54 protein-coding genes, 1 tRNA gene and 1 pseudogene are annotated in these 55,452 nt (G+C 56.5%); 18 read left to right on the forward strand and 38 right to left on the reverse strand.

Annotated elements, in window-relative coordinates:
- The first annotated feature begins 125 nt into the window (after nt 1-125).
- The 8 genes from tolQ (at nt 126) to BM029_RS11775 (ending at nt 6,090) form a co-directional block, all read left to right on the forward strand.
- The gene (gene tolQ / locus BM029_RS11740) at nt 126-827 is read left to right on the forward strand and encodes a protein TolQ (protein ID WP_092436194.1); all 702 of its coding nucleotides are present in this window, start codon (nt 126-128) and stop codon (nt 825-827) included.
- Nucleotides 827-1,261 carry an ExbD/TolR family protein gene (locus BM029_RS11745; protein WP_092436196.1) on the forward strand — a complete coding sequence of 145 codons (435 nt, stop codon included), beginning with the start codon at nt 827-829 and terminating at the stop codon, nt 1,259-1,261. Before tolQ ends, BM029_RS11745 begins: the two co-directional genes overlap by 1 nt.
- Nucleotides 1,262-1,271: 10 nt before the next feature.
- The gene (gene tolA / locus BM029_RS11750; RefSeq protein WP_092436198.1) at nt 1,272-2,207 is read left to right on the forward strand and encodes a cell envelope integrity protein TolA; all 936 of its coding nucleotides are present in this window, start codon (nt 1,272-1,274) and stop codon (nt 2,205-2,207) included.
- A 3-nt stretch (nt 2,208-2,210) separates the two neighbouring features.
- Complete coding sequence (gene tolB, locus BM029_RS11755) at nt 2,211-3,494, forward strand: Tol-Pal system beta propeller repeat protein TolB (RefSeq protein ID WP_092436199.1); 1,284 nt, start codon at nt 2,211-2,213, stop codon at nt 3,492-3,494.
- A gap of 50 nt (nt 3,495-3,544) precedes the next feature.
- Nucleotides 3,545-4,060 (forward strand): peptidoglycan-associated lipoprotein Pal, encoded by a 516-nt coding sequence (pal, locus tag BM029_RS11760; protein WP_092436201.1) that lies wholly within the window; start codon nt 3,545-3,547, stop codon nt 4,058-4,060.
- A gap of 2 nt (nt 4,061-4,062) precedes the next feature.
- Nucleotides 4,063-4,809, forward strand: coding sequence for a tol-pal system protein YbgF (ybgF, locus tag BM029_RS11765; protein ID WP_371329113.1), 747 nt, complete (start codon nt 4,063-4,065; stop codon nt 4,807-4,809).
- Between the two features lie 90 nt (nt 4,810-4,899).
- Nucleotides 4,900-4,975, forward strand: a tRNA-Lys gene (locus BM029_RS11770).
- 413 nt (nt 4,976-5,388) lie between these two features.
- A complete protein-coding gene (locus BM029_RS11775) occupies nt 5,389-6,090 on the forward strand; it encodes a pirin family protein (protein WP_092436205.1) in 702 nt (233 codons plus the stop codon).
- A 65-nt stretch (nt 6,091-6,155) separates the two neighbouring features.
- Here BM029_RS11775 and BM029_RS11780 read toward each other — a convergent pair whose 3' ends face one another.
- From BM029_RS11780 to BM029_RS11815, 8 genes are all read right to left on the reverse strand, one after another.
- Nucleotides 6,156-7,079, reverse strand: a complete 924-nt coding sequence (locus BM029_RS11780) for a LysR substrate-binding domain-containing protein (protein WP_092436207.1) — start codon at nt 7,077-7,079, stop codon at nt 6,156-6,158.
- 35 nt (nt 7,080-7,114) lie between these two features.
- On the reverse strand, nt 7,115-8,038 hold the full coding sequence (locus tag BM029_RS11785; RefSeq protein WP_092436209.1) for a DedA family protein/thiosulfate sulfurtransferase GlpE: 924 nt from the start codon (nt 8,036-8,038) through the stop codon (nt 7,115-7,117).
- A 77-nt stretch (nt 8,039-8,115) separates the two neighbouring features.
- On the reverse strand, nt 8,116-8,823 hold the full coding sequence (locus BM029_RS11790) for a YoaK family protein (RefSeq protein ID WP_092436288.1): 708 nt from the start codon (nt 8,821-8,823) through the stop codon (nt 8,116-8,118).
- 26 nt (nt 8,824-8,849) lie between these two features.
- Nucleotides 8,850-9,002, reverse strand: coding sequence for a XapX domain-containing protein (locus BM029_RS11795; RefSeq protein WP_092436210.1), 153 nt, complete (start codon nt 9,000-9,002; stop codon nt 8,850-8,852).
- Nucleotides 8,999-9,190: a DUF1427 family protein gene (locus tag BM029_RS11800; RefSeq protein WP_092436212.1), complete on the reverse strand. Its 192-nt coding sequence runs from the start codon at nt 9,188-9,190 to the stop codon at nt 8,999-9,001. Before BM029_RS11800 ends, BM029_RS11795 begins: the two co-directional genes overlap by 4 nt.
- 61 nt (nt 9,191-9,251) lie before the next feature.
- Entirely contained in the window at nt 9,252-11,105 is a 1,854-nt protein-coding gene (locus tag BM029_RS11805) for an amidohydrolase (protein ID WP_092436214.1), read from the reverse strand.
- A 100-nt stretch (nt 11,106-11,205) separates the two neighbouring features.
- Complete coding sequence (locus BM029_RS11810) at nt 11,206-11,859, reverse strand: hydrolase (RefSeq protein ID WP_092436215.1); 654 nt, start codon at nt 11,857-11,859, stop codon at nt 11,206-11,208.
- A 269-nt stretch (nt 11,860-12,128) separates the two neighbouring features.
- Complete coding sequence (locus BM029_RS11815; protein ID WP_092436217.1) at nt 12,129-13,583, reverse strand: GGDEF domain-containing protein; 1,455 nt, start codon at nt 13,581-13,583, stop codon at nt 12,129-12,131.
- Nucleotides 13,584-13,764: 181 nt separating this feature from the next.
- Between BM029_RS11815 and BM029_RS11820 the strand changes: the two genes are divergently transcribed.
- On the forward strand, nt 13,765-14,748 hold the full coding sequence (locus BM029_RS11820; RefSeq protein WP_092436218.1) for an NAD(P)H-quinone oxidoreductase: 984 nt from the start codon (nt 13,765-13,767) through the stop codon (nt 14,746-14,748).
- 53 nt (nt 14,749-14,801) lie between these two features.
- Here the strand turns inward: BM029_RS11820 and BM029_RS11825 are convergent, their stop codons facing one another.
- From BM029_RS11825 to BM029_RS11845, 5 genes are all read right to left on the reverse strand, one after another.
- The gene (locus BM029_RS11825) at nt 14,802-16,100 is read right to left on the reverse strand and encodes a c-type cytochrome (RefSeq protein ID WP_092436220.1); all 1,299 of its coding nucleotides are present in this window, start codon (nt 16,098-16,100) and stop codon (nt 14,802-14,804) included.
- A gap of 16 nt (nt 16,101-16,116) precedes the next feature.
- Nucleotides 16,117-16,866 (reverse strand): c-type cytochrome, encoded by a 750-nt coding sequence (locus tag BM029_RS11830; protein ID WP_139217237.1) that lies wholly within the window; start codon nt 16,864-16,866, stop codon nt 16,117-16,119.
- 164 nt (nt 16,867-17,030) lie between these two features.
- Nucleotides 17,031-17,234 (reverse strand): hypothetical protein, encoded by a 204-nt coding sequence (locus tag BM029_RS11835; protein WP_092436222.1) that lies wholly within the window; start codon nt 17,232-17,234, stop codon nt 17,031-17,033.
- A 150-nt stretch (nt 17,235-17,384) separates the two neighbouring features.
- On the reverse strand, nt 17,385-17,798 hold the full coding sequence (locus BM029_RS11840) for a glycine zipper domain-containing protein (RefSeq protein ID WP_092436224.1): 414 nt from the start codon (nt 17,796-17,798) through the stop codon (nt 17,385-17,387).
- Between the two features lie 160 nt (nt 17,799-17,958).
- The gene (locus BM029_RS11845) at nt 17,959-19,257 is read right to left on the reverse strand and encodes an NAD(P)/FAD-dependent oxidoreductase (RefSeq protein WP_092436225.1); all 1,299 of its coding nucleotides are present in this window, start codon (nt 19,255-19,257) and stop codon (nt 17,959-17,961) included.
- Nucleotides 19,258-19,613: 356 nt separating this feature from the next.
- On the opposite strand from BM029_RS11845, the gene BM029_RS11850 reads away from it, so the two are divergent.
- Nucleotides 19,614-20,063 (forward strand): universal stress protein, encoded by a 450-nt coding sequence (locus tag BM029_RS11850; protein ID WP_092416952.1) that lies wholly within the window; start codon nt 19,614-19,616, stop codon nt 20,061-20,063.
- A 28-nt stretch (nt 20,064-20,091) separates the two neighbouring features.
- Here the strand turns inward: BM029_RS11850 and BM029_RS11855 are convergent, their stop codons facing one another.
- The 4 genes from BM029_RS11855 to BM029_RS11870 all read right to left on the reverse strand — a co-directional run bounded on the left by BM029_RS11855 (nt 20,092) and on the right by BM029_RS11870 (nt 24,075).
- Nucleotides 20,092-22,173: a PAS domain-containing sensor histidine kinase gene (locus BM029_RS11855; protein ID WP_244545014.1), complete on the reverse strand. Its 2,082-nt coding sequence runs from the start codon at nt 22,171-22,173 to the stop codon at nt 20,092-20,094.
- A 25-nt stretch (nt 22,174-22,198) separates the two neighbouring features.
- Nucleotides 22,199-22,627: a response regulator gene (locus tag BM029_RS11860; protein ID WP_092436227.1), complete on the reverse strand. Its 429-nt coding sequence runs from the start codon at nt 22,625-22,627 to the stop codon at nt 22,199-22,201.
- A gap of 142 nt (nt 22,628-22,769) precedes the next feature.
- Nucleotides 22,770-23,402: a response regulator gene (locus BM029_RS11865; RefSeq protein ID WP_092436230.1), complete on the reverse strand. Its 633-nt coding sequence runs from the start codon at nt 23,400-23,402 to the stop codon at nt 22,770-22,772.
- A 121-nt stretch (nt 23,403-23,523) separates the two neighbouring features.
- The gene (locus BM029_RS11870; RefSeq protein WP_092436232.1) at nt 23,524-24,075 is read right to left on the reverse strand and encodes a hypothetical protein; all 552 of its coding nucleotides are present in this window, start codon (nt 24,073-24,075) and stop codon (nt 23,524-23,526) included.
- Nucleotides 24,076-24,347: 272 nt separating this feature from the next.
- Here BM029_RS11870 and BM029_RS11875 point away from each other — a divergent pair, with 272 nt between their 5' ends.
- Nucleotides 24,348-25,961: an FMN-binding glutamate synthase family protein gene (locus tag BM029_RS11875; RefSeq protein WP_092436234.1), complete on the forward strand. Its 1,614-nt coding sequence runs from the start codon at nt 24,348-24,350 to the stop codon at nt 25,959-25,961.
- 55 nt (nt 25,962-26,016) lie between these two features.
- On the opposite strand, the gene maiA is transcribed toward BM029_RS11875, so the two are convergent.
- From maiA to BM029_RS11930, 11 genes are all read right to left on the reverse strand, one after another.
- Entirely contained in the window at nt 26,017-26,679 is a 663-nt protein-coding gene (gene maiA / locus BM029_RS11880) for a maleylacetoacetate isomerase (RefSeq protein ID WP_092436236.1), read from the reverse strand.
- A 40-nt stretch (nt 26,680-26,719) separates the two neighbouring features.
- Nucleotides 26,720-27,415, reverse strand: a complete 696-nt coding sequence (locus BM029_RS11885) for a fumarylacetoacetate hydrolase family protein (RefSeq protein WP_092436238.1) — start codon at nt 27,413-27,415, stop codon at nt 26,720-26,722.
- A gap of 71 nt (nt 27,416-27,486) precedes the next feature.
- A complete protein-coding gene (locus tag BM029_RS11890; RefSeq protein ID WP_092436240.1) occupies nt 27,487-28,671 on the reverse strand; it encodes a pyridoxal phosphate-dependent aminotransferase in 1,185 nt (394 codons plus the stop codon).
- A 124-nt stretch (nt 28,672-28,795) separates the two neighbouring features.
- A complete protein-coding gene (gene nusB, locus BM029_RS11895; protein WP_092416960.1) occupies nt 28,796-29,266 on the reverse strand; it encodes a transcription antitermination factor NusB in 471 nt (156 codons plus the stop codon).
- Nucleotides 29,267-29,345: 79 nt separating this feature from the next.
- Entirely contained in the window at nt 29,346-29,831 is a 486-nt protein-coding gene (ribH, locus tag BM029_RS11900; RefSeq protein ID WP_092359534.1) for a 6,7-dimethyl-8-ribityllumazine synthase, read from the reverse strand.
- A 111-nt stretch (nt 29,832-29,942) separates the two neighbouring features.
- Nucleotides 29,943-31,055 (reverse strand): bifunctional 3,4-dihydroxy-2-butanone-4-phosphate synthase/GTP cyclohydrolase II, encoded by a 1,113-nt coding sequence (gene ribBA, locus BM029_RS11905; RefSeq protein WP_092436242.1) that lies wholly within the window; start codon nt 31,053-31,055, stop codon nt 29,943-29,945.
- A 250-nt stretch (nt 31,056-31,305) separates the two neighbouring features.
- Nucleotides 31,306-32,316: a tRNA dihydrouridine(20/20a) synthase DusA gene (gene dusA, locus BM029_RS11910; protein WP_092436243.1), complete on the reverse strand. Its 1,011-nt coding sequence runs from the start codon at nt 32,314-32,316 to the stop codon at nt 31,306-31,308.
- An 88-nt stretch (nt 32,317-32,404) separates the two neighbouring features.
- Nucleotides 32,405-32,794 carry a type II toxin-antitoxin system death-on-curing family toxin gene (locus BM029_RS11915; protein WP_092436245.1) on the reverse strand — a complete coding sequence of 130 codons (390 nt, stop codon included), beginning with the start codon at nt 32,792-32,794 and terminating at the stop codon, nt 32,405-32,407.
- Nucleotides 32,791-33,018, reverse strand: coding sequence for an AbrB/MazE/SpoVT family DNA-binding domain-containing protein (locus tag BM029_RS11920; protein WP_092436247.1), 228 nt, complete (start codon nt 33,016-33,018; stop codon nt 32,791-32,793). The genes BM029_RS11915 and BM029_RS11920 overlap by 4 nt, the downstream gene beginning before the upstream one ends.
- Nucleotides 33,019-33,044: 26 nt before the next feature.
- Nucleotides 33,045-34,397 carry an ATP-binding protein gene (locus tag BM029_RS11925; protein ID WP_092436249.1) on the reverse strand — a complete coding sequence of 451 codons (1,353 nt, stop codon included), beginning with the start codon at nt 34,395-34,397 and terminating at the stop codon, nt 33,045-33,047.
- Nucleotides 34,394-35,059, reverse strand: coding sequence for a response regulator (locus BM029_RS11930; protein WP_092436251.1), 666 nt, complete (start codon nt 35,057-35,059; stop codon nt 34,394-34,396). Before BM029_RS11930 ends, BM029_RS11925 begins: the two co-directional genes overlap by 4 nt.
- Before the next feature lie 109 nt (nt 35,060-35,168).
- On the opposite strand from BM029_RS11930, the gene dsbD reads away from it, so the two are divergent.
- Genes dsbD through dsbG form a run of 3 tightly spaced genes read left to right on the forward strand, consistent with a single transcriptional unit; the run spans nt 35,169 to nt 38,571 of the window.
- Nucleotides 35,169-36,962, forward strand: coding sequence for a protein-disulfide reductase DsbD (gene dsbD, locus BM029_RS11935; protein ID WP_170851053.1), 1,794 nt, complete (start codon nt 35,169-35,171; stop codon nt 36,960-36,962).
- A 2-nt stretch (nt 36,963-36,964) separates the two neighbouring features.
- Nucleotides 36,965-37,774, forward strand: coding sequence for a TlpA family protein disulfide reductase (locus BM029_RS11940; protein WP_092436254.1), 810 nt, complete (start codon nt 36,965-36,967; stop codon nt 37,772-37,774).
- Nucleotides 37,775-37,803: 29 nt separating this feature from the next.
- Complete coding sequence (dsbG, locus tag BM029_RS11945; protein ID WP_092436256.1) at nt 37,804-38,571, forward strand: thiol:disulfide interchange protein DsbG; 768 nt, start codon at nt 37,804-37,806, stop codon at nt 38,569-38,571.
- Between the two features lie 127 nt (nt 38,572-38,698).
- Here the strand turns inward: dsbG and typA are convergent, their stop codons facing one another.
- From typA to uraH, 9 genes and pseudogenes are all read right to left on the reverse strand, one after another.
- A complete protein-coding gene (typA, locus tag BM029_RS11950) occupies nt 38,699-40,534 on the reverse strand; it encodes a translational GTPase TypA (protein ID WP_092436258.1) in 1,836 nt (611 codons plus the stop codon).
- Nucleotides 40,535-40,776: 242 nt separating this feature from the next.
- Nucleotides 40,777-41,730, reverse strand: a complete 954-nt coding sequence (gene truB / locus BM029_RS11955) for a tRNA pseudouridine(55) synthase TruB (RefSeq protein ID WP_092436296.1) — start codon at nt 41,728-41,730, stop codon at nt 40,777-40,779.
- A 107-nt stretch (nt 41,731-41,837) separates the two neighbouring features.
- Nucleotides 41,838-42,227, reverse strand: coding sequence for a 30S ribosome-binding factor RbfA (rbfA, locus tag BM029_RS11960; protein ID WP_092436259.1), 390 nt, complete (start codon nt 42,225-42,227; stop codon nt 41,838-41,840).
- Between the two features lie 156 nt (nt 42,228-42,383).
- Complete coding sequence (infB, locus tag BM029_RS11965) at nt 42,384-45,239, reverse strand: translation initiation factor IF-2 (RefSeq protein WP_092436261.1); 2,856 nt, start codon at nt 45,237-45,239, stop codon at nt 42,384-42,386.
- Between the two features lie 58 nt (nt 45,240-45,297).
- Nucleotides 45,298-46,857 carry a transcription termination factor NusA gene (nusA, locus tag BM029_RS11970; protein WP_092436262.1) on the reverse strand — a complete coding sequence of 520 codons (1,560 nt, stop codon included), beginning with the start codon at nt 46,855-46,857 and terminating at the stop codon, nt 45,298-45,300.
- A complete protein-coding gene (rimP, locus tag BM029_RS11975) occupies nt 46,854-47,339 on the reverse strand; it encodes a ribosome maturation factor RimP (protein WP_092416966.1) in 486 nt (161 codons plus the stop codon). The genes nusA and rimP overlap by 4 nt, the downstream gene beginning before the upstream one ends.
- Before the next feature lie 431 nt (nt 47,340-47,770).
- Nucleotides 47,771-49,843 (reverse strand): 23S rRNA pseudouridine(2605) synthase RluB, encoded by a 2,073-nt coding sequence (gene rluB / locus BM029_RS11980; protein ID WP_092436264.1) that lies wholly within the window; start codon nt 49,841-49,843, stop codon nt 47,771-47,773.
- 382 nt (nt 49,844-50,225) lie between these two features.
- A pseudogene (scpB, locus tag BM029_RS26600) lies at nt 50,226-50,744 on the reverse strand (SMC-Scp complex subunit ScpB); the annotation flags it as partial.
- 404 nt (nt 50,745-51,148) lie between these two features.
- Nucleotides 51,149-51,502, reverse strand: a complete 354-nt coding sequence (gene uraH, locus BM029_RS11990; RefSeq protein ID WP_092436267.1) for a hydroxyisourate hydrolase — start codon at nt 51,500-51,502, stop codon at nt 51,149-51,151.
- Between the two features lie 145 nt (nt 51,503-51,647).
- Between uraH and puuE the strand changes: the two genes are divergently transcribed.
- The 4 genes from puuE (at nt 51,648) to BM029_RS12010 (ending at nt 54,901) form a co-directional block, all read left to right on the forward strand.
- Nucleotides 51,648-52,607, forward strand: a complete 960-nt coding sequence (gene puuE, locus BM029_RS11995; protein ID WP_092436269.1) for an allantoinase PuuE — start codon at nt 51,648-51,650, stop codon at nt 52,605-52,607.
- Between the two features lie 141 nt (nt 52,608-52,748).
- A complete protein-coding gene (locus BM029_RS12000; protein WP_244545015.1) occupies nt 52,749-53,849 on the forward strand; it encodes a porin in 1,101 nt (366 codons plus the stop codon).
- Between the two features lie 91 nt (nt 53,850-53,940).
- Nucleotides 53,941-54,690 carry a class II aldolase/adducin family protein gene (locus BM029_RS12005; protein ID WP_092436273.1) on the forward strand — a complete coding sequence of 250 codons (750 nt, stop codon included), beginning with the start codon at nt 53,941-53,943 and terminating at the stop codon, nt 54,688-54,690.
- A 28-nt stretch (nt 54,691-54,718) separates the two neighbouring features.
- Nucleotides 54,719-54,901 carry a 4-oxalocrotonate tautomerase gene (locus BM029_RS12010; protein WP_092436275.1) on the forward strand — a complete coding sequence of 61 codons (183 nt, stop codon included), beginning with the start codon at nt 54,719-54,721 and terminating at the stop codon, nt 54,899-54,901.
- A gap of 81 nt (nt 54,902-54,982) precedes the next feature.
- Here BM029_RS12010 and BM029_RS12015 read toward each other — a convergent pair.
- A partial coding sequence (locus tag BM029_RS12015; RefSeq protein ID WP_170851055.1) for an aromatic amino acid lyase occupies nt 54,983-55,452 on the reverse strand: 470 nt, incomplete at its 5' end.

Here is a 55,452-nt window from a genome sequence, read left to right on the forward strand (position 1 = left end):
AACATTACCGTCTTCAATTGTTAATTTGGCGGGAAGCACTTTACGATTACAATTCACTGTTTGAGTATTTTACTTAAACCTAAGTCTTTACTTAAACCTAAGACCATTCCTCAAGACCGCTATCCATGACTGTCACCCAAGATCTTTCGTTTATTACCCTCATTACCAATGCCTCCGTATTAGTACAGCTGGTCATGGCGCTGCTGCTGGCAGTTTCCGTGATGAGCTGGACCTACATTTTCCGCAAGATGTTCGCTATCCGCAGCGCTCGCTCGCAAACGGAAGACTTCGAGCGCGCATTCTGGTCCGGCGGCAACCTGAGCACGCTGTACCAGGACGCCACCTCGAATCGCCGCAAAGGCGCAGGCAAAACCGGCGCGCTGGAGCGTATTTTCGAAGCCGGCATGGATGAGTTCAACAAGGTCAAGGCTTCCATCGGCCACAAGGGCGGCAGCGACAATGCACCCTTGCTGGAAGGTGCACGACGCGCCATGCGCGCGGCTTACCAGCGTGAGATGGATGCACTGGAATCGCATCTGGCCTTCCTCGCCTCGGTCGGTTCGGTATCGCCGTATGTCGGTTTGTTCGGTACCGTGTGGGGCATCATGAATGCTTTCCGCGGCCTGGCAAACGTACAGCAAGCAACGCTGGCTGCAGTTGCGCCCGGTATCGCCGAAGCCTTGATCGCCACGGCGATCGGCTTGTTTGCAGCGATTCCGGCGGTGGTTGCCTATAACCGTTTTTCCCATGACGTCGATCGCCTGGCCATCCGCTTCGAGAGCTTTATCGAAGAATTCTCCAACATCTTGCAACGTCAGGCGCGCTAATGTCGGGGCAATCATCCATGCGCGGCGGCCGCACCCGCAAATTCAAGGCAGAAATCAACGTCGTCCCGTACATCGACGTGATGATGGTATTGCTGGTGATTTTCATGGTCTCGGCGCCGCTGACCAACCCTAGCGTCATCAATTTGCCGAATGCGGCGAAATCGGCGACGCCGCCGACCGAATATATCGAAATCACCTTGAAACCCGACGAACTGGCCAGTATCCGCATCAACGGCCAGAAAAGCGGCATGACCAAGGCGGAAAGCGTTCCCCGCAACGGTTTGAAACAGAAACTGCAAACCCTGCACGCTGACAAACCCGACATGCCGGTGATGATTTCTGCCGACAAGGACATCAAATACGACGATGTGATCAAGGTCATTTCGGAAGCCAAGATGCTTGGCATTAACCGCGTCGGACTGGCGACAAAGTGACGATCTGGTTATGACAGGCAACTCCCCGTATTCCGTACCAAAAGAACCCGGCAGCATCCGCGCCATCTTGCTCGCAGCGGCAGTGCATGCCGCCCTGTTTGCATTCCTGTGGTTTGGCATTCACTGGCAAAGCCAGCAGCCGATAGCAGTCGAGGCAGAAATCTGGAGCCCGGAGATCAAGGACGCAGCGCCAACGCCGCCGGAACCCGTTCCACAGCCGACGCCAGTACCTAAACCGGAGCCGGTAATTCAGGAAACCGCGCCGCCACCGCCAGTGGTAGCGCCGCCGCCCGTGCCGGATCCGGAAATTGCCTTGGAAAAAGAAAAGAAGCGCAAAGAACAGGAACGCAAGGACTTGCAACGCCAGGAAGAGCTGGAAAAGCAAAAACAATTGCAAAAACAACAAGCGGAGGAAGACCGCAAGGACAAGTTGAAGGCCGAGGCTGAACAAAAAGCCGCCAAGGACAAAGCAGCAGCCCAGGAAAAGCAAAAACAAGATGCCGCCAAGAAGGCGGAAGCCGACGCCAAGAAGAAGCAGGCAGCAGCCGATGCCGCAGCCGACAACAAGCGCCACGCCGACGAACTGAAACGCATGTTGGGCCAGGCGGTTGGCAATGGCCCGGCTAACAGCACCGGCACCGCAGCCCAGTCACAAGGGCCGCGTGGCGATCCTGGCTATGCGCAAAAGGTCGGCGCCAAGATCAAGTCGAACATTAACTTTAATGTGCCCGAAGGCCTGGCAGGAAACCCGGCCGTGGAATTTGATGTCCAACTGCTTCCGGACGGTTCGGTCGCAAGTATACGCCTCAGGAAATCCTCTGGAGTTTCTGGCTTTGACGAGGCGGTAAAACGAGCGATTGAAAGATCGGCGCCTTATCCGAAAGACAGTAAAACGGGTTCTGTACCTTCCAGTTTTACCGGAATCCACAAACCGAAAGATCAGTAAGCCATGAAAAACAAACTGCACCAACTATTCGCAATCATAGGATTGGCGGTTACCGCTCTAGTATTCAGCGCTCCGGCAAATGCACAACTGCGTATCGAAACCTCCGGCGTCGGCGCCACCCAGATTCCGATCGCGATTGCCGGTTTCAGCGACGAAAACCTGGCGCCGCAGCAGGTTACCGCCATCATCAAAGCTGATCTGGCGCGCAGCGGATTTTTCAAGATTATTGATACCGGTGATGTCATCTCGGAATCGGCTCAGGTCAACATGGGCGATTGGAAGGCACGCGGCGCCGACGCTTTGGTGATCGGCAGCGTGCAGCGCCTGGCCGATGGCCGTTTCGATGTGCGTTATCGTCTACTGGACACTGTCAAATCAGCCCAGTTGTCAGCCTTGGCGATGGCCGCTGCGCCACAGTACACGCGAGTTACCGCGCACAAGATCGCCGACGATATTTATGAAAAGCTGATCGGTGGACGCGGTGCGTTCGCTACCCGCATCGCCTACATCATCAAGGCTGGCAAGGAATACCGCCTGGAAGTCGCCGATTCCGACGGTGAAGGCACCCAGGTCGCCCTGCGTTCCAACGAGCCGATCATTTCGCCGGCCTGGTCGCCAGACGGCACCAAGGTTGCCTACGTCTCGTTTGAAGCCAAAAAACCGGTGGTCTACGTGCAAAACCTGGTCACCAAGCAGCGCATCGTGGTGGCCAACTACAAGGGTAGTAATTCGGCGCCATCATGGTCGCCCGACGGCACCAAACTGGCGATTGCGCTGGCCCGCGACGGCCTGACCCAGGTGTATGTGGTGAATTCCGACGGCGGCGGCTTGCGCCGTTTGACCAATACCAATGGTATCGACACCGAACCGCAATTTTCGGCTGACGGCCAAAACATCTACTTCACCAGCGACCGCAGCGGCGGCCCGCAAATCTATAAAATGAGCGCCAACGGCGGCGACGCGCAACGCGTGACATTCGGCGGCAGCTACAACATCAGCCCGCGGATTTCCCCCGACGGCAAGGCATTGGCCTATATTTCGCAGCGCGGCGGCCGCTTCCAGCTGTATGTACTGGACCTGACCAACGGCCAGGAACAGCGTTTGTCGGATACCGTCAAGGATGAATCCCCAAGTTTTTCGCCGAACGGTAAATACATCATGTACGCCACTGAATCAGGCCGCCGCGGCTCGCTGGCAGTTGTCTCGGTTGACGGTCGCGTGAAACAGCGCTTAACTATGCAGGCAGGCGATATACGGGAGCCTACTTGGGGTCCTTTCATGAAATAATCACGCAGTAATTTGAATCGACGTTCGTTTCCCACCCTGGAGAATTAAAAATGCTAAATATCAGAAACTTTGCCCTTATCGTTGCCAGCGCCATTTTGCTGGCCGCTTGCTCCTCCCCAGTCAAACTCAACGACAAAGCTGTTCCAGTCGTCGATAGCGGCGCCACCGGCGCTGATACACGTTCGGTCAATACTGTCGATACCGGCAGCGATCCGCTCAACAACCCAACCGGCATCCTCTCGAAGCGCAGCATTTACTTCGATTTCGACAGCTACACCATCAAGGATGAATTCAAGTCCGTGGTTGAAGCGCACGCGCAATACCTGAACAGCCACAAGAATCGCAAGATCATCATCCAAGGCAATACCGATGATCGCGGCGGCCGTGAATACAATCTGGCGCTGGGACAAAAACGTGCTGAAGCAGTTCGCAAGGCATTGGTATTGTTAGGCGTTTCGGATACTCAGGTCGAAGCAGTCTCGCTGGGTAAAGAAAAGCCTAAGGCCCTCGGCAGCGACGAAGCGTCCTACGCTGAAAACCGCCGTTCCGACATCGTTTATCAATAATGATGCGGACGTTCTTCAAAGCCACGATGACTGCGGCCATGCTGGCCGCAGTTTTTTCCGCTCCGACCGCCCACGCCGGGCTGTTTGACGACGATGAAGCACGTCGGGCGATATTGGATATACGCGCCAAGATTGACGCGGTCAATGCACGAGTCGACGGCAAGGCGGACAAGTCCAGTTCGCTTAGCTTGTCGGATCAGAATGACCACCTGAATCAGGAGCTGGCCAAGCTGCGCGGACAAATCGAAGTGCTGACCAATGAGCTGGCCAACACGCAACAGCGCCAGAAAGATTTCTATGTCGATCTGGATACCCGCTTGCGCAAGCTGGAGCCGCAAAAAGTCAGTGTCGACGGCCAGGAAGTCAGCGTTGGCGCCACCGACCAGAAGGCCTACGACGCAGCATTGGCGACCTTCAAATCCGGCGACTATAAAACTGCAGTAACCGCATTTTCCGATTTCGTACGCTCCAACCCTGGTTCGGGTTTAGCGCCATCAGCCCAATACTGGCTGGGAAATTCGTATTACGCTCTGCGTGATTACAAGAATGCGATTGCGGCGCAGCAGGTGGTTGTCAGCAAGTACGCCGACAATCCCAAGGCTGCCGATGCCCTGTTGAATATCTCCAGCAGCTATACCGAGCTGAAGAACAAACCTCAGTCCAAGCGTGCGTTGGAACAACTGCTGTCGCAGTACCCAAACACGCCGGCAGCACAGACGGCAAAAGAACGCCTGACAACACTCAAGTAAGCCGCAAAATTTTATTTTGCAAATTATGTAAATAAAAGTGCATATGGGTTTGACAGCTCATATGCACATTACATATAATAGCCGTCTTTCGGGTCGTTAGCTCAGCTGGTAGAGCAGCGGACTTTTAATCCGTTGGTCGCAGGTTCGAATCCCGCACGGCCTACCACGAATTAGTCGTAGTACAGAAATAGCCACTTACAGAAATGTAAGTGGCTTTTTTGTTTTGGCGTCCGTATTTTCTGGCCATTGCAAAAAACTGCCTTTCCCACAGGCTTGGCGCCAGCCGGGCCACATGCTGCAAATAATTTCCTCGGGCCATCTATTTTCGAATTTTATGCTCCCTACTCGCTTTCCAAATCGAAAAACACCCTCCGAAAATCAATCTACACTCAGGAAAAGCTTGTAAACACAGACGCTTCGGCAATCATCGATAAATTCGAAGATATATCCATATTTTTTCCGTTTTTCTTTTGATTTGGCAACGCGCATACTTCTCCCTGTCGATCCAACCCTGCATCCATCGCAATCATTCTTCACTGTGAAGAATGGCGTTGCCTGCAGTAACTGACGGAGAAAATCATGCTTCAAATTCGTAAAAGCGAAGAACGCGGTATTGCCGATCACGGCTGGTTGAATTCGCACCATACATTTTCGTTCGGCCAGTATTTCGATCCGCAGCACACCGGCTTCGGGCCGCTGCTGGTGATCAATGAAGACCGGGTACAAGCCGGCCAGGGTTTCGGCACGCATGGCCACAGTGACATGGAAATCATTTCCTATGTGCTGGATGGTGCACTGGAACACAAGGACAGTATGGGCACCGGTTCGGTCTTGCATTACGGCGATGTGCAAAGGATGAGCGCCGGCACCGGCGTGCGCCACAGCGAGTTCAATCACTCGGCGACAGCGCCTGTGCATTTCCTGCAGATCTGGATTCAGCCGAATGTCAAAGGCATTCCACCCAGTTATGAAGAAAAGCATTTCACCGTCGCGCAGAAACAAGGACAGCTGCGCTTGATCGCATCCGCCGATGGGCGCGACAACTCGGTGCTGATACATCAGGACGCATCGATCTATGCAGCCATCCTGAACGGTGACGAGCCGCTGCAACACACGCTGGCTAGCGGACGCAACGCGTATGTGCATGTGATACACGGCCGTATCAGCGTCAACGGTACCGAACTTAAGGGCGGTGATGCGGTGAAGGTGACGGCGGAGAATCTGATCACGCTGGCCAATGCCGACGCCGCAGAAGTGCTGCTGTTCGATCTGCCTTATTGATTTTGTATTCTGTTTTACAGAAATGATTCAGGCCGGAACAACGTCACGTTGTCCGACCTGTTTATTTAGAGCGCGCCGGGTACATGCCGGATCAAACGCGCCATTGCATCGTTGTCGCGCATTCTTTCGATCCACCAACTCAAGGCGGCGCCATCGTCACCGGTGCGCCACGCCAGCGAAAACGTTTCATCCGGTTTCGGCTCTTCCACTTCTTTCACGATCAAGGCGCCTGAGGCAATCGCTGCGCGTGCGCATGGCTCCGGCAAGAAACCGAAGCCTATGCCGGCCAGTTGCAAATCGTACTTGCTGCGCATATCCGGCACGGTCAGCGTGTCCTGTCCAAACAAAAGACCCACCGTGCGCGAGGCCATCTTGCGCGCCGAGTCCGCCACGCTGATGGCGCGATGCGGATGCAACTCCGCCTTGCCCAATACGCGCTTGACCTTGGCCAGCGGATGCGTGGGCGCCACCACAAACACGAAAGAGATCGTCCCCATCTGTTCGGCGATATAACCGCCGCCTGCAGGCCCCTGCCCCGGCGCGGCAATCAGTAAATCTACGCGGCGTTCCAGCAAGGCTTCCCAGGTACCAGCCAGAGATTCCCTGGCGATGCGCAAACGGGTTTTATCAGCAATCCCGCAGAAATTGGCGATATCGGTTTCCAGCGCAGCTACCGAAAACAAAGAGTCTATGCATATCGTCAGTTCGGTTTCCCAGCCTGAAGCCACGCGGCGCACGCGATGTTCCAGGTCTTCCGCCGCTTTCAGCAGATAGCGCCCTTCCTTCAGCAATTCTGCGCCGGCGCGCGTCAGCGTGACTTTCGGCCCCTGGCGCTCGAATACCTGCACGCCCAGGTCTTGCTCCAGTTTCGACACCGTATAGGAAATGGTCGAAGGCACGCGATGCAATTCGCTGCCGGCGGCGGAGAACGATCCGCGGCGGTCGATGGCGTCGAGAATCAACAGCGCATCGAGACTGATTCTGAACATGGAACTCCCGGTAGAGAGAAAAGACTAGAAATCGACTAGGGATCGATGGCGTAACCGGCTGCGATCCAGGCATCTATCCCGCCTGACAACGGCCGCACTTTCTTGTAACCCCTTTGCATCAGCTGCTTGGCAACCAGGGCGGCCGAGGCTTCGTTAGGGCAAGCGCAGTAGACAATTATTTCCTGATCCATCGGCGCATCGAAGACGAAGCTGTTGATTTCCTGATGCGATATGGCGTACGCACCGGGAATCCGCCCGGCCTGTTGCGAAGCCGGCGAGCGCACATCGACGATCGCCGGCGTGATGCCTTCCTTGAACAACTGATCCAGTTCCTCCACCGAGATACGCGCCATGCGCAAGGACATGCGGAAGCGCCGGCGCTGCCACCATTTGCTGGCGACAAAAATGGCAAATCCGGCGGCGACCAGCATCATGCCGTATTGGCCTAGCTGGGTCAGCACACCCAACAGATCGTCAATGGTAGTGCTGAACAGCGAACCGAGGAAGATCGCCAGGCCGGCCCACAATGCCGCGCCTAAGCTGTCGTAGACGATGAATGTCGTGCGGCTGGTGCCGATGGTGCCGGCCAGTGCACTGGCGATGGAAGCGAAACCGGGGATAAATTTGGCCACCAGCAGTGAGCGCGCGCCCCAGTGCGAATAGATCGTTTCAGTCTGGCGCACACAGGAATCCGGCGACAGCGAAATCCGGCACAGCGTAGACAGCACCTTCCTGCCATAACGCCGGCCCGCCAGATACCAGAGGAGGTCGGCGATCAACGCCGCCACTACCGCGGTGAGCAGCAACACCGGCGCCGAGTAGTCGCCGCGGTGCATCAAGGCGCCGGTAATCACCAGGGTTGGATACGCCGGTACCGGCGCTCCCAGCTGTTCCGCCAGCACATTGAAAAATACGATGACCAGCCCATATTGCTCAATCAAATGAAACAAATAGGTCATCTCTTTCGTCGCCTCATCGCCATGTCAGGGATTGCCAGATCGGCAATATTAAAATACCGCAGTAAATTCCTTAACTATTATAAAGTTGATGGCGATCCGGCTCCGGTCTTTTCTGAAAGATATTCCGTGGCGGCCAGCCAGGCCAGCATCGCAGCCGGCAACAACAGGGCAAAAAACAGCAGGTACTTGTAGGCGAACGCACCGCCTATCGCACCGGTGCCGAATGCTACCACCGGCCAGAAGAACTTGATGCAGCGCTGGCGTACCACGTCGTCCGCCGCGCCGCGCAGGATGTCGACCAGATCGATCACCAGCTGAGTGACATTGCCGGTCATTACCGTGGTCGGCGTCAGGTGCTGCAAGATCAGGCGGCTGCTGGCATTCTGCACGCCCATGCTGGCGGCGCCGCATATGCCGGCCAGCAAAGCCAGCGGCGCCTCCGTATTACCCACAGGCTCGGCCAGACAACCGGCGACCATGAAGCACAGCAAAAAGAACAATTGCAGCAACAGCAGATAAGGCATAGGTATCCTGGCGCTGCGTTCCAGCCAGATGTGCGCCATGCGCGTCAGCGCCACCGCGAATATGAAAGCCGGGAACGCCAGCAACTTGATCAGCACGCCGTGCGAATGATTGGCCAGCTCGCTGCCGATCAGCACGAAGTTGCCGGTGACGTGCGCGGTGAACAAACCGAACAAGGCGATAAAACCGACTGTATCGACATAACCGGCCAGGAAACTCAATACGATCGACTGATGGGTCATACGGTTGCTTGGCTGCTGCATCATATCCTCATCTCAAACCCGTTTCGTTAAACCCGGCCCGCGACCACATAGCCGAGCGTCATCGCCACCACCAGCAAGGCGCCGACCGGAGTCGGCGGCGTTGGCGAAGGTAAATCGAACCAGCGGCAGACTGCGCCCACCAACAATCCCAGGACGGCACCCAGCAGCAGGGCAATCATGATTGCCTCTCAGGCGCAACGCGGGCAGCCAGGTAACGTCCCACCAGCCAATATCCGCTACTCATCATGAACACCAGCAGCGCTCCGCTTAACACCGGCGGCGAAGGCACCGGAATCTGCGCGAGGCGGCAAGCGGCGCCAACCACGAACGATAATAGCAAACCCAATAGTATCTTTGTATAACGCATGATAATCCCCGGTAATAGATGACGGCCGCAGAATCAACTCCAGGCGGCCTTCGTCGCAAGCTTAAAAAGCGAAACAGCTGCAACCCAGTGCGCCCCAGAATCCGGAATAATCGGAAATCGGTACGCTCGACTTCCTTGCTGCGTCATGCGCATGGGCGTGCACCCCGCAAGCACCCGCACACTGATGCGGCAAGGCTGTGGCCTGGCGTTGTTGTGCCAGCGGACGATAATGTCCCGGCACCGTCTTCACCGGCGACCAATCCGGCAATACCGGGATCGGCGGTGGCGCCAGCGGCGTAAATTCTGCAGTGCCGTAGACGATCTTGCCGCCGACAATCGTCAGCACCGATTCCAGCGCCTTGATGCTGTCTTCATCGATGGCGAAAAAGTCCGCTGACAAGACTGCCAGATCGGCCAGTTGTCCTTGCTTGATGCGGCCTTTCTTGCCTTGCTCGCTGGAGAACCAGGCGCTGCCTGCAGTCCACAGTTCGAGTGCGGTTTCCCGCGGCAACCTGGCTGCGGTGTCATACAGCTTCATGCCGCCGACGGTGCGCCCGGATACCAGCCAGTACAATGCAGTCCAAGGGTTGTAGCTGGCCACGCGGGTAGCGTCGGTGCCGGCGCCGACCGGCACTCCCATCTCCAGCATGCGTGCGACAGGCGGCGTGTGGGCCGCAGCTGCGGCGCCATAACGGTCGACAAAATACTCGCCCTGGAACGCCATCCGGTGCTGGATTGCGATACCGCCGCCAAGTACGCGCACCCGTTCGATATTGTGCGGCGTGATGGTTTCCGCATGATCGAAGATCCAGTGCAAGCCGTCGAAAGGAATATCGCGATTTACCTTTTCAAACACGTCCAGCATGCGGCTGATCGACTCGTTGTAAGTGGCATGCAGGCGGAACGGCCAGCGGTTCGACACCAGATGCCGCACCACTTTTTCCAACTCGTCTTCCATGCCTGCCGCGAGCTCTGGCCGCGGCTCCAGGAAGTCTTCAAAATCTGCCGCCGAAAACACCAGCATTTCGCCGGCGCCGTTATGGCGATAAAAATCATCGCCGTGGCCGGGACTGATCATGTCGGTCCATTTCTGGAAATCCCCCAGTTCCTGCCCTTTGCGCTGGGTGAACAGGTTGTAGGCGATACGTATCGTCAATTGCTGATCACGTGCCAGCTGGTCGATGATCGCGTAGTCTTCGGGATAATTCTGGAAACCGCCGCCGGCATCGATGGCGCTGGTAATCCCTAGCCGGTTCAGCTCGCGCATGAACTGGCGGGTAGAGTTGACTTGCTGCTCGTGCGGCAGCGCCGGCCCCTTGGCCAGGGTGGCGTACAGGATCATGGCGTTCGGCCTGGCGATCAGCATGCCGGTCGGATTGCCAGCCGCATCGCGCTGGATTTCGCCGCCAGGCGGATTCGGCGTGTCTTTGGTATACCCCACGGCGCGCAAGGCGGCGCGGTTGAGCAAGGCGCGGTCGTACAAGTGCAAGATAAACACCGGCGTGTCAGGTGCTGCCGCGTTGATTTCTTCCAGGGTCGGCATGCGCTTTTCGGCAAACTGGAACTCGGTCCAGCCGCCGACCACGCGCACCCACTGCGGATGCGAGGTGCGCAACGCCTGTTCCTTCAGCATGCGCAAGGCATCTGCCAGCGAAGGCACGCCTTCCCAGCGCAATTCCAGGTTGTAGTTGAGGCCGCCACGGATCAGGTGCAGGTGTGAATCGTTCAAGCCGGGTACTACCGTGCGGCCATTCAACTCTATCACCTGGGTCGTCGCACCGCGATGACGCATCACCTCTTCGGCATCGCCGACTGCAATGAATTTACCGTCCAGGATTGCCACTGCCGTCGCCAGCGGCTGCGTCTTGTCGACTGTATGAAAGCGGCCGTTCAATAAAATCATGTCTGCATGCATGGTTATCTCCTCACGCGATTGATGTGATGCTATTGATCTAATGCAACACGGAAAACGCGGCCCTGTCAGTAACTAAGTGGTGGAACAGGGCTGGCCGGTCTTAATGTGCTTCGGAGGCATTGAACATGGTCTTGGCATAAATCAAACCAAGGCCGTAGCCCCCGCCATGCGCAATCGAGGTGGCCACGGTTTCGTTGTAGGTTTCGCCGCGCGCCCAGTCGCGTTGCAGTTCCAGCAGGTACTGCAGCGAAGTCATGGGCCGCGCACCTTGCTGGATCATGCGTTCAACTGCTCGCTGGTGCGCCTCTTCCGACACATCGCCGCTGGCGTCAGTGATGACATACACCTCGAATCCCTGGTCCAGGGCTGACAGGGCAGGACCGACGATGCACACCGAAGTCCACAGTCCGGCCAGCACGATCTTGCCCTTGCCGATGGCATTGACCCGTTCGGCAATGCGCGCATCTTCCCAGGTATTCATGGTGGTCCGGTCTATCACTTCCTGCTCAGGGAACACGGTTTTGATTTCGTCGAAGACAGGGCCTGAAAACGACTTTTCGGCGACCGAGGTCAAAATGGTCGACACCTTGAATTCCTTTGCGGCCTTGGCTACCAATGCGACGTTATTGCGCAAGGACGCCAGATCGATGGATTTGGTGGCGAACGCCATTTGCGATTGGTGATCGATCATGATCAGGGTGTGGTTGGCAGGATCCAACATTGTGCTTCCAGGCTTGGCTGTTGCGATTGGCATGATTTTTCCTCTTTAATATGCAATTAATTCGACATTTAAACAAGAATCAGGAAAGTGCTGATTTTTATTGACTCGCGCAAGGTCACTGCCAATGAACTGCAGTATGGTCGAGGGAAAATCAAAAGAAAAACGGAAAATTTGCAGACCAATGATCGAATTAATCGATAATTAATTTTTCTATATTTTTTAACAGATGGAGCGCGAGGAAAGAGCCATGAAATGCAACGTGTTGAAGAATATGCGTGCCGTAAAGAAGCCTCAGGCCAGTCTCAGGTCAATTCGTCCAGAAGCGAATGGCCATAGACGGTGAAGCGACTTTTGCCCTGGCGCTTGGCCTGGTACATGGCTTCATCTGCCTGACGCAAGGCTGCATCCCACTCCAGGCTATCGGCCTGGCACAGGGCGATGCCGATGCTGCAGCCGATACCGTCGCCGATGGCGGCGACGCGACTGACTACGCGGCTGGCAACCGCGGTAGCAGTGGCTTTGATGACGGCCGGGGTGGCCACCAGGCACACCACGAATTCATCGCCGCCGACCCGCCCGGCGATATCGCTGTCCCTGAGGACCGACCTGAGGGCGGCGGCCACTTCAACCAGCACGGTATCGCCGCGGTCATGCCCGAGATTGTCGTTAATCTGCTTGAACCCGTCCAGGTCGATGAACAATAGCGCTACCGCCTGCTGATTGAGCAAGCCGCTGCTACGCAGGGTTTCCGCCAGTTCGAGAAACAGCGAACGGCTGGGGAGACCGGTCAGATCGTCCAGCCGCACCTGATCCATCTTGACTTCCAACATGGCGTTATTGAGCGCCAGCAGGCGAGCATCCTGCACCGTTTTCAGATAGACCTGGTTCATTTCGCGCAAATAGATCAGCAGCAGCGCCGTCGCCGAAATCAGTGCATTGCAGCGGCCGACGTACCAGCCGACTGAAAACTGGCTGCCGCCCGCCATGGTGATGCTGGTGTCGCATAACAGCGCAACCAGGGCAACTCCCAGCCACACTTGCAAGACTGTCTTGAAGCGTGAGACCTGCCACAATATCAATAAGGTCAAAGCGATAATAAACTGGAGAAAGGGACCGATGCCGCTAGTGACCACACGATGAAAATTGCCGTTGTCTTCGAGTTGCGGCAATTGCTCATGAAATACGATAACCGGGACCAGGCTTGTCACCAGCGCCACCACTACTACCGCCATCAGCACTTGCTCCATGCGCTCGGGATGGCGAGTCGCCAGAGCAGGATTCCAGCGGAGGCTCGCAGCATAAAGCAAAATCCCCAGCGCCATTCCCGCGTGCCAGAAAACCCACAGCCAGATGGTAGTTTGCGCTCCGCCCAGAACCGCCCTTTGCGGCAGGAACATATCGGGCAAAGCCAGGAATTGCACGATGAGAATCCCGGCGCAATAGAAACAGCCGCCACCGATGTAGAGCAAATCGAGTGTCCTGGTAGCCCGATAGTGGGCAAAGATCAAATAGGTAATGATGACGTAGGCAACGACAGTCGCCGTCTGGTACGAAGGAAGGAAGGCCGGCACCCGCGGCCCCATGAACGCCGCCAGCGGCAGTAACAGCAGCGTTGCCACGACAATTCCGATGCACGCCCACAATGCGCGCCGCCGCTGGTCGCCGGTCGCCAGACGCGTCGCGGGCGAAGCACTTGCGTGGTGCCAGGCTGGCTTGGAGAAGGCGGTCTTACCTGCATTGATTGCGCGGTCGGTCATTGCCTGTTCTTTATAAAGCTCCTGGATGTTTTAATTTCCAAAAAGAAACTTTCCTTGCGGCCATTAAATCATAACTTGAATGCCTACAACGGGCTAATACAAAAAAGCTATCAATATCGGTTTCAAAAGAGAATTACAAGTTGCAATACAATGGTCGTTTCCCCTTCCTTGAGACCATGCCATGCGCGCTATCGAAATCACCCATCCCGGCGGTCCGGATGTATTGCAAATCTGCGAACGCCCTCTCCCGTCTTTCAAACCGGGCGAAGTATTGATCAAGGTGCAGGCCGCCGGCATCAACCGGCCCGACGTGTTTCAACGCACCGGCAATTACTCGCCGCCGCCGGGCGCATCTGATTTGCCGGGGCTGGAAGTCGCAGGTGAAATTGTCGATGGCGATTTCAGCGACAGCACTTTCAAGAAAGGCGATCTGGTATGCGCGCTGGTCCAGGGTGGCGGTTACGCCGAATACTGTTGCGCACCGACCGCGCAGTGCCTGCCGCTGCCCGATGGCTGGAGCGCCGTGGAAGCGGCATCGCTGCCGGAAACTTTTTTTACCGTCTGGAGCAATGTGTTCGATCGGGCAAAGCTGGCGAGCGGCGAAATCTTGCTGGTGCAGGGCGGCAGTTCCGGCATTGGCGCAGCCGCGATCCAGATCGCAACGGCACTCGGCCATCGGGTATTCGCCACTGCCGGCTCGGATGAAAAATGCCGTGCCTGCGAAGAGCTGGGTGCCGAACGCGGGATTAACTACCGTACTGAAGACTTCGCCGCTGTCATCAAGGAAGCAACCGGCGGCAAAGGCGTCGATGTCATCCTCGACATGGTAGCCGGCGATTATGTTCCGCGCGAAATAAAGTGCCTGGCCGACGACGGCCGCCTGGTATTCATCGCCACTCTCGGCGGCAGCAGCGCCAATATCGATTTCCGCCATATCTTCATGCGGCGCCTGACGATTACCGGTTCGACTTTACGACCACGGCCGATCGCCTTCAAGGCCGCCATTGCGGCTCAATTGCGCGAGCGCGTCTGGCCGCTGCTGGCGGCAAGGAAAATCAAACCGGTGATTTTCAAGACATTCCCGCTTGAGCAGGCGGCGCAAGCGCATGCATTGATGGAGAGTAGTTCGCACATCGGCAAGATCATGCTGACCGTCGAACACTAAATAAAAAAAGCAGCCATCTTCTTCTGGGCTGCTTTTTTTGAAAAACCTCAGAGCTAATCCAACGGCACCGAACGATAGCGGCTAACTTCCGAGGCGCTCACAATCGGCGCCTTGTTGCCCCAGCTGTTGCGGATATACGAGACGACCGCAGCCACTTCACTATCGCTCAGCGTCGGGCCGTATGGCGGCATGCCGTAAGGACGCGGATTGGCCGCCGTACTCGGTGCGAAGCCGCCGTTCAGCACTACCCGGATCGCATTCACCGGCGCCGACATGGTGATTGCGTGATTGCTTGCCAGCGGCGGATAAGCCGGCCATACGCCTTTGCCGGAAGCCTGGTGGCAATCCGCGCAATGATTCTTGTAGATCTTCTGGCCAAGCTCCAGCGCGCTTGCCACCTGGTCAGGACTGGCTCGCTCTTTTTCCGCTGCCGCTTCCTTCTGGCGCGGCAACGATTTCAAATAAACCGCCATCGCGCGGACATCTCCATCGCTCAGATGCTGCAAGCTGGCGCCCACCACTTCCGCCATCGGCCCCAACACTGTGCCGCGCGGCGAGATGCCGTCTTTCAGCAAAGCGCTGATGTGCTGGATATCCCAGTCGCCAAGACCGATTTCTTCATCCGATGTCAGTGACGGTGCGTACCAGTTCACCACCGGGATAAAGCCCCCTCCCAGCTCCGCTTTCAGATCGCTGCCGCCAAGTGCGTTGCGGGTGGTGTGGCAAGCGCTGCAGTGACCCAGCCCTTGCACCAGGTAAGCACCGCGATTCCATTCGACCGATTGTTGCGTCTCTGCCAGATATACGCCAGGCCGGAAATACAGGGCGCGCCAGCCATAGAGCAGGAACCGCTGGTTATAGGGAAAACGCAAATCGTGTTCCAGATTCTTTTGCTGTACCGGCGGCACACTCTGCAAATACGCAAACATCGCATCGGCATCGGCGCGCGTGACCTTGGTGTAGTTCGTGTACGGAAAAGCCGGGTACAGCAAGCTGCCGTCTTTCGATTTACCGTTATGCAGCGCGCGCCAGAAATCGTCGGCCGACCAGGTGCCGATACCGGTTTCCTTGTCAGGCGTGACATTCGGTGAATAGACGGCGCCGAACGGCGTCTGTATCGCTCGCCCGCCCGCCAGCTCCTTGCCACCGCGCGCTGTATGGCAAGCCATGCAATCGCCGGTGCGCACCAGATAGGCGCCGTGCGCGATCTGTTCGGTGGAACTCATCGCAGCGGTCGTAGCCGCCGGTGACTGCCCGCCTCGATCATCGACGTTGAGCATTGCCACTACCCCGATTACCACCGCGATCAGCAACACAAGAGCGGCGGCTGCCCACATGAATATCCGTTTCATTCTTGGCTCCGCTTCATCAGTTGGGGACACTACCGCAAGAAAGCGGCAATTTGACCGAGGTTGGAGCAACTGCAACGGCGTCGGCAGGGACCGGCTGCGCAGCCAGCCATGCCGACACCGCACCGATATCGTCTGCACTCAAGCGTTGCACAACCTGCGCCATGCAATCGGGCGCCTTGGCGTGCCGTGCACCGTTTTTCCATGCGCCTATCTGTCCGACCAGGTAATCCCGCGGCAAGCCAAGCAAACCCGGCGTCGCCGGCATGACACCGGTCATGGCGCTGCCGTGGCAGGCGATACAGGCTGGAATTTTCTTGGCAGGATCACCCTTGTTGACCAGGGTTTCGCCGCGCTCGCGGGTTGCGTTCGACTGATCGAATGGCTGCGGCGCCGGGTAAGGCGGGTGCTGATCTGCAAAATAATGGGCGATTTCCTGCAGATAGGCGTCAGACAAATGATCGACCAGGTAAGTCATCATCGGATATCGACGGCGTCCTTCGCGAAAATTATGCAGCTGGTTGTAGAGATAGCCGGCCGGTTTGCCGGCGATGCGCGGGTAGTAGCCATCGTTGGTGGCACGCCCCTGCTCGCCATGGCAGGCGGTACATGCAGTGAGGCGCTGCTTGACGGTATCGGGAACCGTGCCGGCGTCGACTTCTGCCGCGTTGGCAGCCATCGCCAGCAACGTCGCGGCAAGGAAAAACAGAAATTTCGAACTAAGATGGCCCGCGCGGCCAGTGGCCGGTCTTACCGAAAGAATCGACATGATTTCCTGCCTTGTTATGTTGCTGCGTTTTCCGCTGCATTTTTTGGGAGGGCATTCAGGTTACGATTATAAACTAGCAAGTACGGTTAATACCCTACCGCAACAGCCGTTCGGGCTGGACAAATTGTCCCAGGCCGCAGGCACGGCGGAACAATCGGGAAATCTCATTTTGGCGGTTTCTGCGGCGGCACCAAGGGTTGGTCGATCGTGGTTCCCGGTTCATTCACGTACATCTGTTCTTCGACGATATCCAGCTGTTGGCTGCCGTCCAGCGCATGTCCGGTCCATCGCTCAGCCGGGCTCAAGGGTTGCTGCTTCTTTTTGTTGTCGGGGGTGCTGTCCGTCGAAACATCTTTAGTTTTACCCATCGCAGTCTCCTTGGTTGCCAAGCTCGTTTTATATTTTCAATATAGAACGTTCACGGACTGGCGTATAGCAAAGAATCCATTGCAACGAAAAAACGCCGCCCCGGATTCACATCCGGGGCGGCGTTTCAATGAAACCTGATTAGTCTAGGATCAACGCTCGTAGTAGCCGCCTCGATACGGCTGGCGGTAATAGTCGCGGCTTTCCACATAGACCGGTGCTGGCCGGTAGTACACAGGTTGCGGCTGGTAGTACACCGGCGCCGGGCGATAGTAGACCGGCTGCGGCCGGTAATACACTGGCGCAGGCTGCGCATAATAGCCTTGTCCGCGGTCATAGTAACCACGATCATCCTGGCGGTAGCCGCCGGAAGTCGCGCCTACTGCAGCACCAAGCACGCCACCGACGATAGCGCCGTTACGGCCACCCACCGCGCCGCCGATGACAGCGCCGGCTACCGCACCGATGGCAGTATTGGCGCCATCGTCGTAAGCCATGGCAGAGGTTGAAATTACAGCGGTCGTGCTAGCCAGCAGCGCAACGCAAATCCATTTCTTGTACAGCATGGTTGACTCCTTTAAGGGTCGTATAGTCAACAGCCCGGCGAAAATTGCAGGAAAAATTGCAAGGTCGCGGCTGTTGATTTGAACTATAGACTAGCTTCCGGAAAAACCATGCAAGCGATACACACTTTTACATTTGCACAACATACTTACATCTACAGGCCTAGTGCAGTTTGACTGACGGCTTGGCGTGCTTCATCAGGCTGCTAGCGGCCGCCGTAACACCGGTACGAACCGGCCCCAGCAAAGCATTCAAGTGCATCAGGTGCAAGCTGGCGTACATCATGCGGGCAAAAAAACCGTCGACAAACCAGCCAAGTTTGGTCAACGACCCCATCAAGGTGCCAACCGACGTATTCCTGCCGAACGACACCAGCGAACCATGGTCCGTATAGACATAGGGAGCATCTTGTGCCGCCTGGCCCTTGTTGGCGCGGACGAACGTCTCCAGCAGATAATCAGCCTGCTGATGCGCCGCCTGGGCACGCGGCGGCACCATTTTTCCATCCGGCCCGATGCATGCCGCGCAATCGCCCAGCGCGTAGATATTGTCAGTACCGACGACTTTCAGGAAACCGTCGACTTCCAGCTGGCCTGATTTTGTCACCGGCATTCCCAAGGCCTTGAGGAAATCGGGCGCCTTGATGCCGGCCGACCATACGCACAAATCGGATACGTAGTTATTGCCGTTGGCGTCAGTGACAAAATTCTCTGCGATGCTGGCGACACGGCAATCGGTCACCACTTTCACCTCACGTTCCTGCAGCAGTTTGGTAGCGGCCTTCGAGACCCGCTCAGTCAGCGGCGCCAGCAGGCGCGGCGCGCCTTCCAGTATGGTGATGCGGACGTCGCGGTTCGGACTCAGATGCGGAAAATCGTAATCGGTGTACACGCTGCTGGCATCGCGCAACTCTGCCGCCAGTTCAACGCCGGTAGCGCCGCCGCCGACAATCACGATATCGACTCCGGCATCCGGATTCTTTTCTTTCTTCAAATCCGCCGCCGACAGCATTTTCAACAGGCGCAGCCGGAATTGTTCGGCGTCTTCGGTGGTGTTCAGCGAAATCGTATTTTCCTCGGCGCCGCTGATACCGAAATAATTGGAGACGCTGCCGACCGCGATCACCAGCTTGCTGAAGACGATCTGACGCGGCGGGATCAGTTCAGCCGCCGATTCGTCGAGCACCGCATCCACCGTAATCGTATTGTTGCCACTGTCGAGAGCGCTCATGGCGCCATAGACAAAACGAAATTTGTTGTCATGGGCCAACATTTGGTAAGACAGGCCTTCCTGATGGATATCGCGCGTACCCGCCGCGACTTCGTGCAGGGACGGCTTCCAGATGTGATACAGCGCCCGGTCGACCAGCGTGACGTGACCGCTCCCCAACTTGCGGCCGAGCTTGCAAGCCAGCTCAAGTCCACCGGCGCCGCCGCCAACAATCACGATTTCATCTGACATCCATCTATCCTTCAAGTTTTATTGACCAATATTGACTAATCGGACTTGGAAACACAGGGGTTCCGTAGACTCAAAACCAGCGAGCCGCCTGGCAAGTCTACTTTTATAGTGCCGCACAGCGCAATAGTGCCGTAGTTTCAGCGGTTTTTGATCAGGCGACGCCAATTTACAGTATTCGGGGGAAGGCGGGAAAACAGCCCGGGTCGAAAGCAGAAATCCGCTATCGCCATGTGAAATCCTCATGGAAAACCCGTCGTAACAAATACCGCAATGGCCGCTGGTTCGCGGCCTCAGTCTGCGCTATGATGAAAGCGGAGGCCATTACAAACATAAAAAAATAGTTTTCAGGAGGGTATATGTACCGGAAAATTCTCGTCGCCTACAATGGCACGCCCGAAAGCCGTTCTGCCTTATATTCGTGCATCCAGCTGGCCCCCGCTCCCGAAGTCGAGATCCATCTGCTGGGAGTAATCAATCTCGCGACCTATCTGATGGCAGGCGAATTCGTCGCCGAATCCGCCATCCGGGCTGAAAAAACCTTGCTGGAACAAGAACTGATTAAAGGTCACAAATTGCTCAGCGACGCCGGCCTCAAGCCCATCGATCACTTTGAAAGCGGCGAACCTGTCAACGTGATCAGCGATCTGGTCGGCAAACTGGGGATCGACCTGGTGATTGTCGGCCATTCGCGCAAAAGGCCGCTGGCGACGCGCTGGTGGCGTGGTTCGGTCGATACCCTGCTGGTCGAGAAAGTGCCCTGTAGCGTGCTGGTGGCGACCGACCCCTGCGTGCCCTGGCCCGCTTAACCTCTGCGCCAACAGGGCAGCCGGCTACCTACGTGTCGGCTTGATCAGCCGGTGCCTGCCCCAGCACCGGCAGTTCGATCACTACCGTGGTGCCCTTGCCTTCCGCGGCGTTAAAACGGACTTTCCCGCCTAGATAAGTTGCTCTTTCATGTAAGCCGCGCAAACCGTGGGTGTTCGTGTTTTCAAAACGCTCCTGCGACATGCCGACGCCATTGTCGCGCACAGTTAACGCCAGCCGGTCCTCGTCGATATCGAGAATCACCTCAACCTGGCTAGCTTGCGCGTGCTTGGACACGTTATTCAAAATCTCCTGCAACATTCGATATACCGCGATATCGACTTTATGGTCGACCGCGATATCTTCATCGGGCAGGCTGGACTTGCAAACGATCCCGGTGCGCTGGCCGAAATCCTCCAGCTGCTCCAGGATTGCCGCTTTCAATCCGAACAGGTCAAGCATGTTAGGCCGCAATTCCGTTTGAATCCGGCGTGTAGTAGCCACCAGCGAACTGAGCAGTTCCCGCATCTGGCCCTGGCGATTCTGCCATTGTTCATTGTCCGGCAGGACTTTATAGACGCCCGCCAGATGCATGCTCAGCGCAGTCAGCGACGCCCCCATATTGTCGTGCAGCTCGCGCGCGATTGCCCGCTTCTCTTCTTCCCGTATGGTTTCCATATGGTTCGCCAGCTCGCGCAGTAATGCGGTGCGTTGCGCGATGGTGCGTTCCAGCTCCGATTCACGCTGCCTGAGCGAATCCTCGGCGCGCTTGCGTTCACTGATATCGGTGGCGATGCCGACTACGCCCATGACCCGCCCCTGCTGGTCGAACCACGGTGCTTTGGTGGTCTGGAAAGTCACCAGATCGTCCGGCGATTGCACCGTTTGCTCCAGCGTCTCCGACACCCGGTCGCGCATGATGCGGCTATCGTCCTGATCGATCCGTTCGGCGTCTTCCCGCCGCCGAAACAATTCCTCGCTGCGGCGGTACCTGGCGTCTGGCCATTCAAGCCCGAGCCGGCGCAAATATGCCGGATTAGCGAAAATCAGCCGCCCATGGCGATCTTTCACGAAGATCGGATCGTTGGTATTGTCGCTGACTGCAATCAGCAACGCAGTAGCTTCGGCCAGCTCTGCCGCGCTTTGCAAACGTGCCCCGTACTCGCGATCGACCTGGCCGGCCGCGCGCCAGAAAATGAACAGCACCAGAACGCTGTCGATCAAGGTAAGCAAAGGTGGCACCGAGGTGCGATCATAGATACCCTGGCGCGCGCCCCAATCGGCCAGCCAATGCAGCGCAACCAGCAAGACCAGCATCTGCGGCACGGACCGGCGCAACATCTGCCCGCCCGGTGCGTGCCGGGTAATGATCGCCATCATGCGCTGACGCGAACGCGACATCAGCAGTGCCATGCCGAACAGGAAAAAAGCGACTGCCGCCAGCCAGGGAATGCCGGTCGCGTAAACCATATGGGTCATTGCGGCAACGTTATACAGGTAACCCAGCAACGGGATCGCACTTAAAAAGATGAGGGCAATTGCCAGGTATTGCGCCACGTGGCGATCACTCCTGGTGCGATGATCCAGCAGGAGCAAAGCCAGCGCGCAGAAGACAAAGCCGATCGCGGCCATCGGATGCAAGCCATTCGGATAGCGCTGGCCTGGATGCGGCGTCAACACAGTGAGGAGAACATCGAGCCAGCCGGCGCTGCCCAGCACCTCATGCGACAGTGCTGCGACGGCAAGCATCAGGAGTAAAACCGCCAGAATTTGCGCCAGGAATTTAATCGCTTTTTGAGGCCCCACTGTCACGCATTGCAGTAACAGGCTACCGGTCGCCAGCAAAAAACCGGCTGCGGTGTTGGTACCCCAAAGGGGCAATTGCGAAGTGGAAAACTGGAAGGGAAATGACAGGGTGACCGGATAAACAGCGGCGATCAGCACCAGCACAGAAATCATCATCAGCAACACGCTCACGGCGATTGCGGCGACGGTGGTGCGAGACACATAGGTTTGGGTCGCCGCCAGGCTCTCCAGCGCGCGCGCCTTCAGCAGATCCTGATAGTGCGGATTGCTAAGTACCGCCTCCGCCTGATCACCATCTTCTATCAAATCGCCTCCAGGAAAATCGTGTCGATCAATGATCAGGCAGTCCCGTTCCCAAGGCTGCGAGCAGATCGCGTAGCTTGGTAAATTCCGAACTCTTATCGAAGAAAAAACGTACGCCGTATTGTTCTCCGGCGCGTCGGAACGCATTGCTGACATTATTGCTGAAAATGATTTTCAGCGAATTGAGCGGCTTGTGCGATTCCGCCAAGGTCCGCAACAGGCTCATGCCATTGCCCTGCTTGAGTTCAATATCCAGGATCAAGACATCAAAAGACTCCGCATCGATCTTTTTCAAGGCGTCGGCTTCCTCTTCAGCAAACCCGGCAAATATCACGCCGGGAATTTCCTTCAAGGTATCAATCATCAAATCCCGTACAGCCACCGAATCTTCCACCAGGAAAATCCGCAAAGGTGCGACGCTGGCACTCGCTGTAGCAGGGGTTGTTGTATGGTTCATATTGGTTGACGGCTAGTTATCAACATCCCTCGCTTCGGTTCATGCAACACGCCAGTCCGGATGGTAGCGGCTGGCAGCCTGTTTGCACCTCGTGTATCGTGTGTCGCTTGTAAATCGTGTATCTCTTATGCATCTCACCGGCCTAATCGATGAGATTATTCTTGATCGCATAATAAATAATATCGGCATTGCTCGTCATGCTCATCTTTTGCAGCACACGGGTGCGATAGGTGCTGATGGTCTTTACGCTCAGGCAAAGCTCCTTGGCGATCATCGTTACGCCTTCGCCCTGGCTCAGCTTATAAAAAATTTCATACTCGCGCGCGGACAAGGATTCATGCAACGCGCCGTTTTCTGTACTGGCAGGATCGGCAGTCAATAGCTCCGCAACCGCATAACTGATGTACTTGTGGCCTTGCAATATAGTCTCGATGGCCTTCACCAGCTCCGTCGCCAGCGCCTCTTTTTGCACATAGCCGTCAGCCCCGCTGCGCAGCACCTGCACTGCGTAGCGGCTCTCCGGATGCATGCTCAGCATGAGTACCGGGAGTGCCGGTTTCTCGCGCTTGATCTGCTTCAGCACCTCCACTCCGCTCTTGTCCGGCATCGCGATATCCAACAGCACGATGTCATATTCGTTGGATCGGATCAGCCGGATCGCGTCCTGCGCATTGGCGGCCTCGCCGGCGATCTCCATTTCCGGGATGTCGGCAATGAAGTACTGGACACCGGCGCGCACTACCGCATGATCGTCAACCACCAAAATTTTCGTCATCAGTTCAAACCGTCGCAATCAGATAAATTATCCGGCGCTGCGATGGCCCGGCCCGGACCGATCTTCAGCGTGTAACGCCCAGTGTGCAACCGACTGCCTTCAATGTAAACATATGCGATGATTATTTGTTAAGCTCGATTTTGGCGGCATTGACACATTCGTCTTTTGCAGCGCCAGCCAGCGCATCGCACTGGGCAAGCGCCACCTTGTAGCGGGCATCGGCACGCTCTTCCCTGGCATTGGCGCTGGCCTTGGAAACGTCGCGCTGCGTGTTGGCGTTGGCGATGGCATCGGTTTGCGCAGCTTTTGCCTGCGTGATGCAGACATCCTTGCCGTTACCCGCGAAGCCGTTGCATTTTTCCCTGGCTACAGCATAGTCGGCATCCGCTTCGGATTTGCGCGCGCTAGCCAATGCTTCAGGTGTACCTTTATACTCGGCCATCGCATCCTGCTTGGTATGCTCACGCGTGGCTGCGGCCTGTTTGAGGCAGACGTCCTTGCCATTGCCGCTGAAGTCGCCGCATTTCACCTTGTCCGCCTTGTAGCTGGCGTCTGCGGCATCTTCTGCCGCCTTATAGGCGACTTTGGCATTGTCTGCCGCCAGCGCCAACGACGCGCCGCTAACGCAGGCAACACCGATTAACAAAGCTGCGATCGTTTTTTTGATCATCATTTCAATATCCTTTATTCAATATAACGGCTCGCCTGACTTGCCGTTGCCGCCACTCTCGCTTCGGTGCCCCATAGTAACCAGGCACAGCCATATGACGCTATAGGACAGCAACGGATAGGTTTGTAGGACAAGCGGAAGTACTCCTGATATGGAGCGTGCCGCCAATGTGTAAATTCAACGTGTAAAATTGTCAGCCTGCTACTGCCGAATGCGATTTCCCACAAGTAATCGCCATAGCACCGGCAATCACACGGTTTAAAAGGAAAAAAGTCATGAGAGTCAGTCGTTATCTAAGCTTTTGGGCAGTGCTGTTGCTGACTTTGCTGCTTGTCGCGGGCGCTGCGGCTGGCAAAATGGGATGGTGGTGGGCTGTGATCCCCGGCTTGCTGACCATACTGGGAATCTGGGACATGAACCAGCGCAGCCACGCGATCCTGCGCAACTATCCGCTGATGGGGCATTTCCGTTTTCTGTTTGAAATGATCCGGCCCGAGATGCGGCAGTATTTTTTCGAGAGCGATAATGATGGCGCGCCGTTTACCCGCAAGGAACGCAGCCTGGTCTACCAACGCGCCAAAGGCGATGTCGACAGCCGGCCGTTCGGCACCGAGCTCGATGTCAAGCTGCGCGGCTACGAGTGGGTCGGCCATTCGCTGGCGCCCACCGTCCTCGCCAGCCACGACTTCCGCGTGACTGTCGGCGCCGAGCGCGCTCAGCCGTATTCGATGTCTGTTTTCAATGTTTCCGCGATGAGCTTCGGCGCATTGTCGGCCAATGCGATTCGCGCACTCAATCGCGGCGCCAAGAAAGGCGGCTTCGCACACGATACCGGCGAAGGCTCGATCTCGCCTTATCATCGCGAATTCGGCGGCGACCTGCTGTGGCAAATCGCCTCTGGCTACTTCGGCTGCCGCAATGGCGACGGCAGCTTCAACGAAGAAAAATTCGTGGAGCAAGCCACTTCGCCGCAAGTCAAGATGATCACCGTCAAACTTTCACAAGGCGCCAAACCCGGCCACGGCGGCGTCCTTCCTGCCGCCAAGATCACGCCGGAAATATCGGCAACGCGCGGTGTGCCGATGGGAGTCGATTGCATCTCGCCTGCCACCCATTCGTCATTTTCAAATCCTATCGGCTTGCTGGAATTCATCCAGAAACTGCGTACGCTGTCGGGTGACAAACCGGTTGGGTTCAAGCTTTGCGTCGGCCATCCCTGGGAATTTTTCGGGATTGTAAAAGCCATGCTGCAAACCGGCATCCTGCCGGACTTCATTGTGGTGGATGGCTCGGAAGGCGGCACTGGCGCTGCGCCGCTGGAGTTTGTCGATCACGTCGGCATGCCTTTGCAGGAAGGCTTGCTGTTGGTGCATAACACCTTGCTCGGCGCCGGACTGCGCGACCGCATCAAGATCGGCGCCAGCGGCAAAGTGATTACAGCATTCGACCTCGCTCGCACACTGGCGATCGGCGCCGACTGGTGCAACTCGGCGCGCGGCTTCATGTTTTCGCTGGGCTGCATCCAGTCGCAAAGCTGCCATACCGACCGTTGTCCAACCGGCGTCGCCACCCAGGATATCGGTCGCCAAAAGGCACTGGTGGTACCGGACAAAGCCGAGCGCGTGTATCGCTTCCATGAAAGCACTCTGCACGCCTTGCAAGAACTGGTGCAAGCCGCCGGCTTGCCGCACGCCTCTGCGCTACGCGCGCACCACATCGTGCGCCGCACTTCGGACCATGAAGTGAAACTGATGTCTGATTTGCTGCCTTACCTGCAAGTGGGAGATTTGCTGAATCAGAAATACCGCTTTCCGGTATTTGAAAAATACTGGCCGATCTCGCGCGCGGAAAGTTTTCATCCTACTGCGCCGATCAAAACCGGCGTCTGATAAAAAAAGCCAGGGCTCTCGCGACCCCTGGCTTTTTACTGTTTCTGCCATTATTTCAGGCCTCGGCATCCGGTTGATTTTGCGGCGCTGCCTTGATAAAGGCATCCAGTTCCTGGCAGTTCTGGTAAATGCCCATCAAGGTCGGGATCGCAGACAAATCGCATTTCAGGCGCTGCGCATTGAAAATCTGCGGCACCAGACAGCAATCGGCCAGCGTCGGCGTATCGCCGAAACAAAACTTGCCTGGCCGGCTGTCCCTGGCCAGCGTAACTTCCAGCGCCGCCAAACCGCTTTCGCACCAATGACGATACCAGGCGTTCTTGGCATTCTCGTCGACCTTCAGTTCGTGCACCAGATAACGCAACACGCGCAGGTTATTCACCGGATGGATGTCGCAGGCAATCGACAGGCCGATGCTGCGCACAAAAGCGCGATCCAGCGCTGTCGACGGCAGCAAGGCAGGCGCAGGCTGGACTTCTTCCAGATACTCCATGATTGCCAATGACTGGGTCAATGCAACCTGGCTGCCGGCAGCATCCTCATCAACCAAGGTCGGCACCAGGCCATCGCTATTCAAGGTCCGGTACATCTGGCTCAGTTGCTCGCCGCCGTGCTTCAGCAAATGGACCGGCACGATATCGTAGGGCATGCCTTTCAAATTCAAGGCAATCCGTACGCGATAAGCGGCGGAACTTCGGAAATAGCTATACAGTTTCATCGGTGTATCTCGAATCTCAACTTAAGGTTTAATGTCGACATCAAACCAGGCGCACTCGCAGATCGCCGACGCCCGCTATCGATCCTTCCAGCAGATCGCCTTTACCCACTGCAGCAACGCCAGCCGGGGTGCCGGTAAAAATCAGATCGCCAGCCTGCAATTCAAAGTAGGCGGACAACTGCTCGATGGTCTCGGCGATGTTCCAGATCATCTGGTTGATGTCGCCTTGCTGGCGCAACGTGCCATTCACATTCAAATGGATATCGCCCTGGTCGATGACGCCGCTGGCGCCGGCAGGATGGAGATGGGAAATCGGGGCGGAGTAATCGAAACCTTTGCCGGTACACCATGGCCGTCCGAGTTTCTTGGCCTCGCCCTGCAAATCGCGGCGGGTCATGTCGAGCCCGACGGCATAACCCCAGATATGCTTGATGGCTTCCGCTGCCGGAATATTCTTGCCGCCGGTAGACAGTGCTACCACCAACTCGATTTCATGATGCAGATCCTGGGTCATGGACGGGTAAGGCATCTCGCCCACGGTCCCGTGCGCAACCGGCAGCACGGCATCGGCCGGCTTCATGAAAAAAAACGGCGCTTCGCGGCCGCTGCTGCCCATTTCCTTGGCATGCTCGGCATAGTTGCGGCCGACGCAATAAATCCGATGCACCGGAAACAATTGATCGCTGCCTGCGATGGGGGCCGCTGCTACCGGCTTAGGTGGGAAAACGAATTGCATGGAAGCTCCTTTTTCAATACCGCCGAAAATACTGCCGGGAATATTGTTCAATCCCCGACAGCGAACAAGTCTTAAATACCATTCTTACCAAGATACAGTCCAAGGCGACGCACCGCTTCTTGCAGGTTTTCCATCGACGTGGCGTATGACAAGCGAATATAGTGCTGCGCCGTGTACGGACCGAAATCCAGGCCGGAAACCATGCTGACGCCGACCTGGTTCAACACATCCTTGACCAGCGTGTCTGCGTCGCCGCCATTCTTAAGCAAGGCGCTGCAATCGGCATACACATAGAATGCGCCGTCCGGCATCACCGGCACCTTGAAACCCAGTTCGACCAGGGCTGGCACCAGATAATCGCGGCGCCGCTTGAATTCGCTCTTGCGTGTTTCGTACAAGGCCAGCGAGTCAGGCTCAAAACAGGCCAGCGCCGCATGCTGGGCGATCGCCGAAGGGCAGATGAACAGGTTCTGCGCGAGTTTTTCAATCGGCGCCACCAATGATTCCGGCACCACCATCCAGCCCAGACGCCAGCCGGTCATATTGAAATATTTGGAGAAACTGTTGATGACGATAATGTCGTCAGCCAGCGACAGCGCCGAAAACGGTTCGCCGTCGTAAGTCAGTCCTTGATAAATTTCATCGACAATCGAAAAGCCGCCTTTGCCGCGCACAGTGGCGATGATCTTGGCCAGTTCGCTGTGCAGGATCGAGGTGCCGGTAGGGTTGGACGGCGACGCCAGCAGCACGCCGCGCGTATTTTCGCCCCAGTGCTGGCACACCATTTCATCGGATAATTGAAAACGCTGGTCCGGACCGCTGGCAATCATTTTTGCCTCCCCGTCGAACGCAGCGACGAAGTGACGATTGCAAGGGTAGGATGGATCCGGCATCAACACTTCGCTGCCTTTTTCCACCAATGCAGCGCAAGCCAGCAGCAGTGCGGCCGAGGCGCCGGCGGTGACGATAATCCGTTGAGGGGCGATATCCAGGCCGAATGCCTGGCGATAATGGGTAGAGATTGCTGCCCGCAGCGCCGGCAAGCCGGTCGCCGAAGTGTATTGCATCTTGCCATCGGCCATGGCCCTGGCGGCAGCTTCGATCACCAGCGGCGCCGCTGTGAAATCGGGCTCGCCGATACCCATGTGAATGATATGGCGGCCTTGCTGCTCCAATGCCGCGGCCATTTTTGCCAACTCCATCACATGAAACGGTGCGATGTTGTCGAGACGTGAAGCCAGATGCGAGAATGTCATGAACACTTTTCCGAATAGCGAAGCGTATCCGATTACTGGAACCACGCCTCACCTGAAACACGGGACCGGTATCGATGCACAAGCCGATCGCACCGTCCGCCTCCCGCCTACATTGATTGCTGACTCAGGATTTCTTGCCGGCGCCGATTTCGGTCGCGCGTGCCTTGGCGGCAAACTTGTCCAGCACGCCATTCACGTATTTGTGGCCATCGATACCGCCGAACGATTTGGTCAGCTCCACCGCTTCGTTGATGACGACGCGGTAAGGAATCTCAACGTGATTCTGCAACTCGAAAGCGCCGATCAGCAGGGCCGCGTGTTCCACCGGCGACAACTCGCTGATCTTGCGATCGATCAACGGCTCCAGACCGGCGCGCAGTGTCGTCACATCCTTGATCGCACCATACAGCAGCGAGTTGAAATGCTCGGCATCGGCCTTGTCGAAGCCGTGCGCCTGGCGGATATTTTCGCTGATGGCGGTCACGTCTTCGTTGTTCAACAGCCATTGATACAGGCCCTGCAACGCGAATTCGCGCGCGCGGTGACGTGGCGTGCGGCTCTTGCTCGGATTGGCGTGCAAAGTTTTATTAGTCATAGTTTTTCCAGCTTGTAATTCATTCAAACACAACAATACGCGGCTAGGCATCAGAGATGCCTAGCCTGTCGCAAAAATCTTATTCTTCGCTGGTGGCTTCCGCCAGTTCTTCCAGCGCGATAGACAGATTGGCCATCTCCACTGCTACTCGCGCAGCATCGGTGCCCTTCTCTTCCATCCGGGCTTCGGCTTGCTCGTCGTTCTCGGTGGTCAATACGGCATTCGCAATCGGAATGCCGGAATCCAGGCCAACGCGCGTGATACCTGCGCCGGACTCGTTGGAGACCAGTTCGAAGTGGTAAGTCTCGCCGCGAATCACGGCGCCGATCGCAATCAGCGCGTCAAACTGCATGGTTTCTGCCATTTTCTGCAACGCCAGCGGGATTTCCAGCGCACCCGGCACGGTGACGTGCAAGATGTCTTCATCCGCCACGCCCAGATGCTTCAGCTCTGCCAGACAGGCCGAGATCAAACCGTGGCAAACATCTTCATTGAAACGGGCTTGCACAATACCGATGCGCAAATCTGCACCATCCAGATTGGTTTCGTAAATTCCGACTGTCATGGTTTTCCTCTTATGCGCACTGGGCGCTTTCTACTAATTGGTTTACAAAATAATTTACTGCATGTTGCTTCCGCTGCTAATGCAAGGATCAACGCAAAGACAATCGTGCCGTCAAGAATTCGGCTTGTTCTGGTAACCGGTAACTTCAAGGTCATACCCCGTCATCGACGGCATCTTGCGCGGGCTGGCCAGCAGTTTCATTTTACCGACGCCGAGGTCTTTCAAAATCTGTGCGCCGATGCCGTAGGTCCGCAAATCGACCCGTGGCGGCGGCGGCCTGACACCGCTGCAGGCCGCTTCCAGCGCTGCAAACTTGGCGAATATCTGGTCTGCCGACTCTTCGCAATTGAGCAACACCACCACGCCGCAAGGCGAAGCCGCAATCGCCGCCAGGGCCGACGCCATATTCCATGAATGGTTGGTGGCCTGGGTTTCCAGCAAATCCAGGATCGAGACCGGCTGATGCACCCGCACCAGCGTTTCCACGTCCGGCGAAGGCTCGCCGTGCAGCAAGGCCAGATGGGCGCCGCCACTTGGTGTGTCGCGATAAGCGATGGTCTTGAACGTGCCCTGCGCCGTGTGTGTAGTGCGTTCAGCGAGCCGTTCGACGATGCTTTCGTGCTGGCCGCGATAATGGATCAGATCGGCAATCGTGCCGACCTTCAAGCCGTGTTCCTTGGAAAATTCCAGCAAGTCAGGCAGACGCGCCATGGTGCCGTCTTCCTTGAGGATTTCGCAAATCACCGCGGCCGGCGTCAGACCCGCCATTTCAGTCAGATCGCAACCGGCTTCGGTATGCCCTGCGCGCATCAACACGCCGCCCTTGCGCGCCTTGATCGGGAAAATATGGCCTGGCTGCACGATGTCGGCCGCCTTGGCATTTGCCGCCACTGCAACCTGAATGGTGCGGGCGCGGTCAGCGGCGGAGATCCCGGTCGTGACGCCTTCGGCAGCTTCGATCGAGACCGTAAAATTGGTGCCATAGGCGGTGCCGTTACGGCTGGTCATCATGCTCAGGTTGAGCTGGTCGCAGCGCTCTTCGGTCAAAGTCAGGCATACCAGGCCGCGGGCATACTTGACCATGAAGTTGATCGCTTCCGGCGTCACAAAATCAGCGGCAAGCACCAGGTCGCCCTCGTTTTCACGATCTTCTTCGTCCACCAGAATCACCATGCGCCCGGCACGGAGTTCTGCAATGATTTCCTCTGTTGATGCAATTGACATGTTTTGCCTTGAAGATAATCAGTCGGGAAGTCGCCTGATGAGCCGACTGCATCCAACCGATATTTGCTATAAATCGTGCTATGAAAATTGTGGTTTATGGGCCATGGGCCGCTGCTAAGTAACCCCGGTAAATCAAACATAAACCAGAGGTGGCTATTTTAAAGGATTTAGCAGACTGAAAATGTTTTACGGACACCAGTTTGCGGTAGTTTCGCCTCGGTCTGGCAATACAACAACGGTGCTGGTCGGATCAAGCCGCCAATGGTTGCATGTTTGCCAATGCATTAACCAGCAACAAGGGATCACCCAACGCCAGCTTTTTCGAATCCGACAGCGCCTGCCGGAACGATTTGGCGCCCGGCACACCGGCCATCAAACCCAGCATGTGGCGGGTAATGCTATTGAGGCGCAGACCTTTGCCATCGTGACCATGCAGTGCCAGTTGCTGACGGATATAGGGCAACATGGCGTCGATTACCTCGGCTCGGGTCTTCGGCGTGGCTTCGGCATCGCCAAAATAACGGGAATCGAAATCGGCCATCAGGTAGGGATTGTGATACGCCTCGCGTCCCAGCATCACGCCATCGACATATTGCAGGTGGTAATCGATTTCCTCGGTAGTCTTGATGGCGCCGTTGATGATGATTTCCAACTCAGGGAAATCATTCGCCAGCCGGTAGGCATATTCATACTTCAGCGGCGGGATTTCGCGGTTCTCCTTCGGGCTCAGCCCTTTCAGGATAGCGTTGCGCGCATGCACGATGAACGTCTGGCAACCGGCCTCAGCCACTGTGCCGACAAAATCGCGGACAAACTCATAGGATTCAGTCTTGTCGATGCCGATTCGATGCTTGACGGTAACATCAATCGATACCGCATCGCGCATTGCCTTGACGCAATCAGCAACCAGCGTCGACTCCGCCATCAGGCAAGCGCCAAAAGCGCCCTTCTGCACCCGTTCCGACGGGCAACCGCAATTCAGGTTGATCTCATCGTAGCCCCACTCCTGCCCCAGTTTAGCGCTCTTGGCCAGGTCGGCCGGCTCGCTGCCGCCCAGTTGCAAGGCGACCGGATGCTCCACATCGTTGAAATCCAGATGGCGCGGCACATCCCCGTGCAACAAGGCGCCGGTGGTCACCATTTCGGTGTAAAGCCAAGTATGGCGGGTGATTTGACGGTGGAATACGCGGCAATGGCGGTCAGTCCAGTCCATCATGGGCGCCACGGACACGCGCCGCTTACTGTAATTCGTTGATTTCATTAGGTTCTATACTGATTTCACACACATATCGCGATGCGATTTATGCGTTATTTTGCTTGATTTCCGGATGTTTTGCCGTTGATGCACTCTAGCTGATGATCCGCTGGCGGAACCACTCTGCCAACTCCGGCTCTGTCAGCGAGCCGCCTGCGACCGCTTCCATGGTACGAATCGCGTCAATAGTTGAAAATTGCAACTTGAAGCCGTTGTCAGCAAGGAAAACACGTGCGACAACCCAAGCCGTGCGTTTGTTGCCATCACTAAAACCGTGATTCCGTGCCAGGCCATAAGCATAGGCGGCGGCGAGATCTGCTGCATCCGGTTTCGGGTTGCCGTAACCATCCAACTGCTCTGGCCGCACCAATGCCGACTCTATGGCATTTAAATCGCGTATCCCATCCAATCCACCATGCGTCGCTAATTGACTTTCGTGGACCGCATAAGCCAGATCACGTCCGATCCAACGCCATAAAGTCATTTAGCCAATGCGCGTAAAACTTCGCGGTCGTCGTGCATGATCTGCTCAGCCAATGCCATTTGCCGTTGAAAATCGGGATTGTAGGGGGTGATCCTGTATGCTCCGTCAGGAGCCTCAGTCAAATAGAGCGTATCGCCCTTCTGCACATTCAGCCTGGCTTTTGCTTCCTTATTCAGGATAAAACCTTCTGATGAACCGACAGTGGTTACTTTAAACGTCAGCATGCTAACCTCCTGATATATAACAAATATTATATACCAATCCGTCCACCTTGAGCATTTGGCAGCGTCAATTTCGCCTCCAAACCTCCCTCCGGACGCTGCAACAATTCAAAAGCGCCGCCGAAACGCTCCGTAATAGCGGCAACGATAGACAGACCCAGTCCGCTCCCCTGTCCCGAGCCGCGCCGCCAGAAACGCTGCGTCACCATCTCAAGCTCCTTGATACTCAGACCCGGCCCATGGTCGCGTACGCGGAACACGCTGGTTGTTCCGGTCGATTGCAGTTCCAGGGTGACGCCTTGCCTGACACCTTGTTCCACCGACGTATGGCGTAGCGCGTTATCGAGCAGATTGCGCAGCGCAGTGACTGCCAGCGCCTGTGGCAAGGCAAGCTGACTGGCGTTGCCATCACTGCTGAAAACGATACGCCCGGGCGCGTCTGCCGTGGCGTCGCGTATTGCCAGCTGCGCCACTTGTCCGGCGTCGGTGAGATTGCCGTCATCCCAGGAAAACGGCCCTTCGATTTGCGACAATGTCAGCAGCTGGGTCAGCGTGCGCTGCAGCCGCGCGACGCCTTCCTCTGCATAATCCATTGCCAGCGCGGCATCCTGCCCATGGGTGATGCGCGCCACTTGCAAATGCGTCTTGATGGCGGTCAGCGGCGTCCGTAGTTCATGCGCGGCATCGCTGGTGAAGCGGCGCTCGCGGCTGATGGTCACATTCATTCGCTGCAACAGTTGGTTCAAGGTATTCACCAGCGGCAGCAGGTCGCGCGACATGGCTGTTACCGGAATTGGCGTCAGCACTTCCGGCGCCCGGCTGGCTAACGCCTGCCGCAGTCGTTCCAGCGGCAACAAACCATTTCGCACACCGAACCAAAGCACGATCAGGCTGCCTATCATGGCGACTAAAAAAGGCACTACTGCTGCCATCGTCACGTTATGCAGCAACGAATTGCGTTCCGCCAGGCGATCGGCGGTGGTCACCCGCAAACCGTCGGCTTCAAAGGTATAGCTGCGCCAGCGTTCACCTTTGATGCTGCGCTCGGAATAACCGGGAACCACCGCTGCCACGGCTTCCAGTGTGGCGCCAGGGGTACGCGCAATCACTTCACCACGCAAGGAGGTAATCTGGCAATCGAAACTTTTGGCCATGGGCGGCATCTTCATGGTCGACACGCCCTGCTTGCCGTTGCGCCCATCCCATGCGGCGGGATTCTGCGACATCAGCCCGGCCACCATTTGCGCCGACATCGCCAGCCGCTGATCCAGGGTGCGATGCACTTCTTCATCCAGGCTGCGCAGCATCCAGATCGCTACCGCTCCCCACAGCAAGCTCAGCGAGACGCCTATCATCAGCAGCAACCGCAGGCGCAGGCTCATGGATTCACCGTGGCAATCCGGTAGCCTAAGCCGCGTACCGTTTCGATCAGGTCGGCGCCAAGCTTGCGCCGCAAATGATGGATATGCACGTTGAGGGCATTGCTTTCGATCTCTTCATTGAAATGATAGAGACTGTCTTTCAACTGATCGGCATTCAGGATGCGTCCGCACGCCTGCAGTAGCGCCGCCAGCAGAGCCAGTTCGCGGCGCGACAAGATAACCGCCTGTCCGTCCAGCCAGACTTCCCCGCTGGCGGGGTCGAGGCGCAAAGGGCCGCGTTCGATGATGTCGACGCTGCGCCCTGCGGCGCGGCGCAGCAAGGCATGCAGGCGAGCCACCAGCTCATTGAGATCGAATGGCTTGAGCAAGTAGTCATCGGCGCCGGCACGCAAGCCGGCCACCCTGTCTTCGACCGCGTCGCGCGCAGTCAATATCAGTACCGGCAACGCCATGCCCGCCGCCCGCAAGCGATGCAGCAAGCTCATGCCGTCTTCATCCGGCAATCCAAGATCGAGGATGATCACATCACAATGCGAGGTCGCCAGCGCCGCTTCCGCCTGGGCCGCGCTGCCCACTTTATCGGCGGTCAGGCCGTGCGCACGCAATCCGGCCAAGATGCCGTGCGCAATCGATTCATCGTCTTCTACCAGCAATACACGCATAGTTCTCTCTCCATGCCGGGAAGTATTTCATCGTTAGATTATCGCATCGTTAACACTGTGTTAATCCGCCGACGCGAAAATGTGCGCTTATCTTGATTTAAGGGTGCTTATGTTACATCTGCTGTTACGACTGCTACGGTTCTTACCGGCACTACTGCTGCTACCGCTGCTATGGTGGCTACCGGCGCACGCCAGCGACGATTTTTTGCCGCCTGACCAGGCGTTCAAGCTGAGCGTGACGCAAGCGGAACAAGGGCAAGTCCGTCTGAACTGGCATGTCAGCCAGGGTTACTACCTGTATCGCAAACAGATGAAGATAGAAGCCGATCCGCCTGGCAGCGTGCAACACGTTGAATTTCCCGCTGGGACGATCAAGAACGATGAGTTCTTCGGCGAAAGCGAGGTTTATCACAACAGTGTGGAAGTGTTGGTGACCGCACCTGACGCCCATGCACTGATCATCGGCTGGCAGGGTTGCGCGGACGCGGGCCTGTGCTATCCACCGCAAACCCGCCGCATAGAACTGACCGAAGCGGCACTGCCGCTTGCCGCAAGCGACAACGCTACGACTCAGCCGATAGCCGCGCTTGGCGACGACCAAAGCCTGGCTGATCGCTTGTCGCAGGCGAATCTAGCCTGGATGCTGCTGGTGTTTTTCGGCCTCGGCTTGCTGATGACTTTCACGCCTTGCGTGCTGCCGATGATCCCGATCCTGTCCAGCCTGATCGCCGGCAGCGGAGCAAGTCCCAAGCGCGGCTTTGTCTTGTCGCTGGCTTTCGTGCTGCCGATGGCGCTGACTTACGCCGTACTGGGCGCCGCCGCCGCGCTGGCTGGCGCCAATTTGCAAGCAATGCTGCAGAATCCCTGGGTGCTCGGCATATTCGGCCTGGTTTTTGTGGCGCTGGCGTTGGCGATGTTCGGTTTTTACGAACTACAGTTGCCGTCTTTTCTGCGCAACCGCCTCGATCACGCCAGCCAGGGCCAGCGCGGCGGCACCGTGCCTGGTGCTGCAGCGATGGGGGTAGTGTCGGCGTTGCTGGTGGGCCCGTGCATGACCGCGCCGCTGGCCGGCGCCCTTTTGTATATCGGCGATACCGGTGACGTTGTCAGCGGTGGCCTGGCGCTGTTGTTCATGGGACTAGGCATGGGCGTGCCGCTGCTGCTGGTGGGAACAATGGGCGCAAAACTCTTGCCGCGTCCTGGCATCTGGATGGACCGGGTTAAAGTCCTGTTCGGTTTTATCTTGCTCGGCACCGCCATCTGGTTTGCAGCGCGTGTGTTGCCGGCGACCTTGGTGTTAGGCCTGTGGGGCGCCTTGCTATTGGTAATCGCACTCAGTTTGCTGGTACTGGCGCATAAACTGACGGCCGACCGCAGCCGTTTGCTGGCACGTTTCCCTGCACTGCTGCTCGGACTGTGGGGCGCGGTCATGATCATCGGTGCGGCGGCTGGCGCACACGATCCCTGGCAACCCCTGGCATTTGCAGCGCGTCCGGCTGTCACTGCCCAGGCTGCCGGCACACATGATTTCATGGCGCGTTTTAGTCCCGTGAAGACACCGCAACAACTTGCAGATGGTGTCGCTGCCGCCGGCCAACGCGGTCAATGGACCCTGGTGGATTTCTACGCAGACTGGTGCGTGTCGTGCAAGGTCATCGAGCGCGACGTCTTCAGTGATCCGCGTGTGCAGCAAGTGTTAGCCGGCATGCAGTTGCTGCGTCCCGATATCACCGCAAACAATGCGGATGACCTGGCGATGCTGCGCGCCTATCAGGCATTCGGCGCGCCGACCATGCTGCTGATCGGCCCGGATGGCGAAGAACATCGCGCCGAACGAATCATCGGCGAACTGAGTGCTGATGAATTCCTTGCCCGTGTCGCGCGGGCGCAGAAAAATACTTGACCATGCTGACCATCAAACTGGGGGGCTTAGCCCTACCCGTGCACCAGTTCATGCTGATCGTATCGGTACTGGTGGCATACGGCGTAAGTTACCTGATCGGACGGAAGTTGAAAACCGCAAGCCTGGGTAACCTTTTGTCGGACATGCTGATCGCAGCACTGCTGGCGGCGCGCCTGGTTTTCGTTGTCACCTGGTTCGAGCTTTACCGCGCCGCACCTTGGTCGATGATCGATATCCGTGACGGTGGTTTCACACCGTGGGCCGGAATCCTGGCCCCGTTACTGATCGCAATCTGGCGCGGCTGGCGCAATGCGGCAATACGCAAGCCGTTGATTATTGTGTTGGCGGCGGGAGCGCTGGCATGGGGCGCAATGTTCGGGACCCGGCATTTCTTGCAAGGCGAGCCGGCAATGCTGCCGATAGTGCCACTGACTACGCTTGCGGGTGAGCAGACCGGACTTTCCGGGCTAGCTGGCGGCAAACCCATGGTAGTCAATTTGTGGGCCAGCTGGTGTCCGCCCTGCCATCGCGAGATGCCGCTGCTCGCCGCCGAGCAGAAACGCCAATCCGACGTCGCCTATGTGTTTGTCAATCAAGGCGAGGACCAGGCCGTAGTCCAGCGCTACCTGAGCGACAGCCGGTTTGACTTATCGAATGTTCTGCTCGATCGCGACGCCGGCCTCGGCAAAGCAGTCGGCTCGATGGCGCTGCCGACCACCCTGTTCTATGACCGCGAAGGACGCCTGGTCGATACGCATCTGGGTGAGCTGTCGGCGGCTTCGCTGGCCAATAAATTAAAGCAAATACATTAACTCATCAACTTATCAAAACAGGAACAACCATGATCAAGCATCCATTTATTTTAGCCGCGGCTTTATCCGCAGCAGTTGGAACCGCCCTGGCTGCACCAGCCGCAAACTGGCCGGCGCCGGTCAAGGCTCTGGAAACACAAGGAGTGGAAGTAATGGGACGCTTTGATGCACCGGGCGGGCTGCAAGGTTATGCCGCCGTGATGCAGCAAAAACCGCTGGCGATCTACGTGACCGCAGACGGCAAACAGGCAATCGTCGGCACCATGCTGGATGCCAAAGGCGCTAACCTGAGTGAAGCGCCGCTGGAGAAACTGGTCAGCAAGCCGATGACGGAAAAAACCTGGGCTCAACTTGAAAAGAGCAGCTGGATTGCAGATGGCAGCAAGAATGCAAAACGCGTCGTCTATACCTTTACCGATCCGAACTGCCCCTACTGCAATAAATTCTGGAACGACGCCCGGCCTTGGATCAAGGGCGGCAACGTGCAAATTCGCCATATCATGGTCGGTATTATCAAAGACACCAGCGCCGGCAAGGCAGCCGCCCTGCTCACCGCCAAAGATCAGCAAGCTGCCCTGACCCTGCACGAACGGCAACATGCCAACGGCGGCATCAAACCTCTTGAACAGATTCCGAAAAATATCCGCACACAGCTCGACAACAATCAAAAGTTGATGCAGCAACTGGGCTTTTTTGCCACGCCGACTGTTTTCTACAAAGATGCCAGTGGAGTTCTGCAGACCGCACAAGGCGCGCCACGGGCAGACATGCTCAACACGATTCTTGGCCAGCGCTGAGTCTGACAAGTCGCTGCCTGAAAGTAAAAAACCCGCCGATCCGTGAGTTTTTAAACTCACTAATCGACGGGTTTTTTGTGTCCGGAACAAATAGTCCGGACCGCAGAATATTGCTTTACCCTCAGACTTACGCGTCGCGCGAAGCCTTTTTACGCTCGTGTTCTTTCAGGTAACGCTTACGCAGGCGAATGCTCTTCGGTGTGACTTCAACCAGTTCGTCGTCGTCGATGAATTCAACTGCATATTCCAGCGACATTTCGATTGGCGGCACCAGGCGCACCGCTTCGTCGGTACCCGACGAACGGACGTTGGTCAATTGCTTGCCCTTGATCGGGTTGACGACCAGATCGTTGTCACGCGAGTGAATACCGATGATCATGCCTTCGTAGACCGGGTCATTGTGGCTGACGAACATACGGCCGCGATCTTGCAGTTTCCAGATAGCGTAGGCGACAGCTGCGCCGTCATCCTGCGAAATCAGCACGCCGTTACGACGGCCACCGAGCTCGCCCTTGGAGACGTCAACCGGTGCGTATTCGTCGAACACGTGGCTCATCAAGCCGGTGCCGCGGGTCAGGGTCATGAATTCGCCCTGGAAGCCGATCAGGCCGCGTGCCGGGATGCGGTACTCGAGACGCACACGTCCTTTGCCGTCCGGTTCCATGTTTTGCAGGTCGCCACGACGACGGCCGAGTTCTTCCATGACGCCGCCCTGATTGGTTTCTTCAACGTCGACAGTCAGGTTTTCGTATGGTTCCTGACGTACGCCATCAACCATCTTGAACACCACGCGTGGACGCGAAACGGCCAGCTCGTAGCCTTCGCGACGCATGTTTTCGATCAGGATGGTCAGGTGCAATTCGCCACGGCCCGACACTTCGTATGTCGAGTCATCGCCTTCAGCCTGTACCACGCGCAATGCCATGTTGGCTTTCAGTTCGCGGTCCAGACGGTCCTTGATCTGACGTGTAGTCACGAACTTGCCTTCGCGGCCAGCCAGCGGCGAGTTGTTGACCATGAAGTTCATGGTCAGTGTCGGTTCATCGACCTTCAACATCGGCAAGCCGTCCGGATGGTCCGGTGCGCAGATGGTGGAGCCGATGCTGATTTCTTCAATACCGTTGATCAGCACGATGTCGCCAGCCAGCGCTTCGTCTGCCAACACGCGGTCCAGGCCGCGGAAAGTCAGTACCTGGTTGATGCGGGCCTTGGTCGGCTTGTCGTCCGGGCCGTTCATCCAGACCACGTCCTGCAAGGCTTTGACTTTACCGCGCAGGATACGGCCAACGCCGATCTTGCCGACGTAGGAAGAGTATTCCAGCGAAGTGATTTGCAGTTGCAGCGGGCCGTTAGGATCATCTTCACGCGCAGGAACGTGCTTCAGGATAGCGTCGAACAAAGGTTCCATGTTGCCGTCGCGGACGGTATCTTCCAGACCTGCATAGCCTTTGAAGCCCGATGCGTAAATGATCGGGAAATCCAGTTGCTCGTCGGTTGCGCCGAGTTTGTCGAACAGTTCGAAAGTCGCGTTCACAGCCTTTTGCGGGTCTGCATTTTCGCGGTCGATCTTGTTTACGACAACGATCGGCTTCAAGCCCAGCGCCAGCGCTTTACGTGTCACGAAACGCGTTTGCGGCATCGGACCTTCTTGCGCATCGACCAGCAGCAAAACACTGTCAACCATCGACAGTACGCGCTCTACCTCGCCACCGAAGTCGGCATGGCCTGGGGTATCGACGATGTTGATGTGCGTGCCTTTGTATTCGACTGCGCAGTTCTTCGACAGAATCGTGATGCCACGTTCTTTTTCAATATCGTTCGAATCCATCACGCGTGCATCGACGTGCTGGTTGTCACGGAAAGTACCGGATTGACGCAACAATTGGTCAACCAGTGTGGTCTTGCCGTGGTCAACGTGGGCAATGATGGCAATGTTGCGGATAGCGCGAGGTGTGTTTGACATGGTCAGTTTGGAGATTGGAGAACTTAGTAAGTGCGCAGATAAAGATACGAATTGCGCAGAATATATATAGCTACAAGTGCGGCCAAAATGCTCGCTAAGGCACTGCATTAAGCACAGCAGTTGTAGCGGAATTTGGGAGGCCGCGTATTATAGCATGACGCGCTGCACTACTTTATGAAAAGCCGTGTAATTTCAAAGAGTTGCTGTCTCAATAGCAGCACAAATGTTACTTAAAAGGCATTTTACACAGCCTGCGCAGTGGCAATCAGACGTTCGGGAGCAAGAACGCCGTACTCATGCAGTTGCGCGGTACCAAGCAGTTGCCGAGCGGATATATCATCAGCGGGTTGCAGGTAAACCCGCACGCGCCCCGCCTCTGCCGGTAACGCCACGCCTTCCTTCGTCAGGGTCAGACGCTGGCCTTGCAAAAAGCGCTTGGCCAATGGCTCGGATAACAACACTTCAGGAAATGTGAGCAGCAAGCTGTCGACCGGCGCCAGCAAGGCGCTGCGCTCGGCTGGTTCAGTGGCAGTCAATTGTTCCAGCGTGACGCAGCCATCCAGCGTCAGGTGGCCCACCTGAGTCCGCCGTAGTTCTTGCAAATGCGCGCCGCAACCGAGCGCCGCGCCGATGTCTTCACCCAACACGCGGATGTAGGTGCCTTTGCTGCAGGCTACCCGCAAGCGCAGGAACGGCGCCTCGTAGGCCAGGAATTCCAGTGTGTGAATGGTCACATCGCGTGCTTCGCGCTCCAGAGTGATGCCCGCGCGTGCGTATTCATACAACGGCTTGCCGTCGCGCTTGAGCGCCGAATACATCGGCGGCACTTGCTTGATCGGGCCGCGGAACTGCGCCAGTACGGCATCGATCTGTTCGCGGCTGACATTGACGTCCTTGCGCTCCAGGATCTCGCCTTCGGTATCGCCGGTGGTAGTACTCACTCCAAGATGGATCAAGGTTTCGTACGTCTTATCGGCATCCAGCAAATCCTGGGCAAATTTGGTGGCTTCGCCAAAGCACAGCGGCAGCACGCCGGTGGCAAACGGATCAAGCGTGCCGGTGTGGCCGGCCTTTTGCGCGTTCAGCAAGCCTTTTGCCTTGATCAGTGCGTCATTGCTGGAAAAGCCGACAGGCTTATCCAACAGCAAAACGCCATTGAGCGGGACACGGATTCTTTTGGGTGGGCGTGATGCCATGGTAGCAAATACAGAAAAGGTGAAGATAAGCGGAAACGGCTTGCCGTTACCAGCAAGCCGCATCAAATTTGTTACTGATAATTATGACTGGTCGATAAGCTTATCGCTTAATCCTGGCCATCGTCTTTAGAACGTGTCGCATTGGCCAGATCGATCAAACGCGACATCTCGACGCCTCGGGCAGTCGAATTGTCATGAATGAAATGCAAGGCAGGCAGAGTGTGGATAGACAAACGGCGGCCAAGCTGATTGCGCAGGAAACCGGCAGCCTGGGTCAGGCCCTTGACGGTATTCGTAATGGCTTCGGGATCGTCGTTCAGCATCGTGAAAAACACCTTGGCATGGGCGTAGTCCGGCGTCACTTGCACTTCGGTAATCGTAATCATGCCGACCCGCGGGTCTTTCAGCTCGAATACGATAATCTCGGACAAGTCCTTCTGGATCTGATCTGCAACGCGCAGACCGCGGCCAGGGATGGATTTACTATGTTTAGCCATACTTTTATTCAGCGCTTTACACGCTATATCTTTCACAAATTAACTACCGACAACTTGTAGGGTGGCACTGCGTACCTACCCTACGAATGAAAATCGGGCTGTTAGGCCCGATTTTCCTGCCCTACGCACTTTACCAGCTGCGTGTGCTTTACCTATTTACAGAGTACGTGCAATTTCTTCGACTTCAAAGATTTCGAGGTGATCGCCTTCTTTGATATCGTTGAAGTTCTTCAGGGTCAGACCGCATTCAAAGCCGGAACGGACTTCCTTGACGTCATCCTTGAAGCGTTTCAGAGAATCCAGCTCGCCAGTCCACAACACGACGTTGTCGCGCAGCAGGCGGACCGAAGCGCCACGCTTGACCAAACCTTCGAGCACATAGCAACCGGCAATCGCGCCGACTTTGCTGACCAGCAGGACCTGGCGAATCTCGACCAGACCCAGGTTCTGTTCGCGCTTCTCTGGCGACAACATGCCGGACATCGCTGCCTTGATCTCATCCACAGCATCGTAAATGATGTTGTAGTAACGGATGTCGACGCCGTTGGCTTCCGCCAGCTTGCGTGCCTGTGCATCGGCGCGGGCGTTGAAGCCGATAATGACGGCCTTCGAAGCGACCGCCAGGTTGACGTCCGACTCGCTGATACCGCCGACGCCGGCGTGCACCACTTGTACCCGGACTTCGCTGGTCGACAGCTTTTGCAACGATTGCACCAAAGCTTCTTGCGAACCTTGCACGTCGGTCTTGATGATCATCGGCAGGTTCTTGACTTCGCCTTCGGCCATCTGGTCGAACATGTTTTCCAGCTTCGCGGCTTGCTGCTTGGCCAGCTTGACGTCACGGTACTTACCTTGACGGAACTGACCGATTTCACGCGCCTTGCGCTCGTCAGCCATGACCATGACCTCTTCGCCGGCAACCGGCACTTCTGTCAGGCCCTGGATTTCGACCGGAATCGATGGACCGGCTTCGGTGATCGCCTTGCCGTTTTCATCCAGCATCGCGCGGACACGGCCATAAGCCGAGCCAGCCAACACTACATCGCCACGTTTCAACGTACCGGATTGCACCAGGATCGTTGCCACCGGACCACGACCCTTGTCGAGTCGGGCTTCCACTACCAGGCCACGGGCCGGTGCGGCTACCGCTGCTTTCAACTCCAGCACTTCAGCTTGCAACAGGACTTGTTCCAGCAAGTTATCGATGCCTTCGCCAGTCTTGGCCGATACCGGTACGAATGGCGATTCGCCACCGTATTCTTCCGGCACAACTTGTTCAGCGATCAATTCCTGCTTGACGCGATCCAGGTTGCTGCCCGGCTTGTCGATCTTGTTGATTGCCACCACCAGCGGTACGCCGGCTGCTTTCGCATGAGCAATCGCTTCCTTGGTTTGCGGCATCACGCCGTCATCGGCTGCTACTACCAGAATCACGATATCGGTCGCCTTGGCGCCGCGAGCACGCATAGCGGTAAACGCTTCATGGCCCGGGGTGTCGAGGAAGGTGATCATGCCGCGCGGTGTTTCCACGTGATATGCACCGATGTGCTGGGTAATCCCGCCAGCTTCGCCGGAGGCTACTTTAGCGCGACGGATGTAATCCAGCAGCGAGGTCTTACCATGGTCAACGTGACCCATGACAGTGACCACCGGTGCGCGCGGCAGCAATTCGGCGTCGGTATGCTCTTCACCGTCGACCAGCAATGCTTCCGGATCGTCCAGTTTCGCAGCGTGTGCGGTGTGGCCCATTTCTTCGACCAGAATCATCGAAGTTTCCTGGTCCAGCACCTGGTTGATGGTGACCATCTGGCCCAGTTTCATCAAATGCTTGATGACTTCCGAAGCCTTGACCGACATCTTGTGCGCCAGCTCAGCAACGGTAATGGTTTCAGGAACATAAATGTCCTTGATGACCGCTTCTGTCGGCGCCTGGAAATTACTTTCGTGATCGTCGTTATGCGAACCACGGCGGCCCTTCGGACCACCACGCCAGCCGTCACGGCCACCGCCGGTATTGCCGCGAGTCTTGATGCCGAGGCCGCGCTTCTTGGCTGCATCGTCTTGCCAGGTTGAAGAGACGTTGGCGGACTTGATCGATTTCTTGTCGACCACCACTTTTTTGTCGTCTTTCTTCTCGCCCGGCTTTTTATCCGCTGGCTTGTGCAAGGTGCCTTCGGCGGTCTTGGCCGGAGCAGCGACAGGCGCCACTGGCTCAGGCGCCTTGATGACCCGACGCGGCGCATTCATCATCGCCTTGATCTGCGCGACTTCATCTTGCACGGCCTTGCGAGCGCGTTCGGTAGCGGCAGATTTCTCAGCGGCTTCCTTGGCAGCTTGCGCAACCTTTTGCTTGGCTTCTTCGTTAGCCAGGCGTTTCTTTTCTTCAGCGGCAGGATCTTCTTGCTTCACAGCAGCAGAACCCGCGGCGTCACCGGCAACCGGAACCTGCACTGCAGCTGCAGCGGCTTTCTTGGCTTCGGTTTCGGCTTTCTTAGCATCGTTTTCAGCTTTTTGCGCAGCCTTGGCTTGCGCTTCTTTCTCAGCTTCCAACTTGGCCAGACGCTCTTGCTTCTCGATCAATTCTGCTTCCTGGCGAGCGATCAATTCAGCTTGACGACGTGCTTCCTCAATCCGACGTGCCTGTTCCGCTTCGTCGATGACCGGTGCGGCAGGCGCAACCGGTGCTGCCGCTACTTCGGCAACAGGCTCGTCACGCTTGACGAAGGTACGCTTCTTGCGCACCTCAACCTGGATCGTGCGCGACTTGCCTGTGGCGTCAGCCTGCTTGATCTCGGTGGTTTCCTTGCGGGTCAGCGTGATTTTCTTCTTCTCGCTATCTGGAACCGCACCGTGCGAACGGCGCAGGTGTTCCAGCAGGCGATCCTTGTCTTCTTTCGACAAGGCGTCGTCAGTCGAATTTTTCTGGACGCCAGCCGATTGAAGTTGTGTCAGCAGCAGATCAGCTGGCATCTTCAGTTCGGTGGCAAATTGGGCTACATTGTTACTCGCCATTCAGTCCTCTTTTTCTATGTGGCGCGGCAGACGATACGGAACCTCTCGGATCACTCGATCACTTGGCTTCCGCTATATTCCATGCCTTGGCCTGCAGGGCTTTGGCATGATCATCGTACTTGGCATCGATGAGTTTCATCTCATCGTCGGTCACATCTTTAAACTCTTCTTCAATCAAATGACGCGCACGGTCGGCTGATAAAGCCAGAATCGCGCCAAATTCGTCATAAGCCAGACCGGCGAACGCAGTCAATGTCTTGACCCCCGCCAAACCCAGCTTGCCGGCTGTAACCCGGTCCATGCCTTCGAAATTGACCAGGGCATCTTCCATGCCTTCCAGTCCTTCTTCCGAAGCAATCGCTTCTGTCACCAGCGCATCGCGAGCCCGGTTACGCAGTTCGTTGACGGTATCTTCGTCAAACGAATCGATTTCCAGCATTTCGGTAATCGGCACGTAGGCGATTTCTTCCAGGCTGGCAAAACCTTCTTCCACCAGGATGTCGGCGACTTCCTGGTCGACATCCAGTTTTTCCATGAACAGGGTACGGATCGCAGCAGTTTCCACCGCCGATTTATCCGCCGACTCTTCCGCTGTCATGATGTTGATCTGCCAGCCGGTCAGTTCTGCCGCCAGACGCACGTTCTGACCGCCGCGACCAATCGCGATTGCCAGGTTTTCTTCGTCGACGACGACATCCATTGCATGCTTCTCTTCATCAACCATGATCGAAGAAACATTGGCAGGAGCCAGTGCGCCGATGACGAATTGCGCCGGATCTTCCGACCACAACACGATATCGACACGTTCGCCGCCCAGTTCGCCAGTCACGGCCTGCACGCGTGAACCACGCATACCGACGCAGGTGCCGATAGGATCGATACGCTTGTCTGCGGTAAACACAGCGATCTTGGCGCGTACGCCAGGGTCACGTGCTGCCGACTTGATTTCCAGCGAACCCTGTTCGATTTCCGGCACTTCCAGTTCGAACAGCTTCATGATGAATTCCGGCGCGGTACGCGACAAAATCACTTGCGGGCCGCGTGCATTGCGGTCGATACGCAGGATGAAGGCACGGACACGGTCGCCGATACGCAGGTTTTCCTTAGGAATCGTCTGGTCACGCGGCAAACGCGCTTCGATCTTGCCCGACTCTACGATGGCATCGCCGCGTTCCATCCGTTTGATGGTGCCGGTAACCAGCGAATCGCCGCGCTCCAGGAAGTCGGCCAGGATCTGTTCGCGTTCAGCATCGCGGATCCGTTGTAATACGACTTGCTTGGTGTCTTGCGCAAAGCGGCGGCCGAATTCAACCGATTCGATCGGTTCTTCAATGTGGTCGTCGACTTCAACGTCGTCAATCTGTTCCTTGGCTTCGAACAGGAGGATTTCCTGGTCCGGCAATTGCAGACCCGCTTCATCCGGCACAACGTGCCAGCGGCGGAAGGATTCGAATTCGCCGGTTTCACGATCGATCGTGACGCGAATATCGACGTCGCCCTCGTAGCGTTTCTTGGTTGCCTGTCCAAGTGCGTGTTCAAGTGCACCGAACACAACATCCCGATCGACGTTTTTTTCATGCGCGAGCGCATCGACCAACAATAAAATTTCGCGACTCATGCTTTGCGACTCCTAAAATCCACTTGCGGCACCAGGTGTGCCTTGTCTACGTCAGCGAGCGTAAAATCCAACACCGCCGACCCATCTTTTGTTTCAAATTCTATTTTCAAATTCTCGCCGTCCGGTTCACCCAGGACACCTTGAAATGACTTCCGATGTGCAGCGCCTGGCATCGGGATGCGCAATTTCACAATTGCTTCCTTGCCGGCAAAACGCACATAGTCAGCCAGTTTCTTCAGCGGCCGGTCCAGGCCTGGCGACGATACTTCCAGCCGCTCGTACACAACATTTTCCACAGTCAGTACGTGCAACAGTTGATGCGTCACTTTTTCGCAATCTTCTACCGTAATCTGGCCTTGCCCGGCATTTTCAGGTGTGAAATCGATGTATACGCGCAACAAACCACGCGCGGCCTTTTCGAATTCGACCAGCTCGTAGCCCATGCCAACCACGGTTGTTTCAATTAGCTCCAGCAACTGCAAAGCAACTCCCTATAAATAGTGCAACAGGCCCGGTAACCACAGGCCTGATGTCGACACACAATGCGCACACAACACACGCATATCCGTACGTACAACTTAAATGCAGCTAAAACGAAAAGCAAAAAAAAAATGGGCATCTGCCCATCCTTCTTATCGTTTGTCATTCGAGCAGTTTCACGAGATCGGCTGCGAATTAATAATAAATCCAAAATTTGAATTTATTTTCAATTTAATTCTGTCAATGACTTCTGTTAACTTGTAAATTATAAACGATTGGGCTATGTACCGCAATGCAGGAAATTTGCATTTATTGACAATCCCCCGTCAACAGAGGGCAAATTGATCATAAATGCAACACTCGCAACACTCCCCGCCACTTCTTCCCTATCATCCCCGGCAGCAAAATACCGCCAGGGAAGACAGATCACCAATTAGCCGCGTGGACGGCGGCGCGGACCACCTTGGGTGCCGTAATGTCCACCACCTGTTTGTCCGCCGGCCGTCTTGTTGGGACGTGCAGGACGCGCAAAACCATTGCCGCCACCATTACGTCGTTGCTGACCAGCATCAGGGAAACCCAATGCGGTTTGCAAAGGATCCGGCTGCCGGCTACGCGGCTGACCACCACCGCCACCCTGCGGCCGGCCTTGGCCACCGCCTTGTGGACGGCCTTGACCACCACCTTGCGGGCGGCCTTGGCCGCCGCCAGGACCACGACCGCGTGGCTGACCGCCAAAGCCCTGATCGCGGTAAACACCCGGGCCTTGCGGCGCGCTGTCGGCGCGATTGCCGTTAGGCTCGCGATCCTTGTTGAAATCGGGACGACCCTTGCCGCCGCCGGCATTCTGGCCAGCTGCAGGCTTGTCGAGGCCATGCGCAGTCATCATGTCGCGCACTGCATTTTCATCCAGCTCTTCCCAACGGCCGCGCTTGAGGCCGCGCGGCAGCGTCATGGCGCCGTAACGGGTACGAATCAGGCGCGACACGGTCAGGCCGATGGCTTCAAACATGCGGCGCACTTCGCGGTTACGGCCTTCGCCGATCACCACGCGATACCATTTGTTGATGCCTTCGCCACCGCCGTCGGCAATTTTCGTGAATTGCGCAACACCGTCTTCCAACTCGACACCGGCCAGCAATTTCTGGCGCATGCCTTGTTCCAGCTCGCCCAAAGTACGCACCGCGTATTCGCGGTCGATACCGTAGCGTGGATGCATCAGACGGTTTGCCAGGTCACCCGAGGTTGTAAACAACAGCAAACCTTCAGTGTTGAAATCCAGCCGCCCTACAGCCAGCCATTTGGCGGCCTTCATGTTAGGTAAACGATCGAACACCGATGGACGGCCATCCGGGTCGTTGTGGCTGACGATTTCGCCAGCCGGCTTGTGATACACCAGCACCCGTGGCGGCTTCTTGCTCACTTTGCGTTGCAGCAACTTGCCGTTGATGCGGATTTGATCGGTTGGCAAGATACGTTGGCCGATATGTGCCGGCTCGCTGTTGACCGAAACCCGGCCGGCGATAATCAGCTCTTCCATATCGCGCCGCGAACCCAGGCCGACCTCTGCCAATACCTTGTGCAGTTTAGGTGCATCATCTTCGGCGGTCAGATCACGCCGGACATTCTTTTGGGCAGCCTGGCGACGATCGTTCGCGTCCTCGGTGGTCACCAGCGTATCGAAGGATTCGGAGGTAACAAAGGAGAAAACTTCATCGGCGTCGCCGCCACGGGCTCCCGGTTTGCCATTGCGCTGGCCGGGTTGCCCTGGCTTGCCATTCTGACCCTGCGGCTTCTTGCCCTTTTGCTGGCGATCGCGTGAATTGCGGTCCCCACTGCGCTCGCCATTACGCTCGCCGCCACGGCCGTTGTTACGGTCGCCACGCGGCTGGCGCGGCTCGCCTGCAGGAGCATCGTCATTTTGCGACACAGCCGGCTGACCTTCGACGACGGCCATATTGCCTGTCTCGACTGCGGAATCCGCAGCGGCCGCTGAAGCCGATTCTTGCGCACGCTGTGCAGCGCGGTTGCTACGCAAAGCGCGCGGACCACGTACACCACGTTTGGCCGGCCGCTCGCGCGGCGTTGTTTCTGTATTCATTACATTCACGAACGGCGCCGCATCCACAACTGCTGGCGCCGCCGGTGCAACCACCTCGACGCTGGCAACCTGCTCCACTACGGCAGCCGGCGCTTTCTTGCGCGGCGCAGCCTTAGGCTTGGCAGGTGCAGCAGCTTCCACTGGTGCTACGGCGACAGGCGCCACTTCCGATGCTGCGCTACTCTCGTCGGCTGCCGCAGCTACTTTCTTGCGCGGCGCGCGCGGAGCGCGTTTGACCGGTTCTGCGACATCTGCAGAAGAGGTCTCTACAGTAGCGGGAGCCGTAGCGGGAACATCAGCCACAACCGTCGCAGCTTTACGCACTCTTGGCTTTTTAGCCGGCTTCGGTTCAGTGGTGGCTGTCACGTCGACGACCGGTGCATCATTGGAACTAGGTGGGTTCATTATTCAGGTGTTGGTTATGCCGACCTGGCGTAGCTTCATCATCCGATTCGGACGCGTGGTCGTTGGTGTGGGTTTCATTCGATGCAACTGGCATTACTTGCGGATGAGCAATTGCTTCTTCATCCGCTTCCATCGCATTTTCCTTCGTGATTTCGGATGCATGCTCAATTGCATCTTCTGTAACTAGCTCTGTTTCTGCCGATGTTTCTACCGCTGTTGCTGCTTCTATTGCTTCTACTGTTTCTGTTGTTTCCAGCGCCGCCGCCGCATCCAGCACAGCCCGGGCTTCCATACTTGCTTCAAGATCGGCTTCCAGCGCCTGCAACTCAAGCAAACTGCCTTCCTGCATGTCATTTCTTGCAACTTGCTGCAAGGGCGGCAACTGATCCAGCGAAGTCAGGCCAAGGTCATCGAGGAATTGCTTGGTGGTGGCAAACAATGCAGGGCGTCCTGGCACGTCGCGATGCCCGATGGCCTCGATCCAGCCGCGCTCTTCTAGCATTTTTACGGTTTGCGAATTGACTGTTACTCCACGAATTTCCTCAATATCGCCACGCGTCACTGGTTGACGATAGGCAATAATTGCCAAGGTTTCCATCGTAGCACGCGAGTATCTCGGCGGTTTTTCCGGATTCAGGCGTTCCAGATAAATTTTCATCTCTGGACGGCTCTGGAAGCGCCAACCGGTCGACAGGGCAACTACCTCAATACCCTTGTCGGCCCAATCGTTACGCAATTCCTCGAGCATAGACCTGATCGTATCTGCATTGATTTCGCCGTCTTCGTCACTGCCATCCACATCACCTGGCGCATACAGCTTTTTCAAGTCGTTAAGCGACAGCGGCTCATGAGCACAGAGCAATGCAGTTTCGAGGACTTTCTTAGCCTCAATAATATTCATGTACGACGTAGTTTATTTAAATTTTATTAAAAAATTCGCAGAGCTTATGTTCAACCGAAGGCACCTGCTGCCCTGGCTAAAGAAAAAGCTGTTGATACTGCTGTCCAGCGCCCGTTAGAGGAGGATTAATGAGGGCGGGGACAATAAGACTTGAATAAGACGGATAACGCTGCGCCGCTCGTTCTTTAAATTTTGACTGGAACCAATCCTGCTACCAATCAAAAATGTTAGTACACAGTTTAGCACAAAGCGGATGGGAAGGCGTATTGATCTTGCTGACGTGGTTATTTGGCGATAGCGGGCAATGGTGGATTTGCCAACTCGCTATCGCCTATGTCAACTGCCATCGGAGCGCATAGCGTCCGACAGCCTTGCATAATTTACTATTTGCTACTTATTATTACTTAGCTGCCGCGATAAGTCGAATACGACCAAGGCGATACGACCAGCGGTACGTGATAATTCTGGTCTGCATGGGCGATCCCGAAAGCCAGCGTGACGCGATCAACAAAACGCGGACTTGGCAGATCAATTCCCTGCGAAGCGAAATAGTCGCCAGCCGAAAATACCAGTTCATATTGTCCAGCTTGCATCTCTTCACCCTGCAACAACGGCACGTCAACCCGGCCATCCTGGTTGGTCACGGCGTTCTTTAACAGGCTGCGGCCGGCTGAAGTAACTGCATACAGCGCAATTTTGACACCGACGCCCGGCTTGCCCTGGGTGATATCCAGAACGTGCGTGCTTAACTTCCCCATGATTTTTCCTTATATCAATTAGTTGAAAACGAGTATCGATCAAATGATATACCGCAGGGTCAAGGTCAATATACTATCCGGCATATATTAATCATGGCTGCAGCGCACATAATCCTCAAAACCAAATAACATTCCAGGCCAAGTAATGACAATCAACACCGACCCAAACTATCCGCGCGACATGACCGGTTACGGCCGCACTCCGCCGCACCCGCAATGGCCGAACCGGGCTCGGATCGCTCTGCAATTCGTCCTCAACTATGAGGAAGGCAGCGAGAACTGCGTGCTGGATGGCGACGCCGGCTCGGAAACCTTCCTGTCCGAAATCATCGGCGCCCAGAGTTTTCCGGCGCGTCACATGAGCATGGAATCCATCTACGAATACGGTTCACGCGCCGGTGTCTGGCGCTTGCTGCGCATGTTTGAAGAGCGCCGGCTGCCTTTGACCGTGTTTGGTGTTGCGCGCGCGCTACAACGCAACCCCGAAGCGACTGCAGCATTTCAAGAACTTGGCCATGAAATCGCCTGCCATGGCTTGCGCTGGATCAGCTACCAGAATATCGACGAAGCCACCGAACGCGCGCATATCGCCGAAGCCGTCGCCGTAATCAAGCAACTGACCGGCAGCGCCCCGCTCGGCTGGTATACCGGCCGCGACTCGCCTAATACCCGCCGCCTGGTGCTGGAGCACGGCGGCTTCAGCTACGACGCCGACCACTACGGCGACGACCTGCCCTTCTGGGAGCAGGTCAAAATCGGCAACGCCAATGGCGAAACCGTGGCCAAGCCACAACTGATCGTACCTTACACCCTGGATACCAACGACATGCGCTTCGCCGCCATGCAAGGTTTCAATTCAGGCACCCAGTTCTTCGATTACCTGAAAGACGCCTTCGATGTGCTGTACCGCGAAGGCGATCCGCATGGCCTGAACCGGCCGAAAATGCTGTCGATCGGATTACATTGCCGCCTGGTCGGCCGTCCGGGGCGTGCAGCGGCCCTGGCACGATTCTTGGATTACGTTCAAAGCCATGGTCAGGTCTGGATTACGCGTCGTATCGACATTGCCAACCATTGGCGCGCTACCCATCCGCTTTCGGAATAGTTTTCGAACAGTTTTTGTAACCCGCCGTGGCGGTTCCACGGAATGCCGTTCAAACACAGACGTGTGTTTTTTCAAATGTTTAAAACCCAAAAAAAGTCATTTTCACTTCATTTTTCAACCTATAAGAATCAGGAGACAGGGATGTACCAAGCAAAAAACAACCTCAGAAAGCTGCAACTCGTTGCCGCTCTCGGCGCTGCAATAGCCGTACCGGCGATGGCGCAGACTTCGGTCCAGGTGACCGGTCTGGTAGACACGTATGTCGGCTCGATGAAATACAGCGGCGACTCAGGACGCACCAGCGTCGTCAACAGCGGCGGCCTGACCACTTCCTGGATCGGCTTCAAAGGCACCGAGGATCTCGGTGGCGGACTCAAGGCTAAATTCAACCTGACCTCGTTCTTCCGAGCAGATACCGGCCAAATCGGTCGCTTCGACGGCAATGAAACAATGTTCTCGCGTGATGCAAACGTCGGCCTGATGGGCAATTTTGGTGCAGTTTCGCTGGGTCGCGACCTGGCTCCGAACTTCTTGCCATCGATCCTGTTCAACCCGTTCGGCGATTCGTTCCAGCTGTCGCCGCTGATCCTGCACATGGATGTGCCTTGGTTCAATGCGTCCGGCTGGACCAACTCGGTTGCAGGCGACACCGGCTGGAGTAATGAAGTCATCTATACCACGCCAGATTTTGCCGGCCTGAAAGCCAACTTCCACTACCAGTTCGGCGAACAAGCCGGCAATAATGGTAAAAACAACATCGGCGCCAACGTGTTGTACTTCCATGGCCCACTGGCGCTGACTGCGTACTACCAGCGAGTGAAGGTTAACAATCCTCTGGAACTCTCGCCAGGCAATGTTCAGCCAGCTACCAACATCCCTCTGCCGACCGGCATGGTCGCAGCGCGTCAGTCAGCATGGTTCCTCGGCGCCAGCTACGACTTCACCGTGGCTAAGCTGTTTGCCACCTACGACCAGACTTCGCACGATATCGACTTGAAAGACAAGACTACCCAGCTCGGCACCAGCATTCCGCTCGGCCAGGGCGCAGTCCTGGCTTCGTGGGCCCACACCAAGCGTGACGGCGCAGCGATAGGCGATGCGCTCAAGCGCGATACGGCATCCGTGGGCTATGACTACAATCTGTCGAAGCGCACCGATCTGTACGCGATTTACATGTACGACAAGATTACCGATCAATCGACCGGTAACAGCGTCGCCCTGGGTATCCGTCATCGTTTCTGATGTACAGATAAACTGATACAGTAGTCGCATTGCCACCCAATGCGCGTCGATCGGCACACCGGTCGGCGCGCGTTTTAACGTTTGGAACTCTATGTCTTCAAATTCTTCCTCCATCAGCAGCGCCGAATGGCAGGTACGCAAGGATTTGGCGGCCTGCTATCGCCTGTGTGCACTAAAGCACTGGGATGACCTGATCTACACCCATATCTCTGCTTCGGTACCCGATGAGCCAGGGCATTACCTGTTGAACCCGTTTGGCTATCGCTTCGACGAAGTGTGCGCATCCAACCTGGTCAAGATCGACGCCCAGGGCCGCATTGTCGGCGACTCGCCGTATCAGGTAAACGTCAGCGGCTTTGCGATCCATGGCGCAGTCCATGCGGCCAGGGCCGATGCTGTTTGCGTGATGCATTTGCACAATACGCATGCGGTGGCTATCGGTATCCAGGCTGATGGCTTGCTGCCGATTTCGCAGCACGCCCTGCGCTTTTATGAACAGATTGCGTATCACGACTATGAGGGACTGGCGCTGACAGCCAGCGAGCAAAACCGCATGATCGAACAACTCGGACAACTGCCCGCCATGCTGTTGCGTAATCACGGCAGCCTGGTATGCGGGCGCACTATCGCGGAAGCCTACGTGCTGATGGATACCCTGGACAAAGCGTGTGAAATACAACTCCAGCTTAGTTCAGGCAGCGGCCGGCTGACCTTGCCGTCGCAGGCAATCTGCCGCAAGACCCGCGACCAGCTGCTGGGTGATGGTAGTCCCGAAGGCGTGCTGGAATGGCCTGCGTTGCTACGCAAACTGGATGCTATTGATCCGAGCTACCAACAATGATTTCATTTATTTTTTAGAAGGAGTTTGTATGCCGACTTTTAATGTACAACTGTTTGAAGGCCGCAGCGTCGAGCAAAAGCGCGCCTTCGTCAAAGCCATCACCGAAGTTACCTGCAAGACACTCGAGTGCGGTCCGGAATCGGTGGATATCATCATCCAGGAAGTTAAACGCGAACACTGGGCGACTGCCGGAAAACTGTGGTCCGATTGAATTTATAAAACACTGCTGCAAAAAAAAGAGCCACGACAACGTGGCTCTTTTTGATTTCAAAGTGACTGAATCAGGCAAACATCAGGCAAACTCGCCGATCTGCTTGATCACCGCATTGCGCACCGAACCGCTGACCACGAACGACTGCGCCACCACGATATCGTTGTGGAACCAGCGGTCGCCTTCCAGGCAAGCCGGAATCTGACGACGGATTTCCTGATATGCAGCTTGCGTACCTTTGCCCAGCACGAAACCTGGCAATAAGTCTTCTGTCATGGTCAACGCCTGCGCCGCTAGCAGCATTTCGACACCGATGATGTATTGCGTATTGGCCACCACGGTTGCGGCCTTGCGCGCACACCAGGTCGAGTTCGAGACGTGGTCTTCACTGTTACCTTTGGCTGGAATGCTGTCGACGCTACCCGGCATGCACAGGGTGCGGTTTTCCATCACCAGCGAACTCAGCGAACATTGCACCACCGGATAACCGGTGTTGACGCCACGCACACCGCTCATCAGATTGCGTGGCAAGCCCCACGACAAAGTCGGAT

The organism is Collimonas sp. OK607 (genome assembly GCF_900111995.1).
Classification (GTDB): domain Bacteria; phylum Pseudomonadota; class Gammaproteobacteria; order Burkholderiales; family Burkholderiaceae_D; genus Collimonas.

Coding starts and splice junctions, on each gene's coding strand:
- ybgF (WP_371329113.1), top strand. CDS start 4,063: ATGCGGACGTTCTTCAAAGCCACGATGACTGCGGCCATGCTGGCCGCA.
- BM029_RS11925 (WP_092436249.1), bottom strand. CDS start 34,397: ATGAGCCTGCGCCTGCGGTTGCTGCTGATGATAGGCGTCTCGCTGAGC.
- BM029_RS11875 (WP_092436234.1), top strand. CDS start 24,348: ATGAGAGTCAGTCGTTATCTAAGCTTTTGGGCAGTGCTGTTGCTGACT.
- BM029_RS11915 (WP_092436245.1), bottom strand. CDS start 32,794: ATGACTTTATGGCGTTGGATCGGACGTGATCTGGCTTATGCGGTCCAC.
- BM029_RS11790 (WP_092436288.1), bottom strand. CDS start 8,823: ATGCAGCAGCCAAGCAACCGTATGACCCATCAGTCGATCGTATTGAGT.
- BM029_RS11825 (WP_092436220.1), bottom strand. CDS start 16,100: ATGAAACGGATATTCATGTGGGCAGCCGCCGCTCTTGTGTTGCTGATC.
- BM029_RS11845 (WP_092436225.1), bottom strand. CDS start 19,257: ATGTCAGATGAAATCGTGATTGTTGGCGGCGGCGCCGGTGGACTTGAG.
- pal (WP_092436201.1), top strand. CDS start 3,545: ATGCTAAATATCAGAAACTTTGCCCTTATCGTTGCCAGCGCCATTTTG.
- BM029_RS12010 (WP_092436275.1), top strand. CDS start 54,719: ATGCCGACTTTTAATGTACAACTGTTTGAAGGCCGCAGCGTCGAGCAA.
- BM029_RS11775 (WP_092436205.1), top strand. CDS start 5,389: ATGCTTCAAATTCGTAAAAGCGAAGAACGCGGTATTGCCGATCACGGC.
- BM029_RS11840 (WP_092436224.1), bottom strand. CDS start 17,798: ATGCTGTACAAGAAATGGATTTGCGTTGCGCTGCTGGCTAGCACGACC.
- BM029_RS11780 (WP_092436207.1), bottom strand. CDS start 7,079: ATGTTCAGAATCAGTCTCGATGCGCTGTTGATTCTCGACGCCATCGAC.
- truB (WP_092436296.1), bottom strand. CDS start 41,730: ATGGCATCACGCCCACCCAAAAGAATCCGTGTCCCGCTCAATGGCGTT.
- BM029_RS11940 (WP_092436254.1), top strand. CDS start 36,965: ATGCTGACCATCAAACTGGGGGGCTTAGCCCTACCCGTGCACCAGTTC.
- BM029_RS11815 (WP_092436217.1), bottom strand. CDS start 13,583: ATGACCGACCGCGCAATCAATGCAGGTAAGACCGCCTTCTCCAAGCCA.
- tolA (WP_092436198.1), top strand. CDS start 1,272: ATGACAGGCAACTCCCCGTATTCCGTACCAAAAGAACCCGGCAGCATC.
- BM029_RS11835 (WP_092436222.1), bottom strand. CDS start 17,234: ATGGGTAAAACTAAAGATGTTTCGACGGACAGCACCCCCGACAACAAA.
- dsbG (WP_092436256.1), top strand. CDS start 37,804: ATGATCAAGCATCCATTTATTTTAGCCGCGGCTTTATCCGCAGCAGTT.
- BM029_RS11930 (WP_092436251.1), bottom strand. CDS start 35,059: ATGCGTGTATTGCTGGTAGAAGACGATGAATCGATTGCGCACGGCATC.
- BM029_RS11890 (WP_092436240.1), bottom strand. CDS start 28,671: ATGACATTCTCGCATCTGGCTTCACGTCTCGACAACATCGCACCGTTT.
- maiA (WP_092436236.1), bottom strand. CDS start 26,679: ATGAAACTGTATAGCTATTTCCGAAGTTCCGCCGCTTATCGCGTACGG.
- BM029_RS12000 (WP_244545015.1), top strand. CDS start 52,749: ATGTACCAAGCAAAAAACAACCTCAGAAAGCTGCAACTCGTTGCCGCT.
- BM029_RS11805 (WP_092436214.1), bottom strand. CDS start 11,105: ATGCATGCAGACATGATTTTATTGAACGGCCGCTTTCATACAGTCGAC.
- rbfA (WP_092436259.1), bottom strand. CDS start 42,227: ATGGCTAAACATAGTAAATCCATCCCTGGCCGCGGTCTGCGCGTTGCA.
- BM029_RS11810 (WP_092436215.1), bottom strand. CDS start 11,859: ATGCCAATCGCAACAGCCAAGCCTGGAAGCACAATGTTGGATCCTGCC.
- BM029_RS11800 (WP_092436212.1), bottom strand. CDS start 9,190: ATGCGTTATACAAAGATACTATTGGGTTTGCTATTATCGTTCGTGGTT.
- infB (WP_092436261.1), bottom strand. CDS start 45,239: ATGGCGAGTAACAATGTAGCCCAATTTGCCACCGAACTGAAGATGCCA.
- rluB (WP_092436264.1), bottom strand. CDS start 49,843: ATGAACCCACCTAGTTCCAATGATGCACCGGTCGTCGACGTGACAGCC.
- dsbD (WP_170851053.1), top strand. CDS start 35,169: ATGTTACATCTGCTGTTACGACTGCTACGGTTCTTACCGGCACTACTG.
- nusA (WP_092436262.1), bottom strand. CDS start 46,857: ATGAGTCGCGAAATTTTATTGTTGGTCGATGCGCTCGCGCATGAAAAA.
- BM029_RS11865 (WP_092436230.1), bottom strand. CDS start 23,402: ATGACGAAAATTTTGGTGGTTGACGATCATGCGGTAGTGCGCGCCGGT.
- ribH (WP_092359534.1), bottom strand. CDS start 29,831: ATGACAGTCGGAATTTACGAAACCAATCTGGATGGTGCAGATTTGCGC.
- BM029_RS11870 (WP_092436232.1), bottom strand. CDS start 24,075: ATGATGATCAAAAAAACGATCGCAGCTTTGTTAATCGGTGTTGCCTGC.
- BM029_RS11830 (WP_139217237.1), bottom strand. CDS start 16,866: ATGTCGATTCTTTCGGTAAGACCGGCCACTGGCCGCGCGGGCCATCTT.
- BM029_RS11745 (WP_092436196.1), top strand. CDS start 827: ATGTCGGGGCAATCATCCATGCGCGGCGGCCGCACCCGCAAATTCAAG.
- BM029_RS11920 (WP_092436247.1), bottom strand. CDS start 33,018: ATGCTGACGTTTAAAGTAACCACTGTCGGTTCATCAGAAGGTTTTATC.
- BM029_RS12005 (WP_092436273.1), top strand. CDS start 53,941: ATGTCTTCAAATTCTTCCTCCATCAGCAGCGCCGAATGGCAGGTACGC.
- BM029_RS11850 (WP_092416952.1), top strand. CDS start 19,614: ATGTACCGGAAAATTCTCGTCGCCTACAATGGCACGCCCGAAAGCCGT.
- typA (WP_092436258.1), bottom strand. CDS start 40,534: ATGTCAAACACACCTCGCGCTATCCGCAACATTGCCATCATTGCCCAC.
- tolB (WP_092436199.1), top strand. CDS start 2,211: ATGAAAAACAAACTGCACCAACTATTCGCAATCATAGGATTGGCGGTT.
- tolQ (WP_092436194.1), top strand. CDS start 126: ATGACTGTCACCCAAGATCTTTCGTTTATTACCCTCATTACCAATGCC.
- BM029_RS11860 (WP_092436227.1), bottom strand. CDS start 22,627: ATGAACCATACAACAACCCCTGCTACAGCGAGTGCCAGCGTCGCACCT.
- uraH (WP_092436267.1), bottom strand. CDS start 51,502: ATGGGGAAGTTAAGCACGCACGTTCTGGATATCACCCAGGGCAAGCCG.
- ribBA (WP_092436242.1), bottom strand. CDS start 31,055: ATGTCAATTGCATCAACAGAGGAAATCATTGCAGAACTCCGTGCCGGG.
- BM029_RS11885 (WP_092436238.1), bottom strand. CDS start 27,415: ATGCAATTCGTTTTCCCACCTAAGCCGGTAGCAGCGGCCCCCATCGCA.
- puuE (WP_092436269.1), top strand. CDS start 51,648: ATGACAATCAACACCGACCCAAACTATCCGCGCGACATGACCGGTTAC.
- BM029_RS11795 (WP_092436210.1), bottom strand. CDS start 9,002: ATGATTGCCCTGCTGCTGGGTGCCGTCCTGGGATTGTTGGTGGGCGCA.
- dusA (WP_092436243.1), bottom strand. CDS start 32,316: ATGAAATCAACGAATTACAGTAAGCGGCGCGTGTCCGTGGCGCCCATG.
- nusB (WP_092416960.1), bottom strand. CDS start 29,266: ATGACTAATAAAACTTTGCACGCCAATCCGAGCAAGAGCCGCACGCCA.
- BM029_RS11785 (WP_092436209.1), bottom strand. CDS start 8,038: ATGACCTATTTGTTTCATTTGATTGAGCAATATGGGCTGGTCATCGTA.
- BM029_RS11820 (WP_092436218.1), top strand. CDS start 13,765: ATGCGCGCTATCGAAATCACCCATCCCGGCGGTCCGGATGTATTGCAA.